Annotated in this window: 48 protein-coding genes and 1 pseudogene; 28 read left to right on the top strand and 21 right to left on the bottom strand. The window is 53.1% G+C overall.

Features of this window, described 5'->3' with window-relative positions:
• Positions 1 to 889: 889 nt before the first annotated feature.
• Complete coding sequence (locus IPM58_12830) at positions 890 to 1687, top strand: prohibitin family protein (protein ID MBK9307936.1); 798 nt, start codon at positions 890 to 892, stop codon at positions 1685 to 1687.
• Positions 1688 to 2779: 1092 nt separating this feature from the next.
• Here the strand turns inward: IPM58_12830 and IPM58_12825 are convergent.
• From IPM58_12825 to treZ, 3 genes are all read right to left on the bottom strand, one after another.
• Positions 2780 to 3904: a Gfo/Idh/MocA family oxidoreductase gene (locus IPM58_12825; protein ID MBK9307935.1), complete on the bottom strand. Its 1125-nt coding sequence runs from the start codon at positions 3902 to 3904 to the stop codon at positions 2780 to 2782.
• A 94-nt stretch (positions 3905 to 3998) separates the two neighbouring features.
• The gene (gene malQ / locus IPM58_12820; GenBank protein ID MBK9307934.1) at positions 3999 to 5852 is read right to left on the bottom strand and encodes a 4-alpha-glucanotransferase; all 1854 of its coding nucleotides are present in this window, start codon (positions 5850 to 5852) and stop codon (positions 3999 to 4001) included.
• A gap of 9 nt (positions 5853 to 5861) precedes the next feature.
• Positions 5862 to 7697 carry a malto-oligosyltrehalose trehalohydrolase gene (gene treZ, locus IPM58_12815; GenBank protein MBK9307933.1) on the bottom strand — a complete coding sequence of 612 codons (1836 nt, stop codon included), beginning with the start codon at positions 7695 to 7697 and terminating at the stop codon, positions 5862 to 5864.
• A gap of 400 nt (positions 7698 to 8097) precedes the next feature.
• Here treZ and treY point away from each other — a divergent pair, with 400 nt between their 5' ends.
• The 4 genes from treY to IPM58_12795 all read left to right on the top strand — a co-directional run bounded on the left by treY (position 8098) and on the right by IPM58_12795 (position 15143).
• Positions 8098 to 10749, top strand: coding sequence for a malto-oligosyltrehalose synthase (gene treY / locus IPM58_12810; protein ID MBK9307932.1), 2652 nt, complete (start codon positions 8098 to 8100; stop codon positions 10747 to 10749).
• A gap of 228 nt (positions 10750 to 10977) precedes the next feature.
• Entirely contained in the window at positions 10978 to 13092 is a 2115-nt protein-coding gene (gene glgX / locus IPM58_12805; GenBank protein ID MBK9307931.1) for a glycogen debranching protein GlgX, read from the top strand.
• 592 nt (positions 13093 to 13684) lie between these two features.
• The gene (locus tag IPM58_12800; GenBank protein MBK9307930.1) at positions 13685 to 14344 is read left to right on the top strand and encodes an OBAP family protein; all 660 of its coding nucleotides are present in this window, start codon (positions 13685 to 13687) and stop codon (positions 14342 to 14344) included.
• A 136-nt stretch (positions 14345 to 14480) separates the two neighbouring features.
• Positions 14481 to 15143: a response regulator transcription factor gene (locus IPM58_12795; GenBank protein ID MBK9307929.1), complete on the top strand. Its 663-nt coding sequence runs from the start codon at positions 14481 to 14483 to the stop codon at positions 15141 to 15143.
• Between the two features lie 19 nt (positions 15144 to 15162).
• On the opposite strand, the gene IPM58_12790 is transcribed toward IPM58_12795, so the two are convergent.
• The 12 genes from IPM58_12790 to IPM58_12735 form a co-directional block, all read right to left on the bottom strand.
• Positions 15163 to 15570: a YjbQ family protein gene (locus tag IPM58_12790; GenBank protein MBK9307928.1), complete on the bottom strand. Its 408-nt coding sequence runs from the start codon at positions 15568 to 15570 to the stop codon at positions 15163 to 15165.
• A 209-nt stretch (positions 15571 to 15779) separates the two neighbouring features.
• Positions 15780 to 16229, bottom strand: coding sequence for an SRPBCC family protein (locus IPM58_12785; protein MBK9307927.1), 450 nt, complete (start codon positions 16227 to 16229; stop codon positions 15780 to 15782).
• Between the two features lie 97 nt (positions 16230 to 16326).
• On the bottom strand, positions 16327 to 16788 hold the full coding sequence (locus tag IPM58_12780) for a hypothetical protein (GenBank protein MBK9307926.1): 462 nt from the start codon (positions 16786 to 16788) through the stop codon (positions 16327 to 16329).
• Between the two features lie 552 nt (positions 16789 to 17340).
• A complete protein-coding gene (locus tag IPM58_12775) occupies positions 17341 to 17688 on the bottom strand; it encodes a hypothetical protein (GenBank protein ID MBK9307925.1) in 348 nt (115 codons plus the stop codon).
• 454 nt (positions 17689 to 18142) lie between these two features.
• On the bottom strand, positions 18143 to 18742 hold the full coding sequence (locus IPM58_12770) for a hypothetical protein (GenBank protein MBK9307924.1): 600 nt from the start codon (positions 18740 to 18742) through the stop codon (positions 18143 to 18145).
• 50 nt (positions 18743 to 18792) lie between these two features.
• On the bottom strand, positions 18793 to 20997 hold the full coding sequence (locus IPM58_12765) for a catalase (GenBank protein ID MBK9307923.1): 2205 nt from the start codon (positions 20995 to 20997) through the stop codon (positions 18793 to 18795).
• A 1226-nt stretch (positions 20998 to 22223) separates the two neighbouring features.
• Positions 22224 to 23462, bottom strand: a complete 1239-nt coding sequence (locus tag IPM58_12760; GenBank protein ID MBK9307922.1) for an HlyC/CorC family transporter — start codon at positions 23460 to 23462, stop codon at positions 22224 to 22226.
• Between the two features lie 130 nt (positions 23463 to 23592).
• A complete protein-coding gene (locus IPM58_12755) occupies positions 23593 to 24624 on the bottom strand; it encodes a hypothetical protein (protein MBK9307921.1) in 1032 nt (343 codons plus the stop codon).
• Between the two features lie 110 nt (positions 24625 to 24734).
• Positions 24735 to 24923 (bottom strand): hypothetical protein, encoded by a 189-nt coding sequence (locus IPM58_12750; GenBank protein MBK9307920.1) that lies wholly within the window; start codon positions 24921 to 24923, stop codon positions 24735 to 24737.
• Between the two features lie 752 nt (positions 24924 to 25675).
• Positions 25676 to 26257 (bottom strand): MEDS domain-containing protein, encoded by a 582-nt coding sequence (locus IPM58_12745; GenBank protein ID MBK9307919.1) that lies wholly within the window; start codon positions 26255 to 26257, stop codon positions 25676 to 25678.
• A 210-nt stretch (positions 26258 to 26467) separates the two neighbouring features.
• On the bottom strand, positions 26468 to 27028 hold the full coding sequence (locus tag IPM58_12740; protein ID MBK9307918.1) for a DUF3015 family protein: 561 nt from the start codon (positions 27026 to 27028) through the stop codon (positions 26468 to 26470).
• Positions 27029 to 27338: 310 nt separating this feature from the next.
• Positions 27339 to 27764, bottom strand: coding sequence for a PilZ domain-containing protein (locus IPM58_12735; GenBank protein MBK9307917.1), 426 nt, complete (start codon positions 27762 to 27764; stop codon positions 27339 to 27341).
• 235 nt (positions 27765 to 27999) lie between these two features.
• On the opposite strand from IPM58_12735, the gene IPM58_12730 reads away from it, so the two are divergent.
• The 6 genes from IPM58_12730 (at position 28000) to ligD (ending at position 33342) form a co-directional block, all read left to right on the top strand.
• Positions 28000 to 28518, top strand: a complete 519-nt coding sequence (locus IPM58_12730) for a low affinity iron permease family protein (GenBank protein ID MBK9307916.1) — start codon at positions 28000 to 28002, stop codon at positions 28516 to 28518.
• A 375-nt stretch (positions 28519 to 28893) separates the two neighbouring features.
• Positions 28894 to 29187 carry a hypothetical protein gene (locus IPM58_12725; GenBank protein ID MBK9307915.1) on the top strand — a complete coding sequence of 98 codons (294 nt, stop codon included), beginning with the start codon at positions 28894 to 28896 and terminating at the stop codon, positions 29185 to 29187.
• A gap of 217 nt (positions 29188 to 29404) precedes the next feature.
• Positions 29405 to 29707 (top strand): hypothetical protein, encoded by a 303-nt coding sequence (locus IPM58_12720; protein MBK9307914.1) that lies wholly within the window; start codon positions 29405 to 29407, stop codon positions 29705 to 29707.
• 121 nt (positions 29708 to 29828) lie between these two features.
• Positions 29829 to 30188 carry a hypothetical protein gene (locus tag IPM58_12715; GenBank protein ID MBK9307913.1) on the top strand — a complete coding sequence of 120 codons (360 nt, stop codon included), beginning with the start codon at positions 29829 to 29831 and terminating at the stop codon, positions 30186 to 30188.
• A gap of 50 nt (positions 30189 to 30238) precedes the next feature.
• Positions 30239 to 30553, top strand: a complete 315-nt coding sequence (locus tag IPM58_12710; GenBank protein MBK9307912.1) for a hypothetical protein — start codon at positions 30239 to 30241, stop codon at positions 30551 to 30553.
• Positions 30554 to 30813: 260 nt separating this feature from the next.
• A complete protein-coding gene (ligD, locus tag IPM58_12705; protein ID MBK9307911.1) occupies positions 30814 to 33342 on the top strand; it encodes a DNA ligase D in 2529 nt (842 codons plus the stop codon).
• A 106-nt stretch (positions 33343 to 33448) separates the two neighbouring features.
• On the opposite strand, the gene IPM58_12700 is transcribed toward ligD, so the two are convergent.
• Complete coding sequence (locus tag IPM58_12700) at positions 33449 to 33685, bottom strand: thioredoxin family protein (protein ID MBK9307910.1); 237 nt, start codon at positions 33683 to 33685, stop codon at positions 33449 to 33451.
• Between the two features lie 343 nt (positions 33686 to 34028).
• Between IPM58_12700 and IPM58_12695 the strand changes: the two genes are divergently transcribed.
• A complete protein-coding gene (locus IPM58_12695; GenBank protein ID MBK9307909.1) occupies positions 34029 to 34481 on the top strand; it encodes an Hsp20/alpha crystallin family protein in 453 nt (150 codons plus the stop codon).
• A 119-nt stretch (positions 34482 to 34600) separates the two neighbouring features.
• Positions 34601 to 35380: an ROK family protein gene (locus IPM58_12690; GenBank protein ID MBK9307908.1), complete on the top strand. Its 780-nt coding sequence runs from the start codon at positions 34601 to 34603 to the stop codon at positions 35378 to 35380.
• An 851-nt stretch (positions 35381 to 36231) separates the two neighbouring features.
• Here the strand turns inward: IPM58_12690 and IPM58_12685 are convergent.
• Both IPM58_12685 and IPM58_12680 read right to left on the bottom strand, forming a co-directional pair.
• Positions 36232 to 36501 carry a hypothetical protein gene (locus IPM58_12685; GenBank protein ID MBK9307907.1) on the bottom strand — a complete coding sequence of 90 codons (270 nt, stop codon included), beginning with the start codon at positions 36499 to 36501 and terminating at the stop codon, positions 36232 to 36234.
• A 226-nt stretch (positions 36502 to 36727) separates the two neighbouring features.
• On the bottom strand, positions 36728 to 37039 hold the full coding sequence (locus IPM58_12680; protein ID MBK9307906.1) for a hypothetical protein: 312 nt from the start codon (positions 37037 to 37039) through the stop codon (positions 36728 to 36730).
• A 617-nt stretch (positions 37040 to 37656) separates the two neighbouring features.
• On the opposite strand from IPM58_12680, the gene IPM58_12675 reads away from it, so the two are divergent.
• Together IPM58_12675 and IPM58_12670 are read left to right on the top strand one after the other, a co-directional pair.
• Positions 37657 to 38223, top strand: a complete 567-nt coding sequence (locus IPM58_12675; protein ID MBK9307905.1) for an MEDS domain-containing protein — start codon at positions 37657 to 37659, stop codon at positions 38221 to 38223.
• Between the two features lie 754 nt (positions 38224 to 38977).
• Positions 38978 to 39781, top strand: coding sequence for an OmpA family protein (locus IPM58_12670; GenBank protein MBK9307904.1), 804 nt, complete (start codon positions 38978 to 38980; stop codon positions 39779 to 39781).
• Positions 39782 to 40190: 409 nt separating this feature from the next.
• On the opposite strand, the gene IPM58_12665 is transcribed toward IPM58_12670, so the two are convergent.
• The 3 genes and pseudogenes from IPM58_12665 to IPM58_12655 all read right to left on the bottom strand — a co-directional run bounded on the left by IPM58_12665 (position 40191) and on the right by IPM58_12655 (position 42937).
• Positions 40191 to 40628: an SRPBCC family protein gene (locus tag IPM58_12665; protein ID MBK9307903.1), complete on the bottom strand. Its 438-nt coding sequence runs from the start codon at positions 40626 to 40628 to the stop codon at positions 40191 to 40193.
• A 172-nt stretch (positions 40629 to 40800) separates the two neighbouring features.
• A pseudogene (locus tag IPM58_12660) lies at positions 40801 to 41921 on the bottom strand (IS3 family transposase).
• Positions 41922 to 42463: 542 nt separating this feature from the next.
• Complete coding sequence (locus IPM58_12655; GenBank protein MBK9307902.1) at positions 42464 to 42937, bottom strand: JAB domain-containing protein; 474 nt, start codon at positions 42935 to 42937, stop codon at positions 42464 to 42466.
• Between the two features lie 948 nt (positions 42938 to 43885).
• On the opposite strand from IPM58_12655, the gene IPM58_12650 reads away from it, so the two are divergent.
• Genes IPM58_12650 through IPM58_12590 form a run of 13 tightly spaced genes read left to right on the top strand, consistent with a single transcriptional unit; the run spans position 43886 to position 57666 of the window.
• Complete coding sequence (locus IPM58_12650; GenBank protein MBK9307901.1) at positions 43886 to 44233, top strand: TrbC/VirB2 family protein; 348 nt, start codon at positions 43886 to 43888, stop codon at positions 44231 to 44233.
• 1 nt (position 44234) lies between these two features.
• Positions 44235 to 44564 (top strand): VirB3 family type IV secretion system protein, encoded by a 330-nt coding sequence (locus IPM58_12645; GenBank protein MBK9307900.1) that lies wholly within the window; start codon positions 44235 to 44237, stop codon positions 44562 to 44564.
• 41 nt (positions 44565 to 44605) lie between these two features.
• A complete protein-coding gene (locus IPM58_12640; GenBank protein MBK9307899.1) occupies positions 44606 to 47065 on the top strand; it encodes a VirB4 family type IV secretion/conjugal transfer ATPase in 2460 nt (819 codons plus the stop codon).
• A gap of 8 nt (positions 47066 to 47073) precedes the next feature.
• Positions 47074 to 48120 carry a type IV secretion system protein gene (locus tag IPM58_12635; GenBank protein ID MBK9307898.1) on the top strand — a complete coding sequence of 349 codons (1047 nt, stop codon included), beginning with the start codon at positions 47074 to 47076 and terminating at the stop codon, positions 48118 to 48120.
• A gap of 12 nt (positions 48121 to 48132) precedes the next feature.
• Positions 48133 to 48849 (top strand): P-type DNA transfer protein VirB5, encoded by a 717-nt coding sequence (locus IPM58_12630; GenBank protein ID MBK9307897.1) that lies wholly within the window; start codon positions 48133 to 48135, stop codon positions 48847 to 48849.
• Between the two features lie 36 nt (positions 48850 to 48885).
• Positions 48886 to 49644, top strand: a complete 759-nt coding sequence (locus IPM58_12625; GenBank protein MBK9307896.1) for a type IV secretion system protein VirB8 — start codon at positions 48886 to 48888, stop codon at positions 49642 to 49644.
• 8 nt (positions 49645 to 49652) lie between these two features.
• The gene (locus IPM58_12620) at positions 49653 to 50585 is read left to right on the top strand and encodes a TrbG/VirB9 family P-type conjugative transfer protein (GenBank protein ID MBK9307895.1); all 933 of its coding nucleotides are present in this window, start codon (positions 49653 to 49655) and stop codon (positions 50583 to 50585) included.
• A gap of 9 nt (positions 50586 to 50594) precedes the next feature.
• Entirely contained in the window at positions 50595 to 52001 is a 1407-nt protein-coding gene (gene virB10, locus IPM58_12615; GenBank protein MBK9307894.1) for a type IV secretion system protein VirB10, read from the top strand.
• The gene (gene virB11 / locus IPM58_12610; GenBank protein ID MBK9307893.1) at positions 51982 to 53091 is read left to right on the top strand and encodes a P-type DNA transfer ATPase VirB11; all 1110 of its coding nucleotides are present in this window, start codon (positions 51982 to 51984) and stop codon (positions 53089 to 53091) included. The genes virB10 and virB11 overlap by 20 nt, the downstream gene beginning before the upstream one ends.
• Before the next feature lie 8 nt (positions 53092 to 53099).
• Entirely contained in the window at positions 53100 to 55244 is a 2145-nt protein-coding gene (locus tag IPM58_12605; GenBank protein ID MBK9307892.1) for a type IV secretory system conjugative DNA transfer family protein, read from the top strand.
• The gene (locus IPM58_12600; protein MBK9307891.1) at positions 55241 to 56218 is read left to right on the top strand and encodes a hypothetical protein; all 978 of its coding nucleotides are present in this window, start codon (positions 55241 to 55243) and stop codon (positions 56216 to 56218) included. The genes IPM58_12605 and IPM58_12600 overlap by 4 nt, the downstream gene beginning before the upstream one ends.
• A gap of 18 nt (positions 56219 to 56236) precedes the next feature.
• The gene (locus tag IPM58_12595; GenBank protein MBK9307890.1) at positions 56237 to 57340 is read left to right on the top strand and encodes a hypothetical protein; all 1104 of its coding nucleotides are present in this window, start codon (positions 56237 to 56239) and stop codon (positions 57338 to 57340) included.
• A 47-nt stretch (positions 57341 to 57387) separates the two neighbouring features.
• Positions 57388 to 57666 (top strand): conjugal transfer protein TrbM, encoded by a 279-nt coding sequence (locus IPM58_12590; protein MBK9307889.1) that lies wholly within the window; start codon positions 57388 to 57390, stop codon positions 57664 to 57666.
• Positions 57667 to 57671 lie beyond the last annotated feature (5 nt).

The raw sequence follows: 57671 nt of genomic DNA, 5'->3' as shown, positions 1-57671 counted from the left end.
CAGGGATAAATGCAACGACGTGTTAGGTATCGCGAAGTAGTGAAGCAGTCGGTCTACCCATCGAGTGCCTTGCAACGGGTGGCGCATACAATCTGCGGGGAGATAAAGACCAAGTGGATCTAAATTAATCGGGGCATTATACGTCTGTGCCAAATCGGTCACATACTCTCTTAGCGTCCTAAGAATATAAATTGAGGTAATTCACGGAGAAGATTAAAACAATTCGTCCGACCTCACCAGCATGGTTTGCTTTATCAGACTGGTGAAATGCCTGAATGCCCGATGGTGTCGGCCGGAAATAGGCACCGTGGTCATCGCTAAATGGCCATCGTTCAACCACCATCCTAGGGAACAAGCGAGTGGTCTTCCTTTTCCCGTGGGGTAGAGTGCCAATAGATCTGCTAGTGGGCCTACTGCAGAAGGAAGTGCTCTGTGACAGTGTTCCCCAATCCGTTTCGGAAACCACTCCAACGGGTTCATGATCCAGTGGTGAAGATAGCCTGGCTATCTATTACGGTCGTGATTGGCATCCTAGTCTGCAGTTATGTCGTGACAAGACATTGGTACTAGGCCGCCTTGGGAATCGAAGTCACCTTACTTATTTATGCCTTAGGGGAATGAGAGTTTGCTGAAGCGGTCACTGCAAACTACACACTGCATTATTTTCTTTTTAGGCTATTTCCACCTTTCTGCAGACTCACCGGAGATGGACTCAGGCTCCTGCCGAAACTGATCCATGTTTTTCTCCTACCGGCCAAGGTTGAGAAGCAAATATATGACTCATCGGTTTGTGCTTCTCCATCGTACTGTCTCGGGCGTTTGCTAGTGTTCTCAGGATTATCTCCTCTTTAAAGTGGGCAATTATTATCGCTATTAATTAGGAGGTACAATGACTCGCGCAACATCGCTCTTGATTCTCGCAGCATTCCTTCTTATTACCACCGCGTGCTCCACCGTGCTACCGGGTGAGCGAGGCCTCATGTTCCGCTCATCGGGTCTTGATAAAGAACCACTCAAAGAAGGGTCGTACTGGAAGGCGCCGTGGAATGAGATCTATTTCTATAATGTGCGTTGGCAGACGTATGCAGAGAAAGTTGATGCCTGGAGCGCAGACGATGTGCAAGTGGATATCAAAGCCGCCATTGTGCTGAGGCCAATTCCAGAAGAAGTGTACTATTTAGCCCTGTCGGTAGGACGCCAATATTATTCGCAAATCGTCCAGCCGGAATTTGTCGCAGCGGTTCGTCAGGTCGTCGCGACATACCCCGCATTGATGGTAGGTGAGAAAAGTGCGGAAATTTCCCAGAAGGCGCAAACAGTGGTTCAGGAAAGACTCAAGGATAGGCACTTAGCGATTCAAAGCGTCACGATTGCAGACGTCGATCTCCCGAAACTTGTATTAACCGCTCTTGAACAAACGCAGGCCCAAAAACAGCAAAAAGAACAAAAGGAGTTTGAACTGCTGCTTGCGGGAAAGGATGCCGAAATTGCGCGGGCGCGCGCGGAAAGTCAGGCCAAAGTTCAGGAAACAATTAACCGGACGCTCACCCCGGAATACTTGCGTTACAAGTTATATGATAGTCAAACTTCCAAAATGGTAGTACTACCTGACAATCTCAAGTTGCCACTCGTCATAAATCCTGGAGAACAGCAATCCGCTCAACCCCAAAGTTTATCAGGCAAGTAAATGTTTGGACCGCCGTAGTTTCTGCATTAACAGGTAGTCTATACGGGTGTCAGTCAACATCTCCGAAGCGGTTGTGCCATGCATGAGCATGACACAACCGCTTCGGAAGCGTCCCCACATCCGTTAGTAATTCCTTAGAATCAAAAGACTGTCCCTTTCCCATCCCTAGGTCATGGAGTAAGTAGTCTTTTTGATTAGAGCTCATATTATGATAGACACAAACCGCTGTACCAGCTTTGGCATACTTTGCGGTTTGCGAGACTTATTTGCTTTGGCGTAGTCCAGGCATTGACTGCGATTCGTCAGTTCAAGCTTGCGGAAGATTTCTCGCAACTCAGACATGGTGCTAACCCGCGTTCAATTATCAATTCTGTCACCTATCCCGTAAGAATTGCTTCACAAACATGTTGGTGCAGAACGGCATGCAGCGAGAAGTTCGTAGCGTCTAATGAGAGACTAGAACCAAATGCTCCTCGCCAAACCCTTGGATGTAAGCTGGTTACTACAGAACGTTCCTCTCGAGATGCACACCCCCAGAAACCTTGGGAGAGTCTGAGAAAATAGCTCGCGCATAGCGGGCAAATGCACTGTGTCCGCCTTAGAGGCGTTGGCTACCTGAAGCGGCGGTGGAATAGGAAATCCAAAGCGCAATGGATTAACGTGGGGGCTTCAGTCATCAACTCGGGGCAGATGGCAGTAGTTTCTGATCCGAGAGCGAAGAATGATAGGCGATGTTGGCTCGAACTAATTAGGCTAGCGATCACATTGTGGCGGATAAGGACGAACATATTTATCAAGACTTATTTAATTAATGCCTTACTTAGGCGTTATGCAGTGTATACCACCTACTAGTAACTCCGTTAGTTTATGATCTATTCGTCAATGAATGCTTTTACACTTTAGACGCCAGCGGTTAATACTGGATACATCCACTCACTTTTGAAACGAAAGAAGGAGCGAGGATCATACTTGCACTGATGGCGCGATCGATGAGGAACTGGAAACGCTGCCCTCCTGGTTAAAAAAGAAATACCGACGCGAAGTGGCGAAACATGATTGCAATGAGTCAAGCCGGCTATTTTTTCCGTGCCACTAGAGCGCAGGCGATTGCACATGAATTAGTTTTGCCTTGGGGATCGGTGGCTTTTCCATAACGAGATCGGGTGAAGGCCAGTCTTTTTTCCCCGGCAATGTCAGCGGCACCGGACGGGCGCTTTTGGCTGAGCGATAGAGTGCCCGAATAATCATGACATCAATTAGACCTTCCATCCCGGAGGACTCGGGTTCTGTCTTCTTAAGAATGCAATTTGAAAAGTAGATCAGCTCCGGCGCGAATTGATCGCCGGCTTGATACTGATTCGATCGTTTTTTTCCGTTCAACACCACCTGTTGCTCCAAATGTCCTCCATACTCGAAGGCCGGGGACAACCGCACCCGTCCCTTTGTGCCGACCACCTCATACGAGGACGCATCTGCGGCTCCGAAACTGCAAATGAATGTCGCCAGCCTGTCACCAGGAAAGCGCAACCAGACGGCGACCATTTCATCGACTTCCCGAAACCGTCGATCAGTTCCCTTCACAAGACACGCATTCACTTCAATAGGGTTGTCCCGATACACATAACGGGCCGCATTCACGCAATATACACCGATATCGTACAGCGATCCCCCACCGAGTTGCGCCTTGGTCCGGATATCACCGGGACGTACCTGCATCGTAAACACAGACTGGAACAAACGTAGGTCGCCAAGTTTCCCAGATTGGGCCAGAGCCACAGTACGCATATTGGCTTTATCAAAATGCAGGCGATATGCGATCATGAGTTTGACATCGGCTTTCTCCGCCGCCTGGATCATTTTTCGACATTCTTGTTCGGTGACAGCCATGGGCTTTTCACAGAGGACATGAACCCCTGCCAGGGCGGCACGAACTGCATACTCGCAATGAAGACTATTGGGCAGCGCGATATAGACGGCATCGATTGCGCCTTCTTTCAAACATTTTTCGTATTGGCTATAGGACGCCTGATGCGTCACACCATATTGTCGCCCCAGATATTTAAGTTTGCGAGGATCATCCGAGATCAGTGCCTCGAGTTTGGAATTCTTAGCATGAGCAAAAGCCGGAAGTACCGAGGATTGTGCAATGTGCCCTAATCCGACGACCGCATATCGAATGGGAGCGGTTAATGAGCGGGGCTGATGGTTTCTTGCCATTTTGAGGTCCCTTTCTTAGCAATGCGTTTGACACCGTAACAGCACTCTCGAGAAATCGGCGCATAGTGAATTATCTAGGGCAGTATTCTCGCTTTCATGGTACTGCTGGTCGATTGCGCTGTAAGACCCTGGCAAGGGAACGCGGGAATGCCACTCGTTCGATTTCCTCAAGCGGAAGCGGTAGAGCCAACGACCAATTGGGATACGCGCCATCCGCTCCTGGCATATTCGGCCGCTCAGAGACCACGCAGGCCGCTTCCATCGTGGCCATCACAATGACGGACGGCGCAGCAGCCAATTGGTCGAAGGTTCGGATAGCAGCCGTTTCTACATCGACATGTGGATCCACTCCACTGGCTTGTACGATTTTCTGCCGTAATTCTTCCGATTGAGCCTTGTCCGGATTAAGCCCGCTTCGCAACTGGAGTTCAACATCCTGTCCGGTCCAGATGCCAGCCAGCGTCGGGAGATCATGCGTGGTAATCGCCGCCAACGCCTTCTCTGGATATTCCCTTGGTGCCACCTCTTCAAACCACAGCAGCCGATACGACAGCATATCGCACGCGGCCATCTGCTCACGCACCCCCTCCTCAACAGTGCCAAGATCTTCACCAACCACGATCGCACTTGCCCGCTGACTTTCCAACGCGATGATCCCCAACAGGTCATCGGCTCGATATCGTACATAGGCACCGTGTTTCGGTGTCTGTCCCGGTGGCACCCACCAGAGTCGGAACAGACCCATGACATGGTCGATACGCAGCCCGCCGGTATGTTTCATGACGGCACGGATCGTCTGAATGAATGGTTCATAGGCCGCTTGCCGAAGGCGGTGGGGTATGAAGGGCGGCAAGCCCCAGTTCTGTCCCTCTTTGTTGTATAAATCCGGAGGCGCTCCGATCGAACAATCAAGTGCCAGAAGATCCTGCCAGGCCCAAGCATCGGCACCATTGGGCGAAAAGCCGATGGGCAAGTCCTGGATCAACGCCACCGGCTCCGCGGCCTGCTTCAATTGGCAATCCAAAAGCCATTGCAGCCATTTGTGAAAACGCACGCGATCGGCATATTCCTGCACGAACCGCTGCACGCCCACTCCGTCCGGATGTCGATAGTCGGACGGCCATTGTCGCCAGTCAGTGCCATACTCTTCTACCAAGACGTTAAACACAGCGAATTGGTCGAGCGATGATCCGTGGTCTCGCTGAAATCGATCGAAATCCGCGTCGTCGCTAAACACAGCCCATAATTTATGCAGGGCGTCCAATTTGAATTGAAACACGCGATCGCGATTGATCGTGCGCTCGTCATTCAAGGCCTGAGCAGCGGCAGCATGCGGGCGTAGATCGGCTTGCACGCGCTCGATCCCGGGCACGTCGTCGATCCGGAGATAGAGTGGATTCCGGTAACGGCGGCTAGAAGGCGAATAGGGGCTTGCCTCCTGTGGCAGGAGAGGAAGTGCGGCATTCAGCGGATTAATGAGCAGCATTCCCGCGCCAAGAGACTCGGCCCATTTCCCAAGGCGGCGAAGATCGGCCAAGTCTCCGATCCCCCAGCTGGTTTTGCTTCGGGTGGCATACACCTGCGCGCTCCAGCCCCACGTTCTTAATCCTAAAGGAAGGTGACAGCGTCCCGGCGTCACAATCAGCTTCGTGGAGGAAGTCCGGCCAATCGGAACGAGCTCGTGGTAGCCGGTCGGCACGTTGGTTGGAAGGCGATCACATACCTCCATCACTGTACCGTCTTCCAGGTGCAACTCGGCCCGTCCGGAGAATCGCAACGATTTCCCCTCATGCACCACATTGACCGGCTCATCAAATAAAGACTCTGGCTTGGAAGGTGCGGATCCGATGGCTGATCGGATTGCTTCGATGGATTCGCGGGCGACTCGACGCTCCTTCCCATCCGCGCCTAGGTAGACGGCATCAATATCCCATGCATCACGGCTCATAGACCTTCTCTATGTCTGAAAGACGAGACACTCATAAGGCAACAATGTGTGATCAGAAGATGGAACAGCCCGCGCGCCATGATAGCGTTCCGCCTCGGAACTCCACCGCAATCCTCCTCGGCTCTCGTCCGGAATCAGCTGTTCTTCTCTGGTCAGGTTGAAGAGAGCTCGAAGGGACTGTTGTGGATCAGCACTCAGATCACCGCGGATGAGCTCCAATACGGGATTGGCGACGGGAAGCAAACGAGCCGTGCGGTGGACGTAGTTATGCAGGGCGGGCCATTCACGCCGCGCCCGCAGCAGATCTTGATACAATGTGCGAAGTCCTGATTGATGGGGGTCTGATTCCCAAGACCAGGTTAGCCGGGAGACCTCGAACGTTGACTCGGCCTGTGGATCCGGCACGTCGGCACCGTCCCTGTGAAACGCTTCGAATTCCCTCCGACGACCCAATCGAACACTTTCGATGAGTACTGGGTCATTGAAGGAACAGAAAAACGGGAACGGATGCGGCTCGCCGTACTCTTCCCCCATAAAGAGGAGTGGCAAATGCGGGGCCAAGAGCAACATGCTTGCCGCGAGGCGCCGTGCCGTGGGGGACAATAGCGTGCTCAGCCGATCGCCTGACGCACGATTGCCGATCTGATCATGATTCTGAATGCAGATTACGAAGCGATCTCCAGAAAGCCCCGCATTGACGGCGCCATGGCACCGATCACGTGATCGACTATAGCCTCCGTCCAGCACGAAGGTGTCAGTCAACGCTTTGACTATTTGAGAGGGTTGCCCATAGTCGGCATAATACCCGTGTTCTTCACCGGTGAGACAGGTGTGAATGGCATGATGAAAATCATCGCTCCACTGAGCGTCCACTCCATAACCACCTCGATCGGGTGACAGTAAGAGACGGATGTCATTGAGATCGCTTTCCGCCACAATATGCGCGATGTGACCCCGTGCCTTCGAGGCCGACTCAGCGGCGTCTTTGATATCCCGTAAAATGTGGCGGGCGCCAAGGTCGTAAATGGCGTGGACGGCATCCAATCGTAAGCCATCAATATGGTAGTCACGGATCCACATGCGCACATTGTCACACACGAACTCTCGCACCGGATCCGAGCCTCGGTCGTCATAATTGACTCCTGCTCCCCAAGGCGTTTGATAGCGTTCAGTGAAATACGGACCGAATTCGCTCAGATAGGCCCCTTCCGGTCCAATATGGTTGTAGACCACGTCGAGAAACACCGCGAGTCCGTGGCGGTGACACGCATCTACGAGACGGTGGAAGCCGTGCGGCCCACCATAGCTGTGCTGGGGGGCATAGGGATGCACGCCATCATATCCCCAATTGCGCGTACCGGAAAATTGTGCGACCGGCATAATCTCAATCGCGGTGACCCCCAGGTCACGCAATGAAGCAAGCCGGGGGATGACCGCATCAAATGTGCCTTCTGGCGTAAATGTGCCGACATGTAATTCATAGAACACGAGATCTTCGCGTGGGATACCCCCCCAGCCCGCGTCAGTCCACTGGAATTCATCCAGACGGAGCACCGCTGACGGCAGATTAACTCCATCTGGTTGCCAGCGGGAAGCCGGGTCCGGCCGTGGTGGACCGCTATTCAGATGATAGACGTAGCGTTGCCCGCTATGGATCTCCCCCTTCTCACAACTAAAGTATCCCCGCTCTTCGCGTGTCATGATGTATGTCTTCCAGCCATCTCCCTCCAGCAATTCCAGGTCTACGCGTTTCGCATTGGGAGCCCACACGCGCCAGAGGATCCTGCCATCCACTTGAGACACAGCCCCGCATTCGAGCTGACGTATTTCCTGCACGTCAGTCATAAAGACCCCTCACTTATAGTGATAGCCATATGCTCCGCATCGACTAAACTCCGTTGTGCGGGTGTGATAGGACGAGGCGTCATTCGACATGCCATTCGTTGATTTGCGGCACACATCCATACCAAAAGTGAATTCTAAGTCTCAACACCTGCCCTTGTTCTTTTTGCCATACCGCAGAACTTAATCCACTAGGACTATCCTTAGGATAACTATTGAGCGCTGAGCTGATTTAGCAGTAGGACAATTGGATGGAACGTTATCGAGAGATTTGTTCAACCGACTAGGGAAAGAACCAGCGTTTTTAGAAGGGTAATGATTCTATAGTACCATTCTGTTGTTTTCTGCTCGAGGAGCCAGAATACCTCGCTAACTCGCCATTGCTTGTTTAAAGAATAACTTCATGCCGGATCCCCTAGCCACCTATCGTCTTCAAATGCACGCTGGTTTTACGCTCAATGATGCGACTGCAATTGTGCCGTATCTCCGCGAACTCGGAGTCAGCCATTGCTACAGTTCCCCGATTCTCCAGGCTGCAAAAGGTAGTACGCATGGGTATGACGTTTTAGATCACACACGGGTGAATCACGAGTTAGGGGGAGAAGAGGCGTTCAAACGGTTTAATCAGGAATTGCGCACGCATCAATTAGGCCTTCTGCTGGATATTGTCCCCAACCATATGGCCATAGGGGGTCGAGAAAGTGTGTGGTGGTGGGATGTTTTAGAGAATGGTCAAGCGAGCCGCTATGCGCCTTATTTTGATGTGGAATGGCAGCCGCCCGAAAGCAAATTGCATCACATGGTAATGGTCCCCATACTCAGTGACCATTACGGACGTGTTCTGGACACGGGAGAGATCCACGTGGCACGCCACGGTGGATCGTTTACCATTCAGTACCACGATCATGTGCTTCCACTTGCTCCTCGCTCAATCGAATTCATCCTGAAACAAGCTGCAGATGTGGCTGCGTCTGACATGACGGCCTTCTTCGCCGATGCGCTCGAACAGCTCCCCTCTTCCAGGACCACCGACTGGGTCAGTCTTCGGCGGCGACATCGTGATAAAGGCATTCTGCTGGATCTCCTCGCCAGATTCTTACGCGAAGATGAAGCTGCGGCGTCGAGTGTTGATCGATGCATTGAACGCTTAAACCAGGACACGTCCGCTCTCCATGAGCTACTTGAGCGCCAAAACTACCGCCTCGCGTTTTGGCGAACGTCCTCCCAAGACCTCGGCTATCGCCGGTTTTTTGATATCAATACCCTGGTGGGTCTCCGGACAGAGGATGAGCGTGTCTTTGCGGATATTCATCAGCGGCTGTTTGATTGGTTGGCGCCGGACGGTCCCGTTGACGGCGTGCGAGTGGATCACCCAGATGGATTGCAAGATCCCCAGCAGTATCTGGAGCGGCTCCAAGCGCGTGTCTCCAGTGGTTGGATTGTGGTGGAAAAGATCCTGATTGACGAGGAGCAATTGCCAGAATCGTGGCCCGTGTCAGGCACCACGGGCTACGATTTTATGAACCTAGTCTTAGGCCTTTTTATGGATCCCAGCAGTGAGGAATCGCTTACCCGATTTTATGGGGAGTTCAGCGGAGAGACCCGGACGTTTGCCGAGGTACTTCGTGAGAAAAAGGATCACGTGCTCCGGCACGTGTTAGGCAGTGACTTAAATATTCTCACATCAATGTTGTGGGAGATTTGTGAGCAGCATACCCATCACCGGGATTACACTCGTCATGAGTTACACGAGGCCATTCGCGAGTATCTCGTCGAGTTCCCCGTCTATCGAGCGTATGTGCGCCCGCAAACGGGCGAGGTGAGTGAGCACGATCAACGCGTCGTGACACGGGCCTTCGCGAACGTCTCGGCACGACGCACAGATCTGGGACAGGATCTCTTACTCTTCATCCGAGACCTATTGCTCCTCATAATAACGGGAGAGCGAGAAGGCGACTTTGTCACACGCTTTCAGCAGATCACCGGCCCGGTTATGGCCAAAGGAGCTGAGGATACCGCCTTTTATTGTTATCACCGCTTTATAGCCCTGAACGAAGTGGGGGGTAATCCGGGACGTTTCGGCACCACGATCGATCAATTCCATCAGTGGTGCGAACATAGGCACTGGTACTGGCCCAAGACGATGCTCGGGACTTCCACTCACGATACGAAACGGAGTGAGGATGTGAGAGCCAGACTTGCGGCCCTTACTGAGATCCCTGCTCGCTGGATAACTCAGATCACGCAGTGGTCGCAACAGACCGCCAAGCATTGGGGTGCATATTCCCCAGATCGGAACTTCGAGTATTTCTTCTTCCAGACCCTCGTGGGTGCCTGGCCGCTGGAGAAAGAGCGAGCGCTCGCCTATGCTGAAAAAATCATCCGGGAAGCCAAACTGCACACCTCGTGGACGGCTCCGCAGAAAGAGTATGAACAAGCGATTCGAACTTATGTCACTAGGTTGTATGAAGATCCTCAGTTCATTGACGATCTCACTCAGTTCGCTGCCGGGTTAGAGCCCCAAGGACAGGTCACATCTCTGTCGCAGACCTTGCTAAAATTAACCGCTCCCGGAATTCCCGACCTGTATCAAGGCACGGAGTTATGGAGTTATAGCCTTGTGGATCCTGACAATCGCCGGCCAGTTGATTACGGGCTCCGAAAGACACTTCTACGAGACCTCGAGAAATTGTCGGCTGATGAAATCTGGCAGCGACGAAAAGAAGGGCTACCGAAGCTGTGGTTGATTCGTCAAGGCCTCCGACTTCGTCGCAACCGGCCCAAACCGTTCGGTCCTCATGGAGACTATCTTCCCCTGTACGCGGAGGGTGAGAAGGGGGCACATGTCGTCAGCTTTCTACGAGGCGGTGAGGTCGTTGCCATCGCGCCGAGACTATTTAGTCATCTAGGAGATGCTTGGGAAGACACCACCATATCATTGCCAGAGGGTCGTTGGCACCACGAACTGGATGGTCGCCATTTCGATGGAGGAAGGTGCTGGCTGCGGGAACTGTTGTCTAGTTTTCCTGTCGCGCTTTTGTCCAAACAGCAGTAGCATTTTTCTATGCTATTTTTGAAATGCCGTGAACGGTCATGCTCCTAATTTCATCTGTTCAATCTGAATCCATTGAGAATCGCCCAAGACCCCTTGCGATACGGTGCGGACTCTTTTCTGTTCATAAATAGTAAACACCGTGTCATTCCCGAATGAACCAATTAAAGATCTCCAAATTCGTTTACTTATAAACCTACTTTAGACCGTTGCATGAAGGAGCACTATCCAATGATACGAGTGCAAGAAGGCCGTCCCACTCCGCGCGGTGCGACATGGGATGGAAAGGGGACCAATTTCAGCCTATTTTCCGCGCATGCCACCAAGGTGGAGGTGTGCATCTTCGATGCAAAGGGGGAGAAAGAAATCGACCGGGTGCCGTTGCCTGAGCATACCGATCAAATCTGGCACGGATACTTGCCTAATATCCATCCCGGTGCTCCCTATGGCTTTCGCGTGCATGGTCCATACGAGCCCGAAGCCGGCCATCGATTTAACCCGAATAAGTTGGTGTTGGATCCCTACGCCGGTGCGCACATGGGCGAGCTACGATGGAATCCTGCGCTGTTCGGCTATCGAGTGGAATCTCAGGATGATTTGACATTTGACGACCGAGACAGCGCGCCGTTCATGCCCAAATGCACGGTGGTTGATCCCAATTTTGACTGGTCAGGACCCAGGGGACGAAAACATCTCCCGTGGGATGACACCATTATTTATGAAACGCACGTTCGTGGACTCACAAAACTCCATCCATCCGTTCCATCACACCTGCAAGGCACCTATGCCGGCGTAGCGACGAACGAGGTCTTACACTACTTGAAATCGCTTGGAATCACCGCCGTCGAACTATTGCCTATCCACACCTTCATCAATGACAGCCATCTCCTGGAGCGGAGCCTCACGAACTACTGGGGATATAATACCATCGGCTTTTTCGCCCCCGATCCTCGATATGCGGCATCTCGCCCAGATAGCCTCCGTGAGTTCAAGGAAATGGTGGCGCAAATCCATGATGCGGGATTGGAAGTCATCTTGGATGTGGTCTACAACCACACCGCAGAGGGCAATGAACGAGGTCCGACGTTATCATTCAAAGGAATCGACAATGCTAGTTATTATCGCCTTCTGCCTGAGCAATCCCGTTACTACATTAACGACACGGGAACAGGGAACACGGTCAATCTCAGCCATCCGCGCGTGTTGCAAATGGTCATGGATAGCCTCCGGTACTGGGTTGAACAAACCCACGTCGACGGGTTTCGATTTGATCTCGGGACCATTCTGGCCCGCGAACCCAACGGTTTCGATAACCAGAGCGGCTTTCTCAAGGCCTGTAGTCAGGACCCCCTCCTCGGAACCGTCAAGCTGATCGCCGAACCCTGGGATTGTGGACCCGGCGGATACCAAGTCGGGGGCTTTCCTCCCGGGTGGGCAGAGTGGAACGATAAATTTCGAGATCAGGTGCGCGATTTTTGGCGGGGAGAATTGCCAGTCTCCCTGTTCGCCGATCGACTCAGCGCTTCAGCCTCGCTCTTTAACCATCAAGGACGAAGACCGTGGGCCTGTGTGAACTTTATTACGGCACATGACGGGTTCACGCTCAATGATGTGGTCTCTTACAATGAAAAGCATAATGAAGCCAATGGTGAAAATAATGCAGATGGGAGCACAGACAATCGTTCGTGGAATTGCGGCGCGGAAGGACCATCCGATGATCCCATCATCCTATCGTTAAGACAACGCCAGCGACGTAATATGCTAGCCACGCTCCTTCTGTCCCAAGGAACGCCGATGATCTTGGGCGGCGATGAATTTGGACGGACGCAACGAGGGAATAATAATGCCTACTGTCAGGATACCGATATTAGTTGGTATAACTGGAATTTTGGTGAAGGCGAAACATCGTTAATACGGTTTGTTCAAACCCTCACCTCGCTACGACATAAGTATCCCATATTGCGCCGTAACTTATTCTTAAATGGCCAATACGTCGAAGAATTAGGCGTGCGGGACGTCACCTGGATCAATGCGACAGGGATACCTTTGGAGGAGCACCACTGGCAGGATGCGTCGTTACGCTGCTTCGGCATGCTCCTCGATGGGCGAGCACAATCGTCCGGCATCCGTCAGCGAGGCAAGGAAGCCACCCTGTTCATTATTTTCAATGCCCATCACGAAGGAGTGAGTTTCACTCTTCCGCAATGCGAGGGAGGGCAAGAGTGGTCGTTGCTACTGGACACGAATGCTCCTGACAATCACGACAAGAGGACGTTCAAAGCAGGTAATTCATATGAAGTGATGGGTCGCTCGCTGGTGCTCTATGAATTGCTCCTACATTCTTGATGACTCACAGGCTATGGTCTGATGGCGAGTATGTTGATTGTTTTAATCAGAAACGCTTATGAAAAGCCGTTGCGAATCTGTTTCGGCTTTTCTCCGGAAGGGAAGCTTGTAGGTTCCACAGACGGAGTCGAGCGGCTCACACCCGGTTGATATTCACGCGTCCCCAAAGCATTCCGGCGACGGCCGTATCCTCCTGTGACTTCCGCGGCTTCATACCGCCTTTCTCGAGCATCATTTTACCCGCGTCGGATCTGTACGGACAGCCATCAGAGGAGGACAACGCGCCGGCAGCCAAGAGGGTTTGCAAACTTATCTATACAAGAGGCCAACGTAACGATCGCCGCCACGTAAAATGTAGCCTGCATTCGCTGGTTGCCTAATGATTTGTCCTTCATAAGGGTAATCACTAGCTTGTCCTGCTGTTTAGAGTAGTAAACTTATGAGCGGACCGACAATCATTCGCAGGGTAATCCTCGCTCTTACTTGGAAGGAACATTGCTATGGCATCAATGTTACGCATCTGGAAATGCTACCTTTCCTTGGTTCTGCACATTGTTGTCACGGCGTGCGCGGGAAGTCTTAGCCTTCACCGATCAATCCTCCGGGTGAAACTGTTACTACGACGACCACAGTATTAGAGGCTGGCGCAGCCTTTCTTCAGGGTAAGGCACCTATTGACGCTTTGAATATCTATTTGGATGGATTCCACTTCTATAACGGTCGGATGGAGGCCCAAGTCGAAGCGCATCATTTCTGCTCCGTCATCAATGAGGACATGAATCAATGCGTCATTTTCGATGGGAATACCAAAGACGCCAAAATCATAGGCGTGGAATACATTATCAGTAAAGGCTTATTTGAGACGCTTTCCCCGGACGAGCAGGCCCTCTGGCACAGCCATGTGCATGAGGTAAAGAGCGGGCAACTGGTTGCGCCCGGGATTCCGCAGAAGGCTGAACATGCGCTCATGGAGAAGATCATTGGAACGTATGGCAAAACATGGCACACCTGGCATACCGATACAAAACAGGCATTGCCCGTCGGGCATCCGCTTTTGATGATGGGATTTACCGCAGACGGACAGGCGCAAGCCGGTCTGGTGGAGTCGCGCGATCAACGCTTGAAGATACAGAGTGAGGACAAGCGTCAGGATCGAGCTAATATTGTCGCACCTCCAATTGCACCTGGAGCCGACGCATGGCAGCAAGGTCACATTCTTCAGCTGGTACTTCCAAGGTCACTTCCTCAATAAACACAACTAGAGAAACTATTACCCTGTGAAAGTCTCCGGTGCCCTACCGTATACTCCTGCCCTGCAGGCCTACTTGTATTGCTGTACAGAATGCCAGTAAACTTTCCGAACATATATGGTCAATGGAGGTTGCTCAATGAACGGGAAGCCCACCGTCTTACTGGCCGATGATCATATCTTGGTGGCCCAAGGAATTCAGAAGTTACTTGAAGGGGAATTCAGTCTGATCGGGATCGTTCCCGATGGCCGCGCTCTGCTCACGTCAATTCAAGAGCGCTCTCCCGATGTCGCGGTCGTGGACATTTCTCTCCCGTTACTCAATGGGCTCGATGCTTGTCGGCAAATTCGTAAAATGAATCCCGCAATCAAGATTGTCATTCTCACAATGCACTCGGAATCCGTTTTTGTCACTGAAGCATTTCGCATTGGAGTGTCCGGATATGTTCTCAAGCAATCTGTCGGTTCGGAGCTGGTGGTTGCGATTAAAGAGGTGCTCAAAAACAATACCTATGTCTCCCCGATTGTCGCGCAAGCCCTAGTGGACCAAGCTCTCCGACCAACCTCGACAGACAACGGGAATGAGACCGGGGGATTTGCCCAGGAACTGACTCCACGCCAACGGGAAGTGCTCCAGCTCGTCGCCGAGGGCAAAGCGACAAAGGAAGTAGCGGCTGTCATGAAGGTCTCCGGCAAGACTATCGAATTTCATAAAACAAGAATCATGAAACAGCTAGGCCTGCGGACGACCGCTGATCTCACCAAATACGCCATCTCAAATGGCCTTATCGCACTTCACTAAGCGTGCATGCTTGGCATTATTACTCATCCCTATTGCTGATCAATGTGACATGCACCGTGCGATCGCGGGGGCCATCGAGTTCGATGAGCATCACCGATTGCCATGTCCCACGGACCAACTTGCCGTCCAACACTGGCAATGTCAATGATGGGCCGAGGATCGACGAAGCCATGTGCGACCAGGCATGAGCAGGATTATGCGCGTGTTGAAACCGAATCCGCGGGATTATTTTCTCCACCACTTGCAGGAAATCCTGCTCCGTCCCTTCCCCGATCTCGCCAGTCGTCAACGGGGCCGTCGTGTGCGTGACGAACAAAACGCACAGCCCTTCATGCATATTCGATTTACGGATCTCTTCTGCCAGGGAATCGGTCAGATCGATGACTTCTTTCCCAGCTGAGGTCTTGATTCGGAGTACCGGCGCCATGGTCAGCAATACCTCCAGGAACGTCAGGCAGCTGAAGCGGATTTGCTAGGAAAATGAGAATGAACTGAACCGAAATCGTATGAGGATGATTCTGCCTCAAATATAGAGCAAAAGAAGGATCGCTCCAGCCTTGTGGGTTTTAAGCAATCCCTCCTTCCCTCCTTCAGCGATCTATATAAAGTACAACCATCGGGCCCTGCCCTATTGCTTCAGCTGACATTTCCTCGCCAGGATCCGGTTTCCTGTCCGCGGGACTCGATGAATTCCTTGAATCGCCTCAAATCCCCTTCTACCCGTTGAGATACTACGCCTACGGCATCACCTGTTTTTTCGACCACACCCTGAGGGTCATAGTCGATGCGCAGGTTGATCTTCGACTTTCCTTCAGTCACAGGTGAAAATATGACGATCCCTTCGTTCCTCGCCCCGTGTTGGCTCCGCCATGCGATCCGTTGGTCGGGAACCTGTTCTGTGATCTCTGCATCCCACTCCTGCTGCTTTCCGCCGATGCTGGCTTTCCAATGAAGATGTTTGTCATCAAGCTGACGTACTAGTTCGACTCCTTCCATGAACCGAGGAAATTCTTCAAACTGGGTCCATTGATTGTAAGCTGTCCGGACCGACACGTTCAGGTCAATGGATTTTTCTATAACAGACATAGCAATCGACCCCCTATTAAAAAGTTAGTTCAGATGATCACTTACTTTTGGAGGTGGCTTCTGACATACCAACACCAAATCACAATCGTTTAGCCGGTTATTTTCCACCACCTCCCGCTCCTCCTCCTGAGCCTCCCATTCCTCCTCCTGAGCCTCCCATTCCTCCTCCTGAGCCCATGCCGCTGGATGAGCCCATCTCACCGGGAGTTCTCATGCTTCCGGATCCTGATCCGCCACCTTGAATGTTCGGATTGCCTCCGATTGAATCCGGTGTTCTACCCCCGAGATTTGTATCTCCACCTTGCCCCGGTCTCGTACTCTCGGGACGTCCCTGATCCATCGGTCCTGACGGGGCTCTGTCATGATGTCGATTCGGGTTCGTAGCCCCTCCTCCACGCATTGCATCTCCTCCTGCGCCCGGTTTCGTGATGTCTCCTTGTCCCATCGTTCCGGAACCACCTGCAGAACTTCCACCGCCGACCTGTGCCTGTACTCCGTCGCCTAGAAGGAAAATTCCACCGGTAATGAATATGTAGATGCACGCTTGACGGATGGTCATACTTAGCCTCTCTACATTATTGGTTTATTCACACGTGATGTCTTCGATGTTGCTCGAGGTAGTCTAGCAATGCAGGAGAGAATCCAATACTGGGAAAAGAGATAGGATGTCTCGCGAGATGTTTGGAATGAGTCGATGGATGGGGACGGCGTGTCCGGTTCCCAGTTATTGAATCATGTGTTCTGAATGAACGAGTGATCACACTACGGCCATTAGTTTTCTGACCAATCCATAGTGCCTGCCCTATCGATAAGGTTATCGATGTCAGGGGGACAATTCTCGACCTTACTCGGGGGAATGGTGAAGCTAAGATTAAAGCAATCACAAACCACCTTCTAACATTCTGTTGCATAAGGTCAGTTCGGAATTCTGAAATTCATCGCATATTCAGCCTCAATACTTGTGTTACACAGCAGTCTGGGTAACATGGACATTGAGCGCGGGCACTCTGATCGCCTGTTTAACAACCTCTCTATCCACTTCCTTCGTGACAGCCCGGCATTCCTGAACCGTCATTCATCTAAAGTGCTACCTTGGATATCACAAAGGATGTCAGTGGCTCATGCTCTGATCCGTCAGAAATGAAATGGCATGCTTTTGCTCATTATACTTAGCGACCACATTGGCTCCCACATCAGGGCTTAGCATAATGTCCTTTCTTGTGGTGGTCTTATCGACATGAAGAACTACTACATGTCCAGTGTCGCTGTCCTTCACTCCCACATGCCACGTCTGGGCAACCTTCGCGTCCGGATTCACACTCATAATCTTCCCTTTGATGGTATTGCCCGTTTGCACAATCGGTTTGTCATAGACCTCCCGGTCTACTGAGTGTGCGATGGTGGAAAAACCTGCGCAAAACACAACTGCCAGTAATGGCGTACCTATCATTTTGGTCATGAGTCGCATAATTGCTCCTTTCTAGGTTGACTGATCTGTGGGCTCTTTCGACCGCTGTTTCAATATTTATCGTAGCGGACCGCAAGGTCGTTCAATACTAGGTAAATACATTGGGGGGAGGGTAGGTCGGGAGGCGCATCCGTCCATGCCTCTTGAGGATCGCGGCGATTCCGATATTGCAAGGAGGCCCCGCAGCATTGGGAGCAGCTCGACGCCGGCGTTCACTGACCTGATAAGTCGCTTGCGCCCAGCGGGCAAAGGCTCACTGGTCTCGAGGTCTACAGCTTTTTTAGACAATACTTCTGCAGCGTGTGTCGATCTAGCGTGATGGCTACCTCTTATGAATACAAAGAGACTTCTAAGGAAGCGATGACATCTCCGGATCACGTCGCGGTAGTGTCGCGCGCATCCAGGGCGATTGTATTGGACTCTCCTTCGAATGACGCTGGTTGGCCTACGACTTCACCATCTGTGCCCTCGACCCTTTGGCCTGAGCAGCTTCCTCAGCGGTTTTCACATCCTGTTCTTCCTCCGGCGGCGGAAGCACGGCAGGCAGACCCAGCGACTCCATCCACAACTCCCTGCTCCAACCCATCGAATGGTACAAATGCTCGTCTTCCTGGTCTTCAATCTGTCCGCAAGCCTCCTTGAGAGCCTTCGCTTCGGTGGCAGGAAGCTTTTTCGCCGCCTCCCCTAGCAACTCCCAGTTCTGGTGGTCTTTGGTTTCAGCCGTGACGACACATTCCGCGGCGACGAGTTGTGCCGCCTCCGGACTATCTCCCTTGAGCGCCATTTTCATCGCCTCGACCAACGCTTCACCCTTGTGGCGCACGACCTGTCTTCCCGGGGTCTCTTTCGCCGGATCCAGCCCCATCGTTTCTAGGAGCGATCGCATCATGCGCTCATGGGTCCGTGTCTGCTCCAGATACTTCTCCCATTCTTCCTTGAGGTCTTCGTTGATGGCGCAGCGGACGGCAGTCTCGTAGACTTGCACCCCTCCGGCTTCTGTTTCTAAGGCCTGGTACAGCAGTTCCTGCAATTGATCTTTTTTCATGATGTGCTCCTTATATGGTGTTATGGTCCTTTAACTGCCTGACGACCTGTTCAGGCGGGCATTTGTCCTTTGCTTTCCCGGTCCCAATGACGGTGTTGGGAGAGGGCTTTGATAAATTTTGCTGCGACCTGCTTCATTTGTGCTGCCATCCCGGTGACGATGCCTTCATCCCCTGCGAGCAGCTTGGTGTCATCGTGAGCTACGCCTTCGGCGTGACTTTTCGATGTTTTATCCGCACCAGACTGCGCCTCCATCAAGAGGTCGAGCCCCGCGTCGGTCACGGCGATGGGTTTGCAGTGGAGGTAGGCTTCTTTGACGAACATGACCGCCTTCGCATCCCCTTTTAAGATTTCGACACTTTGTTCGCCGCCAGGTACATAGACGGCATCAAACAGAACCGAGCCCGCCGTCAGGAAACTAAAATCGATGGCGGTCTGCGTCCCCTTCGCGCCCGTCACGGTCCCAAGTCTCGGGGAGACCACTTTGACTTGTGCACCCGCGGCCATCAGTGCCCTTTTCATCCCGGCGATCGCGGTATCGTCCACGCCATCCGCAGCCAGAATGGCAATCTTCCGCGTCGCAATGCTTTCCTTCACCGTATTCGCCATGCTCAAGGCCGGTGACCGGGTGACGGTACGCGTCGGCGGTTTTGGCTGGAATTGTTTCGACTGGCCGTCTGCAGGCACGCTTTGGTTGACGGGGCCCTCGACTTTCGTGGGCACGGGTATGCCGAGGCCCTGGGCTACCAGGCCGGCGAGCGTTGTGTCTATCTGCGCGAGCAAAAACAGCATGCGTTCACGAATCGTTGGCGTCTGGACTTTCCCAAGTTCGAATCGCAACGCCTGGACGATGTGTGCTTTCTCCGGATGAGACTGGCTGTTATAGAACAAGGCCGCCTGGCTGAAGTGATCGAAAAACTTCTCGCTTCGCGCCCGCACTTTGGATCCTTCCATTCGTTCCGCGTAGCTCACAAATCCGCTCATATCAGCCTTAGCTTGCATGGGGCAGCCACCCCCCAAAGAATTGGGGTGATAACTGACCCGCCCCTGATTGATGGTTTGCCGCATATGCCCATCGCGTTGATTATTGTGAACGGGCGATACTGGCCGGTTAATCGGAATTTCATGAAAATTTGGCCCGCCCAGTCGAATGAGCTGCGTATCAAGATACGAGAAGAGCCGACCCTGGAGCAGGGGATCATTGGAGAAATCAATTCCAGGCACGACATGACCGGGATGGAAGGCTACCTGTTCCGTCTCGGCAAAGAAGTTGTCGGGGTTCTTGTTCAGGGTCAACTTTCCGATACGTTTCACCGGCACGAGTTCTTCTGGAATGATTTTGGTCGCATCCAGGAGATCGAAGTCGAAGCGATGCTCATCTTTTTCCTCAACAATCTGTACGCCGAGTTCCCATTCGGGAAAGTCCCCGTGTTCGATCGCTTCCCACAAATCCCGGCGATGAAAATCAGGATCGATTCCGGAAATCTTTTGCGCTTCGTCCCAGGCGACGGAATGTACGCCCAAGAGCGGCTTCCAGTGAAATTTAACGAAGCGGGAGGTGCCCTTGACGTTCACAAACCGGAACGTATGCACCCCAAAGCCCTCCATCATGCGCAAGCTCCGTGGGATCGCCCTATCGGACATCACCCACATAATCATGTGCATTGACTCGGGCATCAGTGAGATAAAATCCCAGAAAGTGTCGTGGGCAGAGGCTGCCTGAGGCATTTCATGGTGCGGTTCCGGCTTGACCGCATGCACCAGGTCTGGAAATTTCATCCCGTCCTGTATGAAGAATACGGGAATGTTATTCCCGACGAGATCAAAGTTTCCCTCCTGGGTATAGAATTTCACCGCGAATCCCCGAACATCCCGCGCCAAGTCGCTCGAGCCCCGTGATCCCACCACCGTGGAAAACCGCACGAAGACGGGCGTGCGAGCCGACGGATCTTGAAGAAAGGCGGCCCTCGTCACTGAAGCCATGGACTCATAGACCTGGAAAAACCCATGGGCTGCCGAACCGCGCGCATGCACCACGCGTTCCGGGATCCGCTCATGGTCAAAATGCGTGATTTTCTCGCGTAGGTGAAAATCTTCCAGCAGCGAGGGCCCGCGTGGACCAGCTTTGAGAGAATTCTGGTCATCGTTGACAGCCAGTCCCTGGTTGGTCGTGAGGAGCTGTTCAACGGCGCTCTCCTCAAACTGAGTGAGCTGGCTGACTTTCTCTGTGTCCTTACTCTTCTTATCCCGTTTCATGTTTTCTCCTTGTTACGAACCGCCTATGCAGATACGATTTTTTGTTGTTGACCTGAGCGCGGCAAGGCATGCCTCCTCAGGCGGTCTTCGAACAGATCCCGATTGATCGCCTGGCCTGCGAGCGCCCCCTGCCCCGCTGCAATGATCATCTGGCAGTTGGCCGCCATATTATGCATCTAAAAATTCAGACTAAGATGGTTCAAGCTATCGCGTTCGCCTATCCGCTGATGCTGGTATGGTCCCTAGCCGCACGGGTATCAGGAAGAAAAGGGTGGAACGTTTCTTATGGAAGGCTCGATCGAACTTCTTCAGTTCGACGTGAGGACCGAGTAGATCGAAAGAATAGCTATCCCTTATGACAGATCTCTTCCAGGTCTTTTCCCAGTACAGAATCCTCACAACTTTGTTTAGAGTAAAAGCAGTACGCTCAACAAACCATTGTCGGATCAACCCAACACGAAGGAGAGAATGAGATGACGAGCCGTCAAGCATGCATCTATATGAGTCTAGCTAGTGGAATTATCTTATTCACCGGCGGACCGGTTATGGCCGAGCAATCCAAAAGTGACAGCCAGTCGCAATCGATGAAGGGGGATGGCATGAAGGGGGACACATCAAAAAACTCAGATGGATTAATGGAGGGTGTAAAGCCGAGTGGCAAACCAAAAACAGCCCCGGAAACTACCGGATCCAATGCAAGTAAGACAAACCCTGGCGTTGGAGCAGCTGGGGGCAGCGACTCCGGCACAGGCTCTGGGTCAGGGAGCAAGGGATCAACCGGGAGCATGGGTTCATCTGATGGAACCGGCGGAGCTGGGGGTAAATAGGCCTCTCCTATAGACGAAGGCATTCAACATATAAGTAAGGCACCTTGAACGGTGACCTCACCATCAGGAAAGAAGATGCTCCTCATATCTGTAATCGAGAAATCGATTAATCTCAAATGTGGCAGTTCGTACGGCCTACAACCAATGGACCCAATTTAAAGAATTCCCTCGGTTCATGGAGGGGGTGGAAGAAGTGCAGTAGATCGACGACACCAATCTTCGTCAAGTGTCTCACGCCGAGCGCTGATTGAGCCGACGGCGCGGGTCTCTGGGGCCGGTGGCCACTCAGCAGGACCCGGATGATTGGTATGCAATCAGCCTCAGACTTCGAACATTAGGTGTTTTATTAGATGATAGGTGTATCGATCGTGTTCAGGAATGAGGTGGGGTAGTCGCGCCCTATTCCGTCGTCACCTTCGACACAAGAAGTTTGTCGATTCTTGTTCCATCCATATCCATCACTTCAAATCGCCACTGTCGCCACTCAAGATGATCCCCCGCCTTAGGAACCTGACCAAGCTGGAAGAACATGAAACCCGCGACGGTGGTGAAACTGTCTTCTTGGTCCATCATGTCGTGCATGCCGATCATTTCTTCGGCCTCGTGAATGGACAGGCCACCATCCACCAGCCAGCTCCCGTCCTCGCGCAGTGTGGCCGTATAGTCTTCGCGGTGCGCCGGTTCCGGCAGCACGCCGACAATAACTTCCATGATATCCTTCAGCGTCACGATGCCCTCAAGTCCACCATATTCATCCACAATCAACGCCATGTTAGAGGTGGAACGCTTGAATTCCTCCAGCGCCTCCAGCACGCTTTTGCCTTTCGGCATGTACATCGGCGTATGCGCGATGGCACGTAAATCCAACTGCTTTCCCCTGCCAAGTTGTAGCAGCACATCCTTCACCACGACGATGCCCATGATCTGTTCAAACGATGTCTGGCACAGGGGATAACGTGAATGGTGTGTCTCCTCTATTTTATGCAGGATGGATTCCGGTCCTTCATTGATGTCAATCCAGACGGTGTCCTTACGATGCGTCATGGCGGCGATCAGAGGGAGATCGTCAAGGCGCATTACTCGATCAAGCATTTGCTTTTCTTCCGGCTCTAAGACGCCTGCCGCTGTTCCTTCAGCGATTACCGCCTTCACGTCTTCCTCGCTAACTGTGGATGCTTCTTCACGCTTGATACCTAGGAGTGCCAGAATACATCGATTGGAGGCGTCGAGCAGCACCACAAGCGGATTCGTCAATCTCGAAAGCCAGGTAATCGGTCGTGCGATCGCCACGGCGATATTATCAGCATAGCGGAGAGCGATTTGCTTCGGCACCAGCTCGCCAATCACCAGGGACAGATAGGTGACGAGCGTCACCACCAGACCCATCGCGAGATCGTCGGCATATTGTCCTAGAATAGGAAACGTCTCTATGAAATAGGCACCCAACGGTCCGGCCAACGTCACGCCGCTGAACGCTCCAGAGAGAATCCCGATGAGTGTGATGCCAATCTGCACCGTGGAAAGGAATTTACTGGGGTCGTCCTTCAAATCCAGCGCAATTCTGGCTGACCGGATGCCCGCCTCGGCTTTCGTCTCCAGCCGGTTCTTGCGTGACGACACGACGGCCAGTTCCGTCATCGCCAAGACGCCATTGAGGGAAATCAAAAGGACAATGATGACAATGTCGATGAGCATCGTGTCTGCAAACTTTCCGAAAAGAGAAACCAATCTTTCCTTCGCGCAGCCAATATCCTCTTCTTTCTAGTTATTATCTCATCTCTCTTGGACCATGGTCTCGTCCGATGCGAAGCACTTCAGACTCCCATCCGACCTCTGCCATCACCTCTCGAATGAGCGCCTCAAGATCTTCGTGAATGAGGCGCAATGAGGCTTCGAGTGTCTCCAGCATGGAGGCGCGTGCACGGAGGTCCGGCGAAGAATAGCGACCACCGGTTCTGAAAAACAGGCGCCGCCGTCGCTCCTCATCTGGAGAATCCCGTTCTCCTAAACGTCCCTTTTGACGCCACTCATTGAGGACTTCGGTTCGCGGTGACTCGTCCTGAGTCGTCGGGGGCTGATGGAGATAGCGCCACAAAATCGGAGAATAGATCTGTGGCTCGGCTGGATCTTCCCACAATTCTCCAAGGAGGTTCCGGTCGTGCCGGAAATCGACTTCGGACTGAACAAAGAGCGCGGAAACCCCCAGCCACGAGGCGAGGACGCCGCCTCCCAAGGTCATGGCATCGGCGCCCACGGTCGCAGCAGCAGCCAGGCCGATGCCACCGGTGACAATGCCGGCCACGCCTCCGACCACAATGGAGGCAATCGTGAGCTGTTTCACACGCGCTCCATCTACTTCGTCAATGCGGTCTGCTAACTGATCGGCTCGATCGCGTTCGCAGACGATCTCCGCGATGGCAGAGTCCACTTCCAGGGTGGCCAGTTGTGTCCGCTCCATCAATTGAAGCCGAAGCATGACCCACTCCAAAGTGGACGGGGGTGGCGAGCTCATGAGGGCATTCAGCAATGCAAGGGCACCGATGGTGCCGGCAATTCGTTGTGCCACCGGACTCAGCTGTTGCGAGACGCGCGTGGAGGGCTCCACAGGCACGGTGGGTGTGACATGAGCAGGAGCCTGATTGGGAGCCGCCTTGGTGATGGCGGGCCGACAGTGCTGACTGTATTCGGTGGCGGTTCCGGTTTGCGACGAAGGAAGGAGCGACGTACATCCCTGGATGGGAATCACAGACGCGGTCAGGAAGACGAGAAGTCGAAAAGGAAAGGAGGTGTTGGAAGACAAGATCGAACACAACCTCAAATGAGACTACAGGAACACGATGGGGCGAATGTGTACCATCTTCATTTAATCAGTCAAGACCTTGCTATTCGCGAGGTCATCAGTGGAGCAGCTCATTTGGCTTTCGCGAGCAGTTCCTTTAGTTTGCTGTATCCGGGTGCATCGGCATGGCAGTAATACTCAGTGAGCGCACCGTTATTGCCTCGAATGGAGATGCGGAAACTGTTGCCGTGCGCCTCAATTTTGACTGCCTCCGAAATGTTAAGAAACAGATCCTTGTTCACCTGAACGATATTATCCATTCACTATCCTTTCCTTTCCTTTTATTCCGTCAATCGCTGACTGGCGCCTCATTTTGCCTCTGTGTCAGAGACATGGCGGTTAGTAAATAGCTCACACCAAGGGACCAGTCCATCCGAGCACCATCCAGTCGAGTTGGATTGACGGCCACCATTCTAAAACAGTTGTTTCGGTTGCGTATCAAGGCGACGAAGCTCGGGATGCAATAGACGAGGCAGGGCTCCAGGGTGTGCGGATTCACGTGTCTACATTCGGGCATGATTCCCTCAGGATATGTTTACTTGGATGGGCTTTCACCTTCGCGGTAAGCACACAGCAGACTGATTTGATACGCCAGTCTCACCGAATGCCTACTGGGTGTTCCAGCAGAGGCCAATCGCCCGGCCCAATAGAGCGAATTGGCCTAAAGTGGTGTGTTAGAGGTCTTACACACGAGTCTTGTCGGGACTTGAGGAATACTGACTACACTGTGAATGCAGGCTCAGCGGTATCAGTGAGTATAAGTATCGGCATACTTGGTGCTAGGACGATGCGAGAACCCTGAGAGTACACGAGCACACGAGGGATATTGAGAGAGACTAACTAAATTGCACTGGGATACGCTGGATTCCCCCCTTCTAATTCCTTAGCCGGATATTTCGGCATCAGAAGGAGTCGGAGACCACCTCAGATAATTTTGATAGGGAGGGAGTGAGGGCGTGCCACGACCGTTATAGTCTTGTTGAGTCCACGGACAGAGTTGGATAATACCGCGCTAGAGGCTGCCCCACCCAGCCTGCGTGCGGATCAACGTCTGAGGATGAGCGCTCATAATATCGAACATATCGGTTGCGACACACTCCGAAGAGGCATAGCAGCATAATCCTACCAAGGGAAGTGCTTTGAGGAGGGGCGTCACGTGACGTTCATACCGCAAAAAGGCTTGCCGACTTGGCTCAGATACGAACTTTCCGGGCCCTCCCGCTGCCCGAACCCTAGCATATCCACACTTGCGGGCGAAGACCGGTAAGGCTTCGAGCCGATGTAAAGACTCCTGCACATCGAAGCTGCCACTCGAGTACCATTCTTGGGCGGATATAATCTGCAACTGCTGCGACGCTTGCAGCATGGGACCGTTTAAGCCGTGACGCAAGAGTGCGCTGAAGGCAAGCGGAATAGTGACCGGTGGTGGAAGCACCCACACACATAACTCGTGTCCCGCAAGGCCTGCTGTTAAAAACGCTGCCGTGACTCGGAGGAATTCTTTGGGTGCCCCATAAAAAAGGCAGGCATGGGACCCCAAATGCATGTCATGAAAGCCCGGAATCCCACTCGCAGTCATCGTCCTATCATTCATACGTCATATTTCTCCAGGGATAAGGAGGGTGGATATTAGGATTTGCCTCTTTTGGTTGAACATCGGAAAAGGAGGCTTATGGCGAATGATATCTGGTAACGAAAATATTCAGAATTCACACACGTGACGTGCGTGGTCATCAGACATGACCTTCCATTTCATGCCTCGCCCCTGCATTGGCACTACTGACCTCAAACCCTGAAACCTTCTTTATTGCTGAGAAATAAGAGTCGCTCGGTTCCGAGGTGGGCTCAGCTTCAGATCCATATCGGAGATACCAGTCTCCTGGTGCCGAATCGTATCGGACTCCAGTCTGCCGAATCCTTCTGCCCACGCCGCATCCACGATGCGAATCCTCGTGTCGCGTAACGAGATGGAGTCATCGAAAAGGGACGAATAGGTATGCCGCATCTGTTCTTGAAAGAGTGGACGACGATCTGACGGTATTCCTGCCAAGACGGCGAGGGAAGCAAGGTGTTCTCCCGTCCCCTGAGCGCTCTCTGCCCGCAAGTGTTCATACGTAAAACCCACAAAGAGCTCAGTCTTCTCTCTGGCACGAGTAAAGCGATCAATGGCGATGGCTCCTGGCGTAGTGCTCGATAGGAACTTTTGCGTCGGTTCGAGGAATTCGCTTGTGGCTTTTGATGTGCCACCGGTCAGGGCCGTGGTTGCATCGAATGGAGCCTTGGTCAATTCAATCGTGGCTTCCGTGATGCAGCCAGATAACATTAATATTCCTAATAGTAAGCTGCACAATCGAATCGGATTCATAATTTACTCCTTAGTTATTAGTCATGCAGTTGTTATATTGATAAATGCACCATATTGCTTTTCGTTCTCATTCAGTCCTAGGCAAAACACTAGTTAAGAAGGCATCCTACCTGTTTCACAATATACAAGTGCTTGATACGATTCGGAGAAGCCAACCCCCTTCTTCTTAAACTTTGGTCATGTTTACATATCGACAAACGGTGCAGGAAGTTGTTCTAGCCAGCAGAAAAGTGCTCAGACTTGAGGACCTGTCGTATGAGGAATCGGAGGCTATACGAAGCACCACAGAGCGTCTGTTAAACCTGCTTGCTCAGTGTAAGACTGAATAGTCGCTTGGTTGGAGTGCAGGCCCTCTGTTCCCTGACTCGTCAGGAAGACAATTATATTTATGTAGGATGTCGGGAACGGCGTGCTTTCGCTCGCGATGTTCTAAGAACTCGATCAAACGCGTAGAGTCCAACTCGTCGATTCGTGTGATTTCCCACCCCGTCTCGAATCCATCAGCCCAGCGCACCATGGCAGACTCGATCAAGGCGTGATAGTAGCCGCTTTCATCACGCAGGGTGATAAACACGGTCTGTTCAACCCCAACCGGTAGAGGACGATCGAGCGTCACGCGCCAGCCTGTCGGCGATAAGTCCCGGACCTTCCCATTGATCAGCTGATCCTCAGTAAAGCAATAAAACTGGCACTCGACAGAAAATCGTCCTTCTTTGCGAACTGCGTATGCTTTCATGCTTCCCTTCTTTCGTTCAGTGGAGGATTCAACACTTCATCTATTAACAAAGCTAATAGAATTGAATGAATCCGCTATGACTCCTTAGAAGGGCAAGAAAGCGGCAGAGGTAGGGGGGAGAAATCCGCGATCCATAGCTGAAATTCCACCAAGCTCGCAGCCAACCCGATGAGGGTAGCCCCCTCTAGGGTTTTGGCTAGTGGTTCGGCGTCTGGTTTCAACCAAGATGAGAGGGATGGAGCCTCATTCATCTCTTGGCTCACAACCGAGTGTATTTAATCGACTGGCAAACCAATGCTCACGTTTACTCGGCACTGCTAGTGCGTTTGGCATTGCCGTGGCCCTGGTCCTTATGTGGGCCATAAGCGGACCCTTTTTCAATTTCAGCGACACCTGGGAATTGGTGATCAATACTGCCACCACCATTGTGACGTTTCTCATGGTTTTCCTCATCCAGAACACACAGAATCGTGACAGCGCAGCGATTCAACTGAAACTCGACGAAATCATTCGGTCGACCCGAGGTGCGCACAATGCCATGTTGGACTTGGAAAAACTCTCCCAGAAAGACTTGGACAAAATGCGACAATTGTACGAACAGCTGGCCGACGAGGCGCGGCGAGATGCGGCACGCGGTGAAGCGGCCATGGGCACACCCGTCCTCCACACCGGAATGGGGGAACCTCTCGAGGTTCAAATCGGTGAAGCGATGACGAGTGGCAAGAAGCCAAGTCCGACGAAACTTTTACCGTGACCGTCATAGTTTTGTTGTTCAACCGGCGCCCTGCGGTGACTCCCTGGCTCCAATTTGAAGCCCACGCCTGAGATGCGGTATGGGGAACGGCTCCCCTGCTTCCTTACGTCGCCAGCACAAAATAAGCATCAATGACTCTCACAGAAGGTCTTCGATAGGATTCTCCGAACATAAGAAAGCTCTTCAAATGCGGTATTGATGTATCTCCTCATCTGGGTTGGCTTCCGACACTAGGGCTCTTCCTTATGAGACCTAGGGAATGCTCCAGCCAGACATTTCTCATAATTTGATATCAATACCTTATAACGTCAGCAGCCCTTCCCCTTCATCTCGGCAGTGGAAGAAGGGCACTGTTAACCCATGCGAGAGGAGGCCATGATGGCAAGCGTCACCCACCTTGATTCACCAATGACGATGCACACCCTCAAAGAAGCCTGTGCGCCGAAGAGCCGTTGCCACCGCTGTGGGGGTTTTCTCGTGGAGGAACAGTGCCTGGATTTCTATGAAACTCAACATTATTCCTGGTATTGGGCGACCCGATGCATCCAGTGCGGGGATGTGGTTGATGCAGTCACGCTCCGCAACCGAGCGAAACGACTTCCATCTGTAGTCAGTGACACGACTGATCCATTGGAGATTATTCGAAACGCGATGGAGCAAGCCGCCTGATTGTCCAATCACGTTATCTTTATAGCCGTCGCGGGTGAGATGCGCACTCTGTGACTATCCCTAATGGAGGAACTAAGTGGCGATTTGAATTCCCGGCTATTTCCAAGACACCAAGTTCCGAGTCAATGGAGCGCGGGGCAGAGTGAATGCGAGACAAGGTATGAGGGGGATCGCAGCATGTATCCCCGTCACCGCTCAAACAACAAAGGAGGCAGACATGAAATCCATCTGGAGTGCGTTGATAGTTTCGTCAGTACTACTTGTTGGGGGGGTGTCATCTATCCCGGTGCAGGCGGAAGAACGGGGAAAACAAGGAAGCTCACCTCAACAGGGCAATACAGAGACACGGGATGCGAGAGACGACAAAGAAGCCACTGCCCAGGACAAGAACACGAAACCGTCACGGGATACGTCTGGCTTGAAGGACACTTCCCACATGAAAGGAATGTCACAACAGCAGGACAGTAAAGATTCACGGGATGCGCGAGATGAGAAAGAAGCTGGCAGCAGCCACAAGTAATCTCTGAGTGGGTCAGCCCGAGAGGCAATCGTGTCATTTCCGCTACTGCCCCAACATATGCATCACTGGAGGTGATGATGACGCACTCCCATGATCGCGTCCGTGAACACACGCATCTGAAATCAATCAACGGTTGGATACTGCAGCAAGAACTCGGGTTGAGAAGTTTGCCAACCTCAGTGCGGGGGAGTTGACCCGTCGCATAGAAGAACTCGACCGGGAATGGGATATCGAACGAGTGCTTGAACTGAATGCGTCCGTCCTCGCCTTTTCAGGCCTGTGCTTAAGCATCACCCGGAATAGGAAGTGGCTTCTCCTGCCTGGCCTCGTGCTGCCCTTTCTCTTTCAGCATGCCGTGCAGGGATGGTGTCCACCCCTTCCGTTATTGCGCCGCTTAGTAGTGCGCAGCCGAAAGGAAATCGATCGAGAAAAGTATGCCGTGAAGGCCATTCGCGGTGATTTCTCTAAATACGAAGTCTAACTCCTCACCGATTTCATGTGGGGATGGTCAGACCTGATGTGAATCTTGTCATGCCGTCTGTCTTGCTCAACATCTTATTATCCCAGGCCATACGCGAAAAGCGGCGTGTGTTTGCCACGTATGAAGGCCATCCACGAGAGTTTTGCCCTCATGCGTTGGGCTATAAAGATGGCATCGAGCGAGTACTCGCCTATCAATTTGGAGGGAGCTCCCGTACGGGACCCGTAGAGGGCGAGTGGAAATGCTTTGTTGTCGCTAATTTACTTGGCATCGCATTAACCAATGGCGATTGGCGTACAGATTCAGGAGACCGTTCATCCCGCGTGCAGCACTGTCTCGACAACGCCATCGAGCAAGTTTCATAATTGCGATGACTCTCCCATATTAGTCGGATCCGTCATGATGTATGCATATGGCACGTGCGGAGTCGACTCACCCACATATTCAGTGCATCCACACTGCTCTTCTGCGCTCATGACAGCAAATGGCGTCGGCAAACCCCTTCGTCACAAAACCATTATCCCATCTCGATGATTGCTCCAGGTATCGGTTAGAGTGATTACTGTGGATGTGAAAAGACCAGACCCCCATCCAAATGTCCGGGAAGACAGAACGGGCGACAGAAATGGCGCGTGAACTCCTAAAAAAATATAACGAGAAGCGGGATTTTGGCATCACGGCAGAACCACCGGGCAAAGCCGGAAAGCGCTCTACACAACGCTTGCGCTTTGTCATTCAACTCCATGAAGCGACGCGGACTCACTATGACTTGCGATTGGAATGGGATGGCGTCATGAAAAGCTGGGCGGTTACGAGAGGGCCCAGCTACGCCCCCGCCGATAAACGGCTCGCGGTCCGGACTGAGGACCATCCCATGGATTACAACGATTTTGAAGGCGTGATACCCGATAAGCAGTATGGCGCCGGGCCCGTCATGATCTGGGATGAGGGTATCTGGATGCCGGAGGATGACCCATCCAAAATGGAGAAAAAGGGGCGCATCAATTTCTCCATCGAAGGGTCGCGGATGAAGGGGCAGTGGCACCTGGTACGGATGCATACGCCTGAGAAGCGCGAGAACTGGCTGCTGATTAAAAGCAACGATAAGTTCGCGCTGAGCAAATCTGAGAATGATGGATTTTTAAAACGTGAGAATACAAGCGCTGTAACAGGCAGAACCATGGGCGATATTCTTGAAGCGGGACTGGGTAAAACAACTACACGCAGGCAACTCAGTAAGCCATCGCCCAGTAAGGAGAAGAAAGCAAAGTTCAGTCTGCAAAAGTCTAGCACCTCATTATCAAGTTTAATGAAACAATATCCGAGTCCGCAACTTGCCACACTTGTCGATAAACAGCCCAATGGGAATGCGTGGGTCCACGAAATCAAATATGACGGCTATCGCCTCATGGCTTTCATGGACAAGGGTACCGTGATCCTACGCACCAGGGGCGGTCAAGACTGGACGCACAAATTTACACCCCTCGAGAGGGCTATTAGCAAATTAAAGGTCGAGAAGGCGGTGTTCGATCTGGAGGCCTGTGTTCTAAACGAACGTGGCCAGACAAATTTTGGCGCGTTACAGGCCGCCCTTTCGGACAAGAATCCCAAAGCCATCCACGGTTTTCTATTTGATCTTCTGTATCTCGATGGTGAGGACCTCACCAATCAGGCATTAATCGACCGGAAAGCCCAGCTCTCAAAACTCCTTGCGAAGGCTAAACCTCTTCTGCACTTCAGCGACCATCTCGAAAGCTCACCGGACTTGCTCGAAAAAGCCTGCAAGATCGGTGCGGAAGGTTTGGTATCGAAAAAAAAGGACAGTCTGTATCACGGACGCCGTACGACCGATTGGGTCAAAAGTAAATGCAGCCTTGAGCAGGAATTCGTGATTGGCGGATTCATGCCCGCGAAAATCCATACCAAGGCGATCGGCGCTTTGCTGCTTGGCTATTACAAAAACAAGGAATTCACCTATGCGGGGAAAGTCGGAACGGGGTTTTCGCACGATCTCGCCAAGGATCTCTATCAACGATTGATCCCGCTTCAGATCACGAAATCGCCGTTCCGGGAGAAAGTAGCCCGAGGCCTTCGGGAATATATTTTTGTGAAGCCCGAAGTGCTGTGCGAAATCTCGTTTATAGAATGGACCTCAGAAGGACATATTCGCCACGGCTCCTTCAAAGGCTTGCGGGAGGATAAGAATCCGATAAAGGTGGTTGAAGAAATTCCGACACCCATAGAACAAGTCATGAAGGACACGAAACCGGGCTCTAGAAATAAAGACGAAGTCTCTTATAGGGGCGTTAAAATCACACACCCTGACCGGATCGTTTTTCCTGATACTAAAATAACCAAAGGTGACGTGGCAGAATACTATGACAGGATCGCGCCTCTCATGGTGCCGTTCGTTCGCTCGCGCTTGATCAGTTTGCTGCGCTGCACGAACGGCATCGGGGGTGAATGTTTTTTTCAGCGCAATCCCATGCAGGGCATGGGCGATGAGGTGTATTCCAAGGGGCTCACTCATAAAGGCAAGAAGCATACCTATGTTTACATCCAAAATGAAGTCGGGCTTCTGCAGCTTGTGCAAATGGGCACTATAGAATTTCATGCCTGGCAAAGCTCAATCTCAAACCAGGGCAAGCCTGATCAAATCATTTTCGATCTAGATCCCGATGCAACCGTGCCGTTTGAAGCGGTCAAGCTCGCGGCCCAGGATATTCGCAATCGGCTTAAGAAACTAGGCCTCCTATCCTTTCCCAGGCTCTCAGGCGGTAAAGGCATCCATATTGTTGCACCGATTAAGCCCGAGCATGGCTGGGAGGAAGTTAAAGAGTTCGCTCGTGGTTTTGCCGAAACAATGGCTCGAGAGATACCTGATGCATATGTGGCCAATATGAGCAAGAAAAGACGATCAGGGAAAATCTTTGTCGACTTCTTCAGGAATGATTTTTCATCGACTGCGATTGCGCCGTTCTCACTTCGAGCGCGAGACGGCGCTCCCGTCGCCTGGCCCATCACCTGGAAGGACTTAAAGAACTATAAAAAAGCGAGCGTAATCCAACTCAACAACGTTGATGCTAAAATGATTCAAAAAGCTCGTAAGGTCTCGGGTGAATTTCTGAGCACTTCTCAATCATTGACACTGTAGTAGAACGAAGCTGACATTCCCTCCTCTCACGCCAAATGACAGTAAACGCGACAGCAGAGGAGCGGCCCCACACGCTTTGACAGGCGAGTGGAGCCGCCATAGCACCTTACTTCAGGGCCTCGAGTTTGGCTCCGAAGTTAATATGAAACGGCATCCCATCGAGCACGAGGGCCGGTACGGACTTCACCCCGGCAGCCTCAGCCTCTGAAACGCGAGCCTTCTGCTGACCTAAATGCACGATCTCCAGGTTGTAGCGCGAGCGGTCAAGCGCATTCGCGACGTTTTGCTCCGCTTCCACGCATACAGAACACCCTGCATGGTAAAACACCGCCTTCTTACTCATGGTGTACCTCCTTACAACTGTGGTTGTGATGACGGCCGCATCCAAATCTGTTCGAACATAGCCGTCGTCAAATATCTGATAATGAGAAGCGATCTCACATATACTGTTTTTGGGAGTTGAAAGTCTAGAGGATAGCGTGTGCAGTGTTCGAACTAGCTTTGTTTTAAACCAATGGCAGAATCAAATCCTCCATATAGGTCAGCCTTATGGTCATTTATTGCAAGACTGTCCCCCGCTCTTGACTTCTCCATCAATCGATTTATCTATCCAGTGACAGTTGAGTCGAGGCAGCAGCAGCGCAGAAAACCTAACATACGAGATAATAGACTTAAGGGAGGTTGCTATGGCACTTGTACGATGGGATCCATTTCGTGAACTGGAAGAAGTCTCTAATCGGTTGAACCGGATGTTGGCATATCCTGCCTCACACGCATCGAACGGTAAAGAGGCGATGATCGTGGCGGATTGGACGCCATCTGTCGATATTAGCGAAACAGCGGGTGAATATTTGATCAAAGCCGAGATTCCTGACGTGAAAAAAGAAGATGTCAAAGTTTCGCTGGAAGACGGCGTGCTCACGATCCAGGGCCAGCGCAAGCTTGAGCAAGAAGATAAAGGGACAAAGTATCACCGAATTGAAAGATCGTATGGCAGCTTTGTCCGGACCTTTTCATTGCCTGACGTGGTTGAACCGGAGCATGTGAAAGCCGAGTTCAAGGATGGGGTCTTGAACCTTCATCTGCCCAAATCAGAGAAGGCGAAACCAAAAACGATTGAAGTAAAGTTAGCGGCATAATCGTTCGAGAACAGGTTCGTTACAAAGGCCCCCACGTGGCGGGCCTTTGTCTGACACATGTTTAGTGTTATAACTCACCAATTAATAGGTCATTTTTCGACTCATTTCCAAATTCTTATATGCGAGCTAACCCTTCATCATCCTCAAAGCATTTCCCGTCACAACCCCCAGCCACAGATCAGATTCCAACTGCCGTCGTGACATCAATTCGAACGCTCGTCATTGATATCGGCGGTACGGGGATTAAGGCATTGGTCGTTAACGAAAATGGTGAGCCCGTCGGAGACCGTGTTCGTGTACCAACGCCTAAACGAAGCACGCCGCAACTGATGATGAGAATCATACAACGCCTTGCGAAAAAGGCGGGTCGTTTCCACCGCGTCAGTGTGGGTTTCCCAGGGATCGTTCGCAATGGTGTTGTCTCGGGAGCTGTAAATTTAGACCCCACCTGGGAGCATTTTCATCTCACGAAGGCTCTCCATAAAATGTTTCGAAAGAAGCCCGTCCGTGCCGCCAATGACGCCGACATACAAGGTTTCGGATCGATCTCCGGCAGGGGCGTTGAGCTAGTCCTAACCTTGGGAACGGGAGTCGGCTCGTCCCTGTTCGTCGATGGCACGCTCGTGCCAAACGTGGAGGTGGGCAAGAATCGCCTACGCAATTCGGAACTTGAACGGCTGGGAAAGAAACTGTGGAACAATCGCCTCGTAAAGGTCATCCGTAAACTTGAAAATATGTTTCATTATGACCGGCTCTACATAGGCGGTGGAAATGCGGCACAGGCAGATATAAGCAGGCTTCCTGGTAATGTCTCGATCGTATCCAATATGACTGGACTCTCAGGCGGCATTGCCTTGTGGAGAGATGGATCTGATCCCAGCGGAAATGGTAATGGCTGACGAACCATCTTGCATTAGCCTGTCGGCGGCGTTCTGAACATCCCTTGCGCGCTTTTTCGGATACATGATTCTGCGATTGTCTTTAACGGCGTTTTCAGGTCCGGTTAGATTTTTCGCTTGTGTCAACTGAATCCTCGCTGCACATGGAGCTAGATTCGGCTGTCGCCCATTTTAACCTTGGAGTGGTACTGGAGGATCGACAGGATAAAAGCGGAGCCCTGGCTGCCTATGTGGAGGCACTCCGATGCGCGCCGGATTTCCGCGAAGCTCATTGTAATCTGGCAGGCTTATACCAATAGCTAGGGCGTCGACTCGATGCCATTCGCCATAATTCTGCCGCCAAGCGCTTAAGGTTATCTGGGGGGACCTAAGTGACTGACTCAGCAAGCCGCTATGCTTTCTCCTAGTACTATGTTCCCTCGTGTTTTATTAGTTTGAAGTATGTTAGCAATGTGGGGGGACCAATGCCTCCGCATTTCGGCAGCTGGAGCCGTGACGAAAGCGAAGACAAACGATCCAAACGGTTTATTTCATCTCATTGAGATCCAAGAATCCCCTAAAGGGATTCAGTTCTATTTTGGGAAGTTGGTCGATCTTGTCCGCAGGCTAGGTGACATCAAACTGTCATAGATGAGGCTTACCAGCTTCCTTCCCTCTTTAAAATCCTTACTAGTTCCGCAATAGAAGGAGCATAGATGTTCAGGATTAGAGGCTGCGGCCTCATATGATGCATGATCACGGCATTACCCCGAGGAACATATACAAATACTCACGCTCAATGAGTAATTCGTGGGGAGAGCATAGTAATTGGAAACTTCTCTGACGCATGCACAAGGTGGACGACCTGTTATTTACAACCCCGGAGTTACGCCTCCATTGACCGTACAGAGTCTTGGCGGTTGTGTCAGCGCATCACCGGCAATGTTCGTGAAGGTCGGAGTCAATAAAAGAGAAAACGGGGGAAAAATCCACCAGAGCCTTGTCTCATTGGATTGAACAATTTGCACCCGATTAGCACCGACCTGCTTCGCGGCTTTTGTGAATTCCTCAACGGCCCCATCAAGAGTGGCATCGCCGATGAACGGCATCACGATACCCAAATGCACAGCCACCTTTGTCATATTTATATGCACCGGAGCTTCCGAACCATCCATATGGTGCAACCCATTAAAGTTAGAAGCTGTGCTTGTTAAGGCGCAACCGGAGAAGCAGACCATAGAAAGTAGTGCTATTCTGATAATAGATGGCATGTCTGCCCCCTTTGGTTATGATCTCGACATCGTAAGCGCCTGTTGTTTGCTTTCTCGGTTAGACATAAGAATATCGCCAATTGCCAATAGGGTAAGGTCAGTCAGCTCGTTGCAACGTCGTCGTATGCCCTTGGTCTGTGACGTATGCTTTCACTTTGTCACCTGGCCTCACCACATCCAGCTTGGTACTGAGATCGACGTGTAGGAAATGCTCTTTCCCGTCGTTGTCTTTTATGGAGTAGTACGATCCTTTAATGCTCATTAACGTCCCCTTGACTGTAGTTTCGGTCAGACGCTCTTCGATGGTGGGGGTCGCTTCTTGGTCAGTCACCAAATCGTCAGCGAAAGCCATTCCCATACTGGACCCCACAAATCCAGCGACAACGATTACGATGAATTCTAGTTTCATACCATCCTCCATGTATGCGTGATGAGTCATTCTTACAAGACCACAGTCCAGCTGGTACTAGTGAATTACCTTGAACACGAGCGACATCGTCAAAACAAACATAAGACTCATTAATGTTATTGATTTGTTTCGAGGTCAGCGTGAAGCGCCGCGTACGGCTTCAATAGTGACATTATTAATCTAGGATAGAGATGGATACGGGGGGGCGACATTAGAACAATGGATGTACAAAGTTGATATAAATGTAGGAGTGCGACTAGGTTGACGGCAAACCACAAAAATAGATGTAAGGTTCATAGACGGTCTCGCTTGTCCCAATCAGCCCTCGATACAGGCCCTGCTCCCAGGTTCAGTACTGAAGATGCGAAGGCTGCCACTCGAAAGGCACGAGGTCGCTAAACGGTCTTAAGCAAGTCTCCGGTGGAGATGGGGAAAGCTATAAATTGCCTTCCTAACCATATTTCCTACTTAGTCCCATGTACCAGTAGAGACTACTGCGTAGACACGAGTAGTATATCTAACAAGACTGATCGGAATTAGGCACGGTGAGCCACATGATGGCCGATGATTGGTGCCTATTTGGATTTCTCACTTCCTTGCCCAAATGGAGGTGAGTCATGCCAATCAGTGGTCTTCGAGGCACACATGAGATTCCATTAGGATCTCATCTCTGTCTCTTTTATCGATACCCGCAAGAGTTTCTACGCGTCACGGCATCCTTCCTGAAAGCGGGCCTTACCCTCCATGAGTTGTGTCTTTGGGTGCTTCCCGCCACGGTGACCATTCCGCTAGCACTTCAAGAACTATCTCGTCACGGCGTAAACGGTTCCAAGCTGGTTGCCTCGAAGCAGTTACATATTTCGCCCGCTCAAGATTGGTATTCGAGTGTGACCTTTAATGTGGAAGATTCCCTGAGTCGGCTTGCCAACTTACCATCCCAGGCTCGCAAACTCGGGTATGCAAGCATCCGTGCTGCCGGTGGACCAGGTCGATTTTCCTCTGCGACTCATCGCGGGGCTTTTATGCGTTACGAGCAGAAAGCGACGCCCATCATCGCCGATCTTCCCTTCATTGGGTTGTGTTGCTATGCCACAAGGGACTCGTTGGAAACCGATATGTATGACATCATGAGCGCCCATCCATGGGCATTACTGCGAACTAATACAGGGTGGTCTAGTATCTGATCCGTAGCGTAAGGCATCTGGGCAGTCTGTGTGCAGAAGGCATGACTTCTTGGCAATTCTGTTGGCATTCTTGCATCTCTTGATGGTTCGTGAGGCCCACCGGGTAACTGCGAAAGGCACTATGATGAACAGAGAACCGGAGGTCCTGAGAAGTCTATGCTTTTTATCTACTTTTAGAAAACCGAAGATTACCTCTATGAAATATGCAAGGCACATGACTATTCCACACCTAGTCCGACCAGTTGGCTAGTTTCAAATCCGAGGGCAGTCCTTCGCTACATATCTTGGAGGAAATCCTTTCAACTAGTGCATGGAATAGCGATGGCTGACAACCAGAGCGTCTATGAATATCTATTCTCTTTACACGAGCTGCTGGACAGCGGAGATCTTACTGAGTAGGAAGGGGAAATCTTGCGTGGAAAGATGAAGAGTATTCAAACCTTACTCAGTGAAGATTAGAAGAATTTAACTGACCGTAACACACGGGTCCTTAGGTACCTGCTCCAGCGCCCTCCGGCCCCCCTGGGAGGCCGAAGACTTTTTACAATTCAAGGCAACAGCGAGACACTGTGTCATCCATTCACCGGATGGTGCCAAATATAAGGGCTTCTCCTAGGTGTCAGGCTTACTCGCAGGCGTAGACTAATATTACATGGGTTTAGGTTTATGAAGGCTCAGGTCCAACTGACACTCGCTACCTCCTCAACGGCATGTGCTGCCGTATTTACACTAGATGCCCCTGAAGGGTGAGGCTATGGATAGAGCACTGACACAATCTGCAGCTGTCATGCTGATAGGGATAGTTTTATTTTCGAACCAAGGGTGCAGTACTAAATTGCTCAAGTCTGATTCTGAAGGGGAACGTGTAACAGGAAGTGTGGGTACAAGCTTGCCTATATCCGGAGACTCGCGCGGTGATACGAACTTACAGACTACATCAGAACCGCGCGTAAGCGGAGATACGAACCCACTCACGACATCAGAAGAACACTTTAACGATAAAACGAAGCAGCCCACTGCATCGGAAGAAAGCTCAATTGATGGTACGGAACTGCCGTCTATATCCGAACAAGACTCAAACGGTACATTGAGAGGGTTCTCGACTAATCCTTCGGAGGAACATCTTGCAGAAGGCAAGGATTTGGGAGCACTGCCCCCCTCAGGTATTGATCCACGTCAACGTGCCGAACTGACAAATGAAGAAAAGGCTGCCCAGGAAGCGGGTTTTCGGGACATTTTCTTTGGCTTTGATCATTGGACCCTGTCTGATACCGGCATGGAGGCGCTCAATCATAACGCAGCATATCTACACAATCATCCAACGGCCGTGCTTACAATCGAAGGGCACTGTGACGAGCGAGGCACTGCCGAATATAATATTGTTTTGGGCTACAAACGCGCAAAGGCCGCTCGAAATTATCTTCTGGAAGCGCTCGTGAACCCTGAGCAGGTAGCCATCGTTTCGTATGGTAAAGAGCGTCCCTTCTGCCTCGACCGAGACGAATCTTGTCATGAGCAGAACCGCCGAGATCACATGCTTCTTACCATCAATGAATAGGGAAACCCATGATGAGACATCATCGCGTGGGGGCTACTAGATCTACACCTCCTATCACGTAGTCATTACCTTAACTTTTTTATATTTCCTGAAATATTCTAGACGAAGCCTAGGATCTAGTGAATCTACAAGGATACCCCCCAACCTCCGGCTAGTCGGAGTCGAGTTGCTAGTTTCTACGGCTCCCCTACCGGGCCAGGTCTGGAAGCTAGAATATAGCGGGCTGCAACACGAGGTACCTCAGGACCGTACCCCCCTCGGCATGGCTTGGCGCAAGGCTACCCCCGATTCGCTTCGGTCGATTCGACGTAATTTATGCTAGACGATTGTCACGACAGTATGATGGAGAGTGTAATCACACACGGAGAGACTAAAATGGCAGAACTGGTTAAAGCCCAGTCTTACACTACTAAACCTTTCGATCTTCGCATAGGTTCTTAACCGATTGCAGCGCGTTTTTGAGACCCTCATGAATCGTACGATCTCGGTCTCCACTCTGCTGTTCATATTGGTGAGCGAGTTCGGGTCGCGGCTCAAAAGAAAGATGGACAGTGACCGAAGCACTGGCACCCCTTTCATTATCTTTAACTTCCAACCAACCATTATATCGGTTCTCGCCATCAGACCCCCATTCCATTCGCCTACGGTCTTTATAGATGTGATATGAACCATCTGAATCGTACGGATGTCCGGCAGCCTCGCCTTGAACTCGTACACGGTCGCTACCCTGGGGCATAGCGTTCTTCACCGTCGGGAGATACCGAGCAAGATTGTTCACGTCCGAGACAAAGTCGAAGACATGTTGCGGCTTCAAGTTGACGATAGTTGTATGCTCGTACTCACCCATAAAACCTCCCTCTTCTTTGTTGATTACACAAGCTACATTACGACTAAGAATCGGAATACTAGGAAGAGCCCTGCGTATGAGTTTATACGGCCGACCGTAACACGCGGGTCCCAGCAATGGGGGGGAGGTCTGGCGCAAGGCTTCTGACGTTGGTCCCTTTTCGAGACAAGTCTTAACGAGACCAGAGGGTTTCTTCGACGAACTGTAGAGCCTGACGTTGTCCAATAAACTCAGCTGGTGTCAGGTTACCCAGTGAGCGATGTGGGCGCTGCTGGTTGTAGTCGCAGCGCCAGACTTCGATGACAGCCTGCGCCTGGGCGAGCGTGGCGAACTGATGGACGTTCAAACACTCATCGCGCAGCCGCCCATTAAACGATTCAATGAAGGCATTCTCCACGGGTTTCTCGGGTCGAATGAAGTCGAGTTGGACGCCACGGTGATAGGCCCAATCCTCCAGCGCCCTGGATTGGAATTCTGTGCCATGATCAACGGTGATGGAGCGAGACCTCAGGCCTTCTGCGAGGACGCGATCAAGCACTTGACCCACCAGCTCTCCAGACATCCGAAATCCAGCCTATAGGACAGGACTCGAGCGACTCCAGGTATCCACCACGGTCAAGATCCGAAACGGTCGACCGTCGGCGAGGGTATCATGCACAAAATCCATACTCCGGCGTTCGTGCGGACCACTCGGCACGGGAGCCGGTCCACGGTGGAGGGCGATATGTTTACGTCGGCGCACCCGCATGCGGAGCTGCAATCCATCCAAGCGATACACCCGTCGGACGCGCTTCCGATTGATGAGCCACCCCTCCCGCCTGAGCAAGACCCAAATCCGCATGTATCCAAATCGAGGCCGCGCATGCGCCAGATCCCGCATGCGGAGCCGGAGAGCCGATTGATCCGTGGCGCGACTTGTTCGATACCAGGAGGCTCGGCCGAACTGCTCCAACCGACAGGCCCGCGCACCACTCACCTGAAACGTCCCATGAAACCACTGGGCCAGTTCCCGGCGGCGGGCGGGCCTCAGACTTTTTTTCGTAGAGCCTCTGTCAGCATGTGCTTGTCGAGCGAGAGATCCGCCACGAGCCGTTTGAGTCACGCGGTCTCCTCTTCCACCTGCCGCAATCGGCGGAGCTCGCTCACGCCCAGATGCGCGTAGTTCTTTTTCCAGGTGGAGAAGGTGGCCTCGCTGACTCCCAACTGCCGGCAGCGGTCGCCGATTGGAGTCCCACTCTCAACTTGCCGAATGGCATAGATGATCTGTTCCTCGGAAAATCGTGACCGCTTCATCGATCCGCTCCTTTCGTCGAGGACCGTCGAAGCTGCCAGTCTACTCCAATTTTAAGGTGTCGTCGTTTTCGGGGGAGACGTCAATTATTAAGAAGCGCGTCCTTCGCGCTATTTCACTTCGGCCATTTCGAGTCAATAACTCACATAACCCTACGGTCAGTGCCACCGTTCAATATTTACGTTATCGCCAAACGGCGTAAGATGTTTTTCGCCTTGCTTCGAAGTCGATCTTCATAGCTAACCGACTCTCACCACTCTTTCAATCTCTCACAACGAAATCCCACAGCAGAGGAGCGTATTATCACGCTCAGCCTCTTATGCCCATTGTCTGAGGATAACTTTTGCAAACAAGTCGCGTTAAACGCACGAGTATCAGAGCATCATGGCCTCTTTCAGCAGCTTGCCTATTTTTTAGGTGTCCGCGGTATCATAAGCAGGCCGCCCCTAGACATAGGGATCGAGAATCTTCCCAATGTGTCGTCAAGAATCATCTGCTCAAGAGGATAAATGACGGGAGCTATGACAGGACTTTCGCTGTCGCCTCACAGCGGCCAGCCCTGATCTGCAAAGCTATAGAGACGGTTATCACCAAGGATGAGATGGTCAAGCAGTCTGATACCGAGTAAGTCTCCAGCTTCTCGCAGTCGTGTGGTCAGCGTACGGTCCTCCGGGCTCGGCGTGGGATCGCCTGATGGATGATTGTGAACGGCAATGATCGCACAGGCGTTGAGCAGAATGGCCGCTTTAAAGACCTCGCGAGGGTGCACAAGACTGAGAGTGAGTGTGCCGATCGAGACGATGTTCACGCCGATACTGGCGTTTTTCGCATCGAGACAACAGACGAGGAATTGTTCGCGATCGAGACCAGCAAAGTATGGGCGGAGCGCCGAAGCCGCGGCAGCCGAATCGCGAAGAACAGCGCACGGAGAGGTGTGTCCTCGTTCAGCAACGAGTGTGATCCGGTAGCGTGGAATGAACTGCGGAATGGGAAGTCGGTTGATGGATTGTTTAGCCATGATGGCACCTCCTGCATGTTGAACAAACTGGCGCTTTCACAGAAGCCGAAGCGCCAGGGCAGGACAACGCAGGTGACGGGGCGGAGGCTGCCGAATAAGCACGAGCGGATGAGGACTTAGCAGCGGCCGTGACACACTCCTGATGGCACGAGCGGTGCGTCAGACGATCAGTGCGCGGCAAGACACCGGCCTCCCATGGCAGAACAATTCCGGTAACCCACCAATACACAGTCGAACGCAACTGGTCCAACCTAGTGGGACATTGACGAATTGTCGTACTCGTCAGAGAACATCCGATCAGAACGAAATGAGCAGTTGATGTGGAACCGTACCTAGCTGGGCGTCCGATAAATTATGTCATCGCTCCTAAGTCCCGACGATGAGCACTCCGTCGTACTCACCGCATGTAATACCAGCATTATTGAGAGTGATCGAGCAAGACAAGACATGAGCACTCGGCTGCGACCTTCGATGTGTATGCTGGGATTGGACTTCTCTGGTCTGCGGATCAGTGATAGGCGGCTATCCGTTGCTTTGTTGAACCTCGGAAAGACATACACGCTCATTGTCAGATGACAGAGAGCGATCTATCCCACAACAATACAGACATCCCCTCTGTTGTCATCTCCAGAATTTAATCACGTGAGCACTGCGGCTACGTAGTGACCACAGGCTTGACCTAAAAACTGAACCTCACTACATGTCACCCGCGTTTGGCAATTAATGCAGGTGTGCATGCTCTACGGGTCACAGTGTTGTGGCAGTGCCGTCACGCGACTAGGGTCAGGACATGATCGTGGAACGGGCCTCAGAGAGGTGACATCTTTCAGATGAACCGGCGTTCGGCATGAAAGAAACCAAATGTGCATTCATGGGCCCCACACTATGGTGGGCCTGACTATCTGCGGTGAAACGTCTCACAGAGAGGGAGGAAACATGGAGGACACGATGAAGAAAGCATGTTTGACAAAGAAATGGGTATCAGAGACAGGAACCTTGGGACGATGCAACCGAGAGAACGGCCCCGAGATCGCTGCCGCCTCTTGGCTGTTCGGGGTGCTCACCCTGTTGGAGTCGGATGCAGCTTGGGCCCAAATCACCAAGGTGAACACGGTGATGCAGAATGTTCAAACGGTCCTGACGAGTGTGGCGGTGACACTTTTTACCGTCGCAATCATGTGGGCGGGGTTCAAGATGGCCTTCAGCCATGCCCAATGGTCCGATGTGAGTAACGTCGTGATTGGCGGAATCTTGGTGGGCGGAGCGGCGGGGATCGCGGCCTGGTTGATCAACTAACATGGACGGATTTAGGGATCCCATCTTCACTGGTTGCACGAGGCCTGCGATGTTAGGCGGCGTACCGATCATGCCGTTGCTTGTGATCGGCGGCCTGACCCTCTTATTGGCAGTCTGGCTGTACTACCTCGTGAGCGGCTACGTCTCGCTTGGGATCGTGTTGATCACAATCCCCATCGTGCTCTGGATGCGCCACACGACAAAGACGGACGATCAGCGTTTGCGCCAAGTGATGATGCGAGCGCGAATGCGACTCCGACATGGACCAAGTCGCGCGACATGGGGGGCCATTTCCTATGGCCCCCTCTCGTGGAAAACGCGACGATCATAGTGAAACGGTTAAACGGTTGAGTATTCCAATGGACCGATGACATGAGACCCAGATCCGTCCTCACAAAAACCGCCGCCGCTCAGATTCCCGCGAGTGACTATATCCCGCTGGGCACGGCAATCACGCCTACCGTCATCACATTGACCGGTGGCGAGTACTTGGCTTGTTGGAAACTGGACGGGATCACGTTCGAAACGGCGGACCGATCTGAGGTTCTGCTGCGCAAAGAAGCGCTGCACCAATTTCTCCGATCCTTGGGCGGCGGTTCTTTCGCCGTCTGGTCCCATAAAATTCGCCGGGTCGTTACCGAGCGGTTGAAAGGCATCTCGCCTAATCCGTTCTGCCAAACCCTGACCAATCGGTACTATCAATCGTTTGAACAGCATCGGCAAATGGCAACGGAATTATATCTCTCCGTTTTGTACCGACCCTTTCCTTCCAAGGTCGCGAACTTCTTCACGCGCATGAGTACACGCACGTTGGCCCAACGACGAGAACACGAGACCGGACAGTTGACCATCCTGGAAGACATGGGCAAACAACTCGAAGCCAGTCTTAGTCGGTATGGGCTGACTCGCCTGGGCACTTATACGAAACAGGACATCGTGTTCTCCGACCAGCTGGCTTTTCTCAGCTACTTGATCAATGGAGTCTGGGAGGAAATCCCCCTGCGCCGGGCGCCGCTCGCCTCGTACCTCCCCTCTTCACGCCTGCACTTCGGTGACCGGACAGGCATGATGGAAATCTGGCACCCGCGCGCGCGGAAATTCGCCGGGTTTCTCGACATGCAGGAGTACCCGCAGTTCTCCGAGCCCGGCATGAACAACGGCCTGCTCTATAGCGACGCCGAGTACATCGAGACCCAAAGCTTTTCGTGTCTGAACAAGCGCGCGGCCCTGAAGTCCCTCGCCACCCAGAAAGGGCACTTGATCGCCTCCGAAGACGCTGCAACACGCGAGATCGAGCAGATGGACCAGGCTGCGGATGATCTGCAGAGCGGACTCATTGATTTGGGGCAGTACCATTACAGCCTGGCAATCTTTGGCACGTCCATGGAATCGGTGAGTACCGCACTCGCCGATGCCCGAGCCGTCTTTCAAGATGGGCCGGGGTTCAAGATGGCACGAGTCGATGTGATTCCCGAATGTGCATGGTTCGCGCAGATCCCGGGCAACTGGAGTCTGCGGCCCCGCGAGGCCGTGATCACGAGCAGGAACTTTGTTTGCCTCAGTCCCTTTCACAACTTTGCCCGCGGCAAACCATCCGGCAATCCTTGGGGGGAAGCCCTGGCTCTCTTCAAGACGCCGAGCGGACAACCCTATTACTTCAATTTCCACGTATCACCGGAGGACCGAGATTCGCGCGATGAAAAGTACCCTGGCAATACGTTTATCTGCGGAAGCACGGGCGTGGGCAAGACCGCGCTGGAATTAAGCCTCTTAGCTTTTGCGACCAAGTACCAGGGACTCCGCTGCGTGGTCTTCGACAAAGATCGCGGCGCGGAGATCGGAATCCGCGCTATGGGCGGGAAATATCAGTCCCTGAAGCGAGGCATGCCGACCGGCTTCAATCCCTTGCAGGCAGAACCGAATCCCCACAACTGGCAATTCTGCGAACAGCTCGTCGCCCAACTCGTGAAGCAGCCCGGTGACGAAACTCCCCGGCTTACCGCGAAGGAACAGACTGAGATCAGTCATGCGGTGCGAACGGTGATGAGTGAGGCGGTCTCTCCGCACCTACGCTGCCTGTCTCTCCTCCGTCAGAACTTGCCGGCCACCGGCGACCAGAGTGTACGGGCACGCCTGAACCGTTGGATGCGCGGACAACCTCTAGGCTGGGCCTTCGACAATCCGCAGGAGACCCATGACATCAGCGACGCACAATTATACGGATACGACTATACGGACTTTCTGGACGATCCTGAGGTCCGAACTCCGATCATGGCGTATCTGCTCCATCTCACCGAACGGTTGATCACCGGTCAGCCCTTCATCTATGTCATGGAGGAATTTTGGAAGCCGCTCCAAGATCCGATGTTCTCGGACTTCGCCTTCAACAAGCAAAAGACCATCCGCAAACAATCCGGCCTCGGCGTCTTTGTCACTCAATCGCCCTCGGACGTACTTGGACATCCTATCGGGAAGACGATGGTCGAACAGAGCGTGACACAGATCTTCTTACCCAATCCTCGCGCCGACCATGAGGACTATGTGCAGGGGTTCAAAGTCACGGAGGCGGAATTCCACATTATCAAGAATCTCGGGGAAACGAGCCGTCTATTTCTGGTGAAGCAGGGCCACAGCTCGGCGATCGTGCAATTCGACCTTGGAAGCATGACGGATCTCTTACACGTCCTCTCTGGCTCGATGGACAACGTGGCGATGCTGGATCAGATCAGGGCCGAAGTGGGTGACGACCCCACAGCCTGGCTGCCGCTGTTCCATGAACACATCGCGGCACGAAAACAACTGCGACGCGAGAACGGCAGAGGAATAGCGTAGAGAACCCCATGGGCATGGCGACCTACATCGAACAGTCGGTGAACAACGCATTGGACCACTATGTCGTGACCTCCAGCGATGCCGTCATCGGAGTGCTCATGCCAGTCGCCATCACCGCGATGACACTGTATGTGATGTGGACCGGGTTTCAGGTAATCCGCGGCGACGTGCAGGAACCGATCACCTCACTCGTTTGGCGGTGGTTTCGCGTGGCGCTCATCACCGGGCTGACGCTGAATGGCCCACAGTATCGGAGTCTCGTGAAGGACGGGATGGACGGCATTCAAGAAGCCTTTGCCTCAGCTTTTGGCGGGGTGCTTTCGATGGGAGGCACGATCGATCAGATGGCCGACCCCTTCGCAACCCTGATGGAAACCCTCTTCACGGAAGCCAGTTCGGGATTGGTGCCGCAATTCTCCCTGTTCATCGCGGGAGCCCTCTGTGCCACCGCGTCGATTGTGATGGCCTTTGTCGCCATGGGCCTCTTTCTCGTCGCGAAAGTGAGTCTCGCCCTGCTGCTCTCGGTGGGGCCGGCATTCATTTTCTGCGCGATGTTTCCGATGACGCAGCGCTATGCGGAAAATTGGCTGTCCAGCGCCCTGGTCGCCGTCTTCACCAACGTCCTCATCATGGCGGTCATCACGTTTCTCGCAAGCCTCCTGCGGAACGCCTGTCAGCATGTGCTGAGTGCCTATTCCACCTCCTCCATTCTGGCAGATGTCGTCGGCCTGCTGTTTCTTTCCGTCACGGCCGCCTATGTCTTACTCCATGTCGCGTCACTGGGGGCGAGTTTGGCTGGAGGACTCGCGTTAGGAAACCCCGGCGGGGATGCGACCAGGAGTGGAATGCTGCTCTTGCACAGTGTCACGTCCGGTTTGAGTAGGTTTTTACCGTTGGCCCTGGCAACCACCGGAGGCTCCTTGACTGGTCCGCGAACCGGGACGACTCGCGCCTTGCCGAGCGCGCTGCCTGGCGCGAAGCCTCAGCCCGGTAGTGACCTCTATCAGCGGGCCTCATTAGAACGACTACGCAACGGAATCTCGCAAAAGGAGTAAAGCATGTTTCGTATGAAACGGACAATGATCGCGATGGGTATTGCCTTGATGGTCGGCCTCGGTCCGGAGCCTAAAACCCAAGCTGCAGGAATCCCCGTCATTGACACGGCCAATCTCGTGCAATCAATCGTGCAAGCCCTGGCGTGGATACAGCAGTTCCAACAGATGCAGCAACAAATCCTCCAAGCCGACCAGCAAATCCGTGCGGTCGTGGGCTCCAGAAACATGGGCAGTCTCTTGAACAACCTCACCCTGGCCGGAGTGGTCCCCTCCGATGTCAATGCCGTGTATCAGGCCATTCGGTCCGGCGGGGTGTATGGCTTGACCGCAGCGGCTCAGATCATCCGTCACAACCGCATGATCTATAACTGCGAGGGCAAAACCGGCGATGCCTTGCGGATCTGTCAAAACATGTTGAACCAGACGCCACAAAGTCAGGCCTACTACGCCAACACCTATCAAATGTTGCTCGGACGAATGCAGCAAATTCGGGCTCTGACGACTCGCATCAATCAGACCGAGGACGAAAAAGGGATTCTGGAACTCAATGGCCGGATCGCCGCCGAGCAGGCCCAAGTCAGCAACGACACGAATCGAATTCTGACGATGAAATCCATGATTGAGGCAGAAGAAAAAGCCGCGCAACAGGAACAGCAAGAACGCGTGCTGAAGATGTTGGCCCCCGGCACATCTCGGACGTTCGACCATATGGCTCCGTGGACACCGTAGTGGTGCTCACCAGATACAGACAGGAGACTCACAAGAATGACGGAACAGACGACGGACTCCTCACTCGTGCATATCGCGGAGCAAACGCAGTTCTACGATCAAGGCCGCGACTGGGATACCGACTGGCGACTCAGGCTGGAGGCGTCGGAACGCACGGCGTGGTGGGTCGCGAGTACTGCATGCGCCCTGGCAGTAATACTTGGAGCAGGACTTGCTTGTCTGGCTCCGTTCAAGACCACCGTACCCTACGTCTTTTCGATTGATCGTGCGACCGGCAACGTGGAGCTTGTGAGTGCGGCGGATGATCGCACGGTGGTCGGATATCAAGAATTGCTCGATAAGCATTGGACACAAAAATACGTGCTCGCGCGAGAATCTTACTCATACCGGCTGCTCCAAGCAGACTACGACCAGGTCTTGGCGATGAGTACGGACGAGATCGGTCGCGAGTATGCGAGCCTCTTTGACGGTGTGCATGCTCGCGATAAGCAGTTGGGGACCGGCATCGAATGGCGCGTGAATGTGTTGAGCGTGACCGTGCAGACCGATGCGATCGGTCCGAAGGCCACCGTGCGATTTGAGAAGTCGGTGAAGCGGACTGACTCTCACAGCCTTGAGCCACCGCAGTATTTCATTGCGACGGTTTCCTACGAGTACCGCCACACGATGAAGGGTCAGGAAAAGGATCTGATCCAGAACCCGCTTGGCTACAAAGTGACGGGCTATCGGGTGGACGCAGAAATCGGGACGATCACGCCGCCGGCGTCGGTCCTGTCGATGGTCGAGAAAAACTAGGAAGGTGCATGGTCATGGATGGCATGAAACGACACAGACGGTCGATCACGGCATGGTTCATCGTTGTCCTACTTTGTTCCGGAGCGTCATCGGAGGCAGCGGAGGTACCGGAGCCGAGCGACGGAGATCAACGAGTCCGTTATATCACCTATCAGCGGGATGAAGTGACCCGCGTGACCGTGCGTCGCGGTGTCGTCACGCGCATTGTGCTGGGAGACGACGAACGCATCGCCATCGCCGGCAGCGGCTTTCTCGGGGACTGTGCGAAAGAGGAAGCAGAATGGTGCATCAGAGCCGATGTCGGGACGAATCAAGTCTGGATCAAGCCCAAAGACCATGCGACGCACAATAATCTGGAAATCCGCACAGACAAGCGGGACTACAGTCTGGAGTTCACCGTCGTAGGAGACCATCGCCTCGGACGGAAGCAGAACGCCGCACAAGGGCAACGCAGAAAAGACGAGCCGATGTACCGCGTGATCTTCCGTTATCCGCTGGTGCCCGCAAACCCTGCCGCCCTGACGGCGACGCACGTCTCGGCCCACCGCGCAAGGCAAGCACGCGAGAAGGCCGACCTCCTCGCGGAGCGACTGAACGCGTTTACACCCGAACCGCGCAATTGGTCCTATTCCATGGAAGTGCTTCCGGGAGGAGAGGATGTCTCACCCGCTCTGGTATTCGATGACGGCCGCTTCACCTATTTTCTGTTCCCACCCAATCGCGAGGTACCCGCCATCTTCTACATCTCGCCGTTGGGCGAAGAAACCCGCATCAATTTCCACATGGAGAAGGACCTCGCGGTGGTGCAGCGGATGGGGCGGCAGTTTGTGTTGCGCTTGGGCGATGCGGTGGTGGGAATCTGGAATGATGCCTACGACAAGACAGGGGTGCCCGCTATCGAGGGTACAACGATCTCCGGAATTACTCGAACGCTACGTTGAGAAACGAACATGGATCAACCACAAAAGTCACGAGAACGAGCTGAGGAGAATACACCCGCTGCGAATGGAATCGTATCGGTCAACCGTCACGCCAGTGGGAGGAACGAGATAGCGATGCGCATGGTGTTTCTGGTCGTGATGGTCATCGTGGTCGTGATAGGGCTCGTGTTCGCGGCCAATACCTGGAGTGCAAAGCGGAAGGCAGGCGCCACACAAGAGGAACGGGCGGCGAAGATTGAGAACAAGCCGGCGCAAGTTGGACTGAAGCGGGTCTTCGAAGCCGATCCCCTTCCACTTCAACCCACCACAGCATTCGTGCAGTCGACCAGCAAGTCCCCCCTCGCGTCCACAGGCCGCGCGACGCAGTCGCCCCTCGACCGCGACATTTATGACGGGAACCGACCAATAGCACTCGCTCCTGACACGATACAAGGCAACCCATCACGTAACAGACGCGCTCCCAGTCGGTTCGGTGGAGAGGTGATTGTGACGAACACCCTTGCCTCGGACAATCCCAGAACTCAACAAGGGGGAGCCGGACCAGATGCAGCGATCTCTTTGGTACGCGATCTTCTCAATGGCGTCAGACAGGGCGACTCAATGGGGGCTGGGAGCATGGCGGGCAGCCCAGCGATTCCTGTGGGCACGGCGGTAGACACAAGTAACTTATCGCCATCGTCGGTTGGGTACATGGGTGGACCCAGCGGTCCTTCGATTGGAGTGACAAACGTCGGTCTCGCGGCTCCACCCAGTCCTGCGGCGAGCGGAGCCGGTCCCATTGGTGGGCTCCTGACACCATCCGATACACCGAAAGTCCAAGCCGGGCTCTTGGGAGATCGGAACTTGATCTTGCCGAAGGGACGCACCATCGACTGTGCCTTAACGGTGCGAGTGATCAATGAAGTCGCCGGTATGGCGACCTGTATCTTGAACAGCGATGTGTACAGCGACAACGGTCGCGTCGTCCTTTTAGAACGAGGATCGGAAGCGGTCGGCGAATATGCCGCCACGATGGCCCAAGGGCAGCGCCGTCTCTTTCTCCTCTGGACGAGAGTCAAGACTCCGATGGGAGTCGTCATCAATCTCAATTCTCCGGCAGCCGATGCACTCGGCACCTCAGGACTAACAGGAATCATTGATAACCATTGGTGGGATCGGCTGGGCGCAGCCTTTCTCCTCTCGCTCGTGCAAGACGGGATCGGATTAGCTACCGCGACGCAGGCCGGTGGTGGAGGCGCTCAGAGCCTCGGGATTTATCAACATTCCGCCACGACAGGGAACCGCATGGCGGAACTGATCCTCCAGTCAACCATCAACATCAAACCCACGCTCTACAAGAATCAGGGCGATCGCGGGACCATTTTTGTCGCGCGTGATCTGGATTTCAGTACCGTCTATGAACTGCATCCCCACTGACCTGCTCGCGCACGATACGATGGTGCGCGAGTTGTTGCGGCCCTTGCTTCGGTACCTCGCACTGCCCGGCGCGACGGAGATCGTGGTCAATCGACCACAGGAAGTCTATATCGAGATCGGTGCCACCTGGCAGCATCACCTCGCCCCGGACCTGACTCTGGATCGACTCACCGCGCTCGCCACGGCAATCGCGACTGCGACTGAGCAGGAAATCGGACCACACCACCCCATTCTCTCGGCCATGTTGCCCGATGGGGAACGGGTGCAAATTGTGCTGCCGCCTGCGGTGGAACTAGGAACCGTATCGATCTCGATCCGGCGACCTAGCGCATGGATCAAGACCCTCGACGAGTACGACGCGGAAGGAGCCTTCAACCGCTATGTGTGGGCCAAGGCAGTGACGTTGGATGATCGCGCCGCCGAGCTCGATCCAGTCGAACATCAGTTGGCGGACTATCTGTCCACTCGCCAATTGAGCTCATTCATCCGGACAGCGGTGCGGGCTAAGAAAAACATTGCTGTCGTGGGGGATACAGGTTCGGGGAAAACCACGCTCATGAAATCGATCTGTCAGGCGGTTCCGGAACAGGAACGGCTGATCACGATCGAAGATGTGCGCGAATTGTTGCTGCCCAAGCACGGCAACCGGGTGCATCTTTTATACGCGAAAGGGGGACAGGGGGCTGCAACGGTGACTCCTGCAGAGTTGATCGCTTCCACACTCCGGATGAAGCCTGATCGAGTCTTACTCGCCGAGTTGCGCGGGGGAGAAGCGTTCGACTTCCTGAAGCTCCTCACCACCGGCCACAGTGGATCGATCACCTCCTATCACGCGGAGTCCTGCGCCCTCGCGGCCGAACGCTATGTCTTCATGTGCAAAGAGCACGAACAGGCGGCGACCTACGATGTGCCAACCCTCAAGCGCCTGGTGGCCCTGACCATCGACGTGATTCTCCATGTGGTCGCACAGAATCACTATGACGAGGATGGTCGGCCTATCGGTAAAGATCGTTACGTGGCGGAAGTGCACTATGACCCGATCGCGAAACTCGAGGCGCGATTCGGAGAAGCCACCCTAATGAAGGCGTAGAGGAACCCATGTCACGCCGTCATTTGCGGATAGTCGCGGTGTTGCTGATGTATGTCCCGCTTGGGCTCTGCGGAGCAGATGCCGTCGCCGGTGCCATCTTCACGCTCGCCAACAAACACATGCCAGAAGATCTCTCCCTAAGCAGCTGGCCAGCCTCCTGGCGAGCCTATGCAAAGGATCCAATTCAGCGGAAGCGGCTGCAATTCTCCGCCGCAGTCGGAGGATTCGTGGGATTCGGCTTCCCCGCCTTACTCGTATTGTCTGTGACCAATCGGCGCAAACCACTCCATGGCGAGGCGCGGTTCGCATCGAATGATGAGATTCAACAGGCCGGGCTCTATGGAGAGCGTGGTGTGATCGTTGGGAAGGTGGGGAGGCAATACTTGGTCTACGGGGGTCAGGAATTCGTGTTGCTAGCGGCGCCGACTCGATCGGGGAAAGGTGTGAGCATCGTGCTCCCGAACCTGCTCCACTACGATGAGTCGGTCGTGGTCTTGGACATTAAAATGGAGAACTTCGCCTACACGTCCAAATTCCGACAGGCGCACGGACAGCATGTCTACCTCTTCAATCCTTTTGGCGCGGACGGCCAGACCCATCGCTGGAACCCACTGGATGCGGTCGATCGCGATCCGAATCGGCGCGTGGGGGAAATACAAGCCATCGGGCAAGTGCTCTATCCGACGGAGCAGATCAAGGAGGCGTTTTGGAACGAATCCGCCCGGAATCTCTTCCTCGGACTGACACTCTACGTGATGGAAACCCCGTCCTTACCCTGCAGTCTCGGTGAAGTGCTTCGGCAGGCCTCCGGCAAGGGTCAGCCGATCAATGACTATTTGCATGATCTCATCAACACTCGGGCCAAGAGCGACGCCCCATTGAGCGACGACTGTACGGCGGCGCTATACCGGTTCTGTGCTACTAGCGAAAATACCATGGCGGGGATTCTCGCAACCCTGACCGCTCCGCTCACAATCTTTAGCAATCCCATCCTCGATGCGGCAACGAGTGCAACGGACTTTGACTTAAAACAAGTGCGCGCGCAGCGCATGTCGATCTATGTGGGCATTCCGGCCAATCGCCTCAGCGACGCGGCGTTACTGGTGAACCTGTTTTTCTCACAACTGGTTCATTACAACACCGTCGACTTACCCGCGACGAACTCCCGGTTGAAGCATCAATGTCTCGTGATCCTGGATGAGTTCCCTGCCCTCGGGCGGGTCAACATTCTGGCCAAGGCCGTCGGCTTCATGGCCGGTTACAATCTGCGTCTACTCCCTATCATTCAAAGTCTGTCGCAGCTCGAGTCGGTCTATGGTGATAAGGATGCGCGGACCTTCGTAACGAACCATGCTTGTCAGATCCTGTTTGCGCCTCGCGAACAGAGAGACGCGCAGCATTATTCCCAGATGCTCGGCACCTATACGGCCGACGCCATCTCAACCGGGACGAGCCGACCACTCGCCTGGGGCAATGGCAAGCACGCATCATCCAGCTCCACCCGCTCGGAACAGGCGCGGCCTCTTTTATTGCCTCAGGAGGTGAAGGAACTCGCAGTCGAGCGGGCAATCATCAACTTGATGCATACGAAACCGATCCTCTGCGACAAGGCTCGATTTTATGCCGATCCGGTCTTCATCGATCGATTGAAGCGCATCAGTCCGTTTCTTGCTTCCATCGGGAAACGGCTGCCGACCCAGATTGAACTCGAAGAAGCAGCCTTCATACACCGGGAGCTATCCGTAGAGATTCCCACGCTCGATTTGGAACTCCATCGTGCCAAAGTCGAACGGCGAGTACGGCCCCTACAACCGAATGAGCCGATTGACGTGTCGAAGCTCGCTATTGATCTGACCGCACTGCCGCCGGTCGTGCCGCACGACCCACCGACGCTCGAAGAAGTGAACAATTTGGTTGATGCCTTTGTGGTTCAGCTGCAATGGACCGACAAGGCCCAGACGAATGCCAGTGGTGCGGAACGTGAACACGGTGCAATGACTGTCGAGCAGGAGCTGCGACTGGGAGCAACGAGCCAATGTTCGGGAAAGGCGAGTGCCATGAGCGAAGAAAGAGAAGCTCATAGAATAGAAAAAATGAACGATAAACTTGCTCGATCTTTAGTGGATCGAGACAGGGAAGAGAGAGATGTATGACGACATTCGTGAAACGCCCGGCACGATTTCAGATTTTTGTAATTCTTCTCGCCTGCTCCGCGACGCTGGCGTGTGCGCAGAAGTCTGTGGTGCCTTCCGGTACATCTCGCGTGCCCATCAACAGTGACGAGATTATTCAGCAGTATCGCGAACGGATGAAGAGCGACCAGCGTGAGAAACAGGAGCGAAGTCTTCTGACGAGGCAGCTGGAAAGTCTCACCCAGCAGGTCCATGAGCTAAGTACCTCGCTAACGCTCATGCAACTGCAACATCAAGAGATGGCGAAAGGCAAATCCCAATCTGGCTCAAAAGTCACGGCGTCCGCTCTCACGACCAATCCCCTTTCGTCAGCATGGAAAGATCCACTGACAAGTACTCCTACATCGTCCAAGGGCGATACGTCCCCAACTGCGTCTGATCAGATCTTGTCCCAGACCAGGACGGCGCAAAGTGAAGACGAGCGATCGACAGTAACAGGACCAGCTTGCAGAATCGGGCCATCAAGAGCGCCTTCCCCTTCCCTTCCACCTCAGAATGTAGACGAGCAGACCGACTCGTGGAGACCACGCGTCATTGAATTGAGTGAGCGGGAACAGGTCGAATTGCATCGCGACAGTATCATTTTCCGTGTGTCGGAACGGGTCGGACGGTCTGAGTTTCTTCCCAGTAAGCAGCTGCAATCCCACTTGAAACACATCCTAAAGCGTGGCCCTTGCTTACACGTGCGTGGATATACGGACGGAGACAAGGATCGGTGGATTGAACGTGAGACGGCGAAGCAGCGGGCATATAAGGCCCGTGCCTATCTCGCCGCACACGGTTATGCCCCAAACATCATCGAGATCACCATCGTCCCGATCGGACAACATGTCGCGGACAATGCAACGAAGAAAGGTCGAGCGAAGAACCGACGGGTGGAGATTGAAGTGAAGGAACCCAATCCGGCGTCCATCTGGCCGCAATGGTATGGCTAGGAGAGAGGAAGGAACACCATGAATGAAATAGGCGTGAGTGAAGAGCAGGCAGCCAAGCGGACTGACGAGACGAAGCCTACGGACTCAACTCAAGACCAGGGCGCTGAACAACTCCGATTCTATCAGCGGCGTGACGCCGCCGAATCCTTGCGAAAGCGATTTATCGAAGCCGGCGAGCAGTTTTATTACCGTACCGCACTCGGCGAGCCGACAAAGATTGCCTTTACTGATCAGGGGAGGCGCTTGGTCACGGAACATGACGACCCAAGTGTGATTCAAGGAATGATACTTCGTGCGAAAGCTAAGGGCTGGACCACTATGCGGCTGAACGGCACCGTCGAGTTCAAAACGGAAGCATGGGTGCAAGCAACAATCGCCGGACTTGATGTGGACGGTTATACGCCGCGTGGAATCGACCTAGCGCGAGCACAAGACCGCACGGATCTTCGCCCGCTTCGTGACAAGACAGTAGACAACCAGGTCGATCGCACTGCCCTCCATGACCGGACAGTGGAGGATCATGTCAAAACACCGGATAAGGTCTTGAACGCCAGTCAACAGGTTGCGGTGGCAACACTCGAAGCCATCCTGCGCGCTCGTGGAGATTCACCAACTATGATCGCTGCAGCTATCGAGGAAGCAAAGGAGCGCTTCCAGGGTGAGCGAGTCGTGGTAGGTACGGTTGTTGACCACGGAATCGACCATTACGACCATGATGCTCGGAATACCAAGAGCTATTTTGTGAAGGTCAGGACAGACCGTGGAGAACGAGAGATCTGGGGCATCAACCTAGGCCGCTCGTTTGAACAGGGGAAGGTGCAACGGGGTGATGCGGTCGCACTGGTACAACAGGCACATGAGCAAGTGCTAGTGAAGGCTCCAATAAGGGATGGTTCAGGCACATCAATCGGAATGGCTTCACAACCAGCGACTCGCAATCAATGGGATGTCCTGAGACTCGACTCTTTCGGAGTTCGTGAACAGCAGCAACTGAGCGAGGCGGTGAGTGCCGCCATGCAGGAACCGGTTGTGCCTCGCTTCGATCATACAGTCGCGCGGACCGCTAGCACACAGAATGTCACGCGGAGCCCTGCCTTGGAGCGGACGCGAGCTGGCCGTTGATTTAAGGCATCGAGAACATTCAATCGGAGCATACGGAGGAAAGCCACATGCATTGGTGGAAGAGACGCAAATGGATCATGATCCTTGTGGGAGTGAGTATCCTCGCCATCACCCATGAGGCGCAAGCACAAACTTCGCCTAAACCGTCCTTCTTGGAAGGCGATGCCAAGCTAGCCTGTGAATGTCTCCTGTGCTTGTCGGCAGGACCGCAGGCGCCGAGTGAATGCCAAAGTGCCTTGATGAAATTCTACTTGATACAAGGGACGAGTCCGTTCCAAACGTTAGTGAAGCGGCGCAACTTCTTGCAGCTTTGCCCGAAGAATTAAGCTCT

Origin of the sequence: Nitrospira sp. (assembly GCA_016715825.1) — a bacterium.
In the GTDB taxonomy this organism is placed as follows: Bacteria; Nitrospirota; Nitrospiria; order Nitrospirales; family Nitrospiraceae; genus Nitrospira_D.
Note: the sequence above shows the minus strand (reverse complement) of the source record. Positions and strands in the feature narration are given on the sequence as shown.

Excerpts from the sequence above, each read along its gene's own strand:
- IPM58_12830 (MBK9307936.1), top strand. The coding sequence starts at position 890 with ATGACTCGCGCAACATCGCTCTTGATTCTCGCAGCATTCCTTCTTATT.
- IPM58_12825 (MBK9307935.1), bottom strand. The coding sequence starts at position 3,904 with ATGGCAAGAAACCATCAGCCCCGCTCATTAACCGCTCCCATTCGATAT.
- malQ (MBK9307934.1), bottom strand. The coding sequence starts at position 5,852 with ATGAGCCGTGATGCATGGGATATTGATGCCGTCTACCTAGGCGCGGAT.
- treZ (MBK9307933.1), bottom strand. The coding sequence starts at position 7,697 with ATGACTGACGTGCAGGAAATACGTCAGCTCGAATGCGGGGCTGTGTCT.
- treY (MBK9307932.1), top strand. The coding sequence starts at position 8,098 with ATGCCGGATCCCCTAGCCACCTATCGTCTTCAAATGCACGCTGGTTTT.
- glgX (MBK9307931.1), top strand. The coding sequence starts at position 10,978 with ATGATACGAGTGCAAGAAGGCCGTCCCACTCCGCGCGGTGCGACATGG.
- IPM58_12795 (MBK9307929.1), top strand. The coding sequence starts at position 14,481 with ATGAACGGGAAGCCCACCGTCTTACTGGCCGATGATCATATCTTGGTG.
- IPM58_12790 (MBK9307928.1), bottom strand. The coding sequence starts at position 15,570 with ATGGCGCCGGTACTCCGAATCAAGACCTCAGCTGGGAAAGAAGTCATC.
- IPM58_12785 (MBK9307927.1), bottom strand. The coding sequence starts at position 16,229 with ATGTCTGTTATAGAAAAATCCATTGACCTGAACGTGTCGGTCCGGACA.
- IPM58_12780 (MBK9307926.1), bottom strand. The coding sequence starts at position 16,788 with ATGACCATCCGTCAAGCGTGCATCTACATATTCATTACCGGTGGAATT.
- IPM58_12775 (MBK9307925.1), bottom strand. The coding sequence starts at position 17,688 with ATGACCAAAATGATAGGTACGCCATTACTGGCAGTTGTGTTTTGCGCA.
- IPM58_12770 (MBK9307924.1), bottom strand. The coding sequence starts at position 18,742 with ATGAAAAAAGATCAATTGCAGGAACTGCTGTACCAGGCCTTAGAAACA.
- IPM58_12765 (MBK9307923.1), bottom strand. The coding sequence starts at position 20,997 with ATGAAACGGGATAAGAAGAGTAAGGACACAGAGAAAGTCAGCCAGCTC.
- IPM58_12760 (MBK9307922.1), bottom strand. The coding sequence starts at position 23,462 with ATGACGGAACTGGCCGTCGTGTCGTCACGCAAGAACCGGCTGGAGACG.
- IPM58_12750 (MBK9307920.1), bottom strand. The coding sequence starts at position 24,923 with ATGGATAATATCGTTCAGGTGAACAAGGATCTGTTTCTTAACATTTCG.
- IPM58_12745 (MBK9307919.1), bottom strand. The coding sequence starts at position 26,257 with ATGAATGATAGGACGATGACTGCGAGTGGGATTCCGGGCTTTCATGAC.
- IPM58_12740 (MBK9307918.1), bottom strand. The coding sequence starts at position 27,028 with ATGAATCCGATTCGATTGTGCAGCTTACTATTAGGAATATTAATGTTA.
- IPM58_12735 (MBK9307917.1), bottom strand. The coding sequence starts at position 27,764 with ATGAAAGCATACGCAGTTCGCAAAGAAGGACGATTTTCTGTCGAGTGC.
- IPM58_12730 (MBK9307916.1), top strand. The coding sequence starts at position 28,000 with ATGGAGCCTCATTCATCTCTTGGCTCACAACCGAGTGTATTTAATCGA.
- IPM58_12725 (MBK9307915.1), top strand. The coding sequence starts at position 28,894 with ATGATGGCAAGCGTCACCCACCTTGATTCACCAATGACGATGCACACC.
- IPM58_12720 (MBK9307914.1), top strand. The coding sequence starts at position 29,405 with ATGAAATCCATCTGGAGTGCGTTGATAGTTTCGTCAGTACTACTTGTT.
- IPM58_12710 (MBK9307912.1), top strand. The coding sequence starts at position 30,239 with ATGCCGTCTGTCTTGCTCAACATCTTATTATCCCAGGCCATACGCGAA.
- ligD (MBK9307911.1), top strand. The coding sequence starts at position 30,814 with ATGGCGCGTGAACTCCTAAAAAAATATAACGAGAAGCGGGATTTTGGC.
- IPM58_12700 (MBK9307910.1), bottom strand. The coding sequence starts at position 33,685 with ATGAGTAAGAAGGCGGTGTTTTACCATGCAGGGTGTTCTGTATGCGTG.
- IPM58_12695 (MBK9307909.1), top strand. The coding sequence starts at position 34,029 with ATGGCACTTGTACGATGGGATCCATTTCGTGAACTGGAAGAAGTCTCT.
- IPM58_12690 (MBK9307908.1), top strand. The coding sequence starts at position 34,601 with ATGCGAGCTAACCCTTCATCATCCTCAAAGCATTTCCCGTCACAACCC.
- IPM58_12685 (MBK9307907.1), bottom strand. The coding sequence starts at position 36,501 with ATGACAAAGGTGGCTGTGCATTTGGGTATCGTGATGCCGTTCATCGGC.
- IPM58_12680 (MBK9307906.1), bottom strand. The coding sequence starts at position 37,039 with ATGAAACTAGAATTCATCGTAATCGTTGTCGCTGGATTTGTGGGGTCC.
- IPM58_12675 (MBK9307905.1), top strand. The coding sequence starts at position 37,657 with ATGCCAATCAGTGGTCTTCGAGGCACACATGAGATTCCATTAGGATCT.
- IPM58_12670 (MBK9307904.1), top strand. The coding sequence starts at position 38,978 with ATGGATAGAGCACTGACACAATCTGCAGCTGTCATGCTGATAGGGATA.
- IPM58_12665 (MBK9307903.1), bottom strand. The coding sequence starts at position 40,628 with ATGGGTGAGTACGAGCATACAACTATCGTCAACTTGAAGCCGCAACAT.
- IPM58_12655 (MBK9307902.1), bottom strand. The coding sequence starts at position 42,937 with ATGGCTAAACAATCCATCAACCGACTTCCCATTCCGCAGTTCATTCCA.
- IPM58_12650 (MBK9307901.1), top strand. The coding sequence starts at position 43,886 with ATGAAGAAAGCATGTTTGACAAAGAAATGGGTATCAGAGACAGGAACC.
- IPM58_12645 (MBK9307900.1), top strand. The coding sequence starts at position 44,235 with ATGGACGGATTTAGGGATCCCATCTTCACTGGTTGCACGAGGCCTGCG.
- IPM58_12640 (MBK9307899.1), top strand. The coding sequence starts at position 44,606 with ATGAGACCCAGATCCGTCCTCACAAAAACCGCCGCCGCTCAGATTCCC.
- IPM58_12635 (MBK9307898.1), top strand. The coding sequence starts at position 47,074 with ATGGGCATGGCGACCTACATCGAACAGTCGGTGAACAACGCATTGGAC.
- IPM58_12630 (MBK9307897.1), top strand. The coding sequence starts at position 48,133 with ATGAAACGGACAATGATCGCGATGGGTATTGCCTTGATGGTCGGCCTC.
- IPM58_12625 (MBK9307896.1), top strand. The coding sequence starts at position 48,886 with ATGACGGAACAGACGACGGACTCCTCACTCGTGCATATCGCGGAGCAA.
- IPM58_12620 (MBK9307895.1), top strand. The coding sequence starts at position 49,653 with ATGGTCATGGATGGCATGAAACGACACAGACGGTCGATCACGGCATGG.
- virB10 (MBK9307894.1), top strand. The coding sequence starts at position 50,595 with ATGGATCAACCACAAAAGTCACGAGAACGAGCTGAGGAGAATACACCC.
- virB11 (MBK9307893.1), top strand. The coding sequence starts at position 51,982 with ATGAACTGCATCCCCACTGACCTGCTCGCGCACGATACGATGGTGCGC.
- IPM58_12605 (MBK9307892.1), top strand. The coding sequence starts at position 53,100 with ATGTCACGCCGTCATTTGCGGATAGTCGCGGTGTTGCTGATGTATGTC.
- IPM58_12600 (MBK9307891.1), top strand. The coding sequence starts at position 55,241 with ATGACGACATTCGTGAAACGCCCGGCACGATTTCAGATTTTTGTAATT.
- IPM58_12595 (MBK9307890.1), top strand. The coding sequence starts at position 56,237 with ATGAATGAAATAGGCGTGAGTGAAGAGCAGGCAGCCAAGCGGACTGAC.
- IPM58_12590 (MBK9307889.1), top strand. The coding sequence starts at position 57,388 with ATGCATTGGTGGAAGAGACGCAAATGGATCATGATCCTTGTGGGAGTG.